Origin of the sequence: Kitasatospora sp. NPDC056076 (genome assembly GCF_042266305.1) — a bacterium.
Taxonomy (GTDB): Bacteria; Actinomycetota; Actinomycetes; order Streptomycetales; family Streptomycetaceae; genus Kitasatospora.
Window position 1 is genome coordinate 1 of sequence record NZ_JBHJWG010000018.1, and the last position, 56759, is coordinate 56759.

Consider the following 56759-nt stretch of genomic DNA (forward strand, 5'->3'; position numbering starts at 1 on the left):
TCGGATTCACTTTCCGCTTTGTCGCCCCGGTCTCCCGCGGCGACTCCGGAACTGTACGGGGACCGACCCGCCACATGCAAATCGCCTCCGCCCGGGGTCCGGGCGGAGGCGATCAGCAGTGACGACCGAGGAGGCGGTCAGCGGACCTCGGTGATCTCCGGGCCGCGCGCGAACGGGTCGAGCGAGCCGTAGCGGCCCTCGCCCTCGGGCGCGGCGGCGGCCCCGCCACCGTCGGCGACCATCTGGGCGTCCTCGGGGAGCTTGAGCACGATCGGGTCGCGCGGAGCCATCGGGGTCTCGCCGCGGACGACGACGGTCTGCCGGAAGACCTGCTCCAGGATGCCGGCCATCTCGGGCTGCACGGCGGCCTGGCCCGAGATCACACCGCGGAGGAACCAGCGCGGCCCGTCACAGCCGACGAAGCGCACCAGCTGCACGCCCTGGGTGCCGTCCGGCAGCTGCACCGGGACCTGGGCACGGAGGTGCCAGCCGAGCGGGCCCTCCTCCTCGTCGATCAGACCGCCCTGCGAGGTGATGCCGTTGGCGATCTCCTCGCGGACCTCCCCCCAGATGCCCTCCGACTTCGGGGCCGCGAAGGCCTGGAGCTGGATGGCGCTGTTGCCGAGCACCAGGGTGGCCGCGACGATCGCGTCACCGGCGACCTCGACGCGGAGCTCCATGCCCTCGACGCCGGGGACCAGCAGACCCCCGAGGTCGACCCGTCCCTCCTCCGGCGTCTCCAGCTCGGTGTGGTCCCACGGGCCGTCCGGCCGCGGGGCCGGCGGGAGGCCGACCTTGTCGGCCGGGTCCAGCTCGGTCACGTTCTCGCTCTCGGCGGAACCTTCGACGTCATCGGCCGTCTCGTCGGCGCTGATGGCGTCGTCGGCGAGCTGCTCGACAGCGTCCTCGCTCTTCTGGCGACGACGGAACACGGTCACTGTCCTTCCCGGTCCAAGACCGATGCGAATACCTGCTCGGCTTCCTGCGAGGCCGCGGGAATGCTAGACCGCGGCGTGGCCACCGGTCGACCCGAACCCACCCTCGGCGCGTGCCGACCCCGGCAGCTCGGCCACCTCGTGGAAGCGGGCCTTCTCGACCTGCTGGATGACCAGCTGGGCGATCCGGTCCCCTCGGCGGAAGCTGACCCCCTCGCGCGGGTCCAGATTGACGACGATCACCTTGATCTCTCCACGGTACCCGGCATCGACCGTCCCCGGGGCGTTCACGAGGGCAACTCCGCAACGAGCTGCCAGCCCGGAGCGCGGGTGGACGAAGGCCGCGTAGCCGTCCGGCAGGGCGATGGCGATGCCGGTGGGGAGCACCGCCCGCTCACCGGGGGCCAGCTCGGCGTCGACGGTGGTCCGCAGGTCGGCACCGGCGTCCCCGGGCTGCGCGTACTCGGGCAGCGGCAGCTCGGCGTCGATGCGCCTGATCAGGACGTCCAGCTGCGGACGGGGGGTCTCGCTCAAGGGTTCACCTCAAAGGCTCGTGCGCGCTTCATCAGATCCGGGTCGTCGAGGACCTTCTCGATGTCCTCGGGTCGACCGTGCGAGGTGAAGTGTTCCAGCTTCACCTGGATGAAGAGCGCCTGCGCACGCACGGCGACCGGTCCGTCGGGGCCGCCGATCCGCCCCTCGGCGGCGCTGTAGATCTTGCGGCCGTGCACCCCGGTGATCCAGGCGCGCAGGTGCAGCACCGAGTCGACGGGCACCGGGCTGAGGAAGTCGGTCTCCAGCCGGCCGGTCACCGCGGGCGCGTGGAGCAGCCAGTTCAGCGTTCCGAGGGTCTCGTCCATCGCCGTGGTGAGAACCCCGCCGTGGGCCAGCCCGGGGCCGCCCTGGTGCACGTCCCGGACGCTGAACTCGGCGGTGACGTCGAGTCCCTCGCCGGCGACCGCGTCGATCCGCAGTCCGCCGGGGTGCCGGGGGCCGCAGCCGAAGCAGTGCTCGTAGTGGGAGCCGAGGCGGGTGCCGGGGGCGGGCGCCTGGGGGTGGCGCTCCGGGATCACGGCGTCCGGCGGCGGGGTGGTCGGGGTCGGCGGCAACGCGGGCGCCGGCCGGTCGGCGGGGGTGGTGGGGGTGGTCGTACCGGTCACGGCTCGCCAGCCTACCCAGGGGTAGCAAGACCTCCGGTGGGGGTGGCGTCCCGAGCCGGGCGTCAGGGCGCCCACAATGGAGGGCATGTACGACGAACGCCTCACGGTGCCTCGCTCCTGGTGGCTGCTCCCGGTCGCAGTCGGTCTGACCCTGGCACTGATCCTGATCCGGGTCAGCGGGCCGGCCGCCCTGGTCGGCCTGGTGGCCGGCATCGCCATCGGCGCGGTGGCGATCAGCAGTTACGGCTCGGCGCGGATCCGCGTGGTGCAGGGCTCGCTGGTGGCCGGGCCGGCCCGGATCCCGGTGGACGCGCTGGGTGCCGCCCACGCGCTGAGCCCCACCGAGGCGGCGGCCTGGCGCGGTCCGAAGGCCGATCCCCGCGCCTTCATGCTGCTGCGCAGCTACGTCCCGACGGCGCTGCGGGTCGAGGTGAGCGATCCGGCCGACCCGACGCCGTACCTCTACCTGTCGACGCGCTCCCCGATGAAGCTGGCCGAGGCCCTGGAGGAGGCCCGGCGCGGCGCCCGTACCTGACCGACGCGCCCGCCGGCCCCGTGAACGGGCCCCGAAAGACCGAGAGGGACGGTTCCGCTGCTGCGGGACCGTCCCTACGACTTTGTCCTGGCCGGCACGTGGCCGACCGACTCCGTCCTCCCGGGTCCGTCCGCCAGGACGGGCCGCGGACCTGCCGTCCGGCCCCGCTGCCCGGGGCCGGAAGGGGCGGTGTGCCGGTGCCGCGGGAGCCACGGGCACCTGGCGCTGTCCGCTGCGGTGCTCAGGCGCCGCAGTCCCGGCAGATCGGGTTGCCGTTCTTCTCGCTGTAGAGCTGGCTGCGGTGGTGGACCAGGAAGCAGCTCATGCAGGTGAACTCGTCCGCCTGCTTGGGCAGGACACGGACGGCGAGCTCCTCGTTCGAGAGGTCGGCGCCGGGAAGCTCCATGCCCTCGGCGGCGTCGAACTCGTCGACGTCGACGGAGCCGCCGCCCTTGTCGTTCCGCCGAGCCTTGAGCTCCTCGATGCTGTCTTCGTTGAGCTCGTCGTCGGTCTTGCGTGGGGTGTCGTAGTCGGTTGCCATTGTCGCTCTCCCCCTCCGGGTTTGTGCGGTGTGTGCGGTATCTCCAGCGCACGTAACGCATGGGGGGTCGGTCTTGTGCCCGACCCGAGGCGGAGATTTTGCCTTACTTCAAGCCCCGTTACTCAATCGACACTCAGCCAGGGCTCCGTTGGGGTGATCCTCCGGGGCGCGAAAGGCCTCACGCAGGGCCATCGTCGACCCCTCGCGCGCCCTCCGAACCGGCGACTCACAGTGAGCGAACCCCGTACAGGTGTCCGTCGAATCCCTTGCCCACCAGGGATGCCGACCAATCCGACGGACCAGCGGCAGGCCGGAATCCGATCACGGACGGCGATCGGCGCCCCCGATGGGGTGATCACTCTCCGGGGTCGCCCGGAATCGTGGAGCGACACGGTGTGAGCTTGGTCACGTTCAGAATCTTCCGGGGCAAACCACGGAAAATCCACCCACTCCGCCCCCTCCCTCAGGGGGCGCGACGGCTCGGCGGAAGCGCCCCCGGAGACGCCCTAGCCGGCGTTGCGGCGCGCCTCCCGGCGGGCCAGCAGCGCGGCCTGGCGCTCCTCGAACTTGCGCGCCTGACCGTCCAGCCCGTCCAGGAAGACGCCCAGCTCGTTCTGCGCCAGCAGGCCCTCGGGGCCGAGGCCGTCGATCTCCATCACCCGCAGGTGGCGCAGCACCGGCTGGAGCACGTCGTCGTGGTGGATGCGCAGGTTGTACACCCCGCCGATGGCGATCTGGGCGGCGGCGCGCTCGAAACCGGGGATCCCGTGGCCGGGCATCCGGAAGTCGATCACCACGTCGGCGATGGCGCGCATGGCCTGGTCCGGGGCGAGCTCCAGGGCGGCCTTCAGCAGGTTCCGGTAGAAGACCATGTGCAGGTTCTCGTCGTTGGCGATCTTCGCCAGCAGCTGGTCGCACAGCGGGTCGCCCGCGTACTTGCCGGTGTTGCGGTGCGAGATGCGGGTCGCGAGCTCCTGGAAGGCCACGTAGGCGACCGAGTGCAGCATGCTGTGCGCGTTGTCGGACTCGAAGCCCTCCGACATGTGGGACATCCGGGCCCGCTCCAGCTCCACCGGGTCGACGGCCCGGGTGGCGAGCAGGAAGTCGCGGATGGCTATTCCGTGCCGGCCCTCCTCCGCGGTCCAGCGGTGCACCCAGGTGCCCCAGGCGCCCTCGCGGCCGAACATGGTCGCGATCTCGTGGTGGTAGCTGGGCAGGTTGTCCTCGGTGAGCAGGTTCACCACCAGCGAGACCCGCCCGAGCGGGGTCACCTGGGACTGGTCCAGCGCCCAGGCCTCGCCGCCCAGCACGCCGTCGAAGTCGCGGCCCTGGCTCCACGGGACGAACTCGTGCGGCATCCACTCCTTGGCCACGGTCAGGTGGCGGTTGAGCTCCTTCTCGACGACCTCTTCGAGGGCCAGGATCAGCCGCGCGTCGGTCCAGCCGCTCGATCCGAGCGAGGGGCTGCTCTGCACAGGGGCGATGGTCACGGGCTTGCTCCTGGGGACGGATACACGCGCTGGACGGGCGCGTTGGGCGGGCACGCGTCGTGTCGGAGCCGTCGGCGGACGAACCGGCGGACGCACTTACGGTTGCGTAGGTTACGACACCGTAAGTTGCTGGGGCCGGAAAAGACAAGCCGCCCCCGCCAGGCCTTATGTCGTCTTGACGGTCTGGCGGGGGCGGCCGGGAACGGTCGCCCACGGAACGCGGCAGCGTCCGGGGCCGAGAGGGCGCAGAACGGCCCCAGGGGCGGCTACGGGGACGGAATCCGCACCCGCATGGTGAGGCCGCCCCCGGAGCGCGGGGTGGCCTCGATGGTGCCGCCGTGGGCGCGCACCACCGAGCGGACGATGGACAGGCCCAGACCGACCCCCTTGTCGCTGCGGGTGCGGTCGGCGCCCTTGATCCGGCGGAACGGCTCGAAGATGTGCTCCAGCTCGTACCCGGGCACCACCGGGCCGGTGTTGGAGACCACCAGCTCGCCGCCGCCCGGCACGGTGGCGGTAGCCAGCTCGACCCAGCCGCCCGCGGTGTTGTAGCGGACCGCGTTCTGCAGCAGGTTGAGCGCCAGCCGCTCCAGCAGCACGCCGTTGCCCGCGACCACCGCCGGGTCGAGCCTGGAGCGCAGCTCCACCTCCCGCTTGTCGGCCTCGCCCCGGGTCTGCTCCAGCGCCCGGGTGGCCACCTCGGACAGCTCCACGGCGCGCCGGTCGGTGAGTTCGTTCTCGCTGCGGGCGAGCAGCAGCAGGCCCTCGACCAGCTGCTCGCTGCGCTCGTTGGTGGCCAGCAGGGTCTTGCCGAGCTGCTGGAGGTCGGGCGAGGCGGCCGGGTCGGAGAGCTGGACCTCCAGCAGGGTCCGGTTGATCGCCAGCGGGGTGCGCAGCTCGTGCGAGGCGTTGGCGACGAAACGGCGCTGGGAGTCGAAGGAGCGGTCCAGCCGGTCCAGCATGTCGTCGAAGGTGTCGGCGAGCTCCTTGAGCTCGTCGTCCGGGCCGTCCAGCTCGATCCGGCGGTGCAGGTCGGAGGAGGCGACGTCACGGGCGGTACGGGTGATCCGGCCGAGCGGGCGCAGCACCCGGCCGGCCATCGCGTAGCCGGCCGCGAAGGCGATCACGGCGAGGCAGACCAGCACGGTGAGCAGCTTGCGCAGCAGGGTGTTGAGCGCCGCGGCGGCCTGGATGGACTTGTTGTCGTTCAGCCACTGGTCGAGCGCGTTCTGGTTGGTCAGGACCTGGCCGTCCGGGGTGAGCACGGAGATGCCCGGTCCGGTGAGCCTCAGGTGCGGCTGGCCGACCTCCTGGAGCGACTGCTGGACGAAGAAGTACATGACCAGCAGCAGGACCACGCCGGCCATCAGGAACATGCCGCCGTAGAGCAGGGTGAGCCGCATCCGGATGGTCGGGCGGAACGGCAGCCAGGCGAGCAGGCCGTCACCGGGGACGTAGGTCTCGGGCTGGTGCGGACGGGACTGGCGGGGCGGGTGCACGGGCTTGGGCGGAACGGCTCGCGGGCCGCCGGCGGGCGCGCCGGAGGGCCCGCCGGCCGGGGGCGGCGGGGTGGTCATGATGGTCCTCTCGGGCGTCCGCCGGGGGCGGGCGCTGGGTACGGCGGGGGATCCTCGGGGGCGGATCCCGGGGCGGAGTCCGGCGGGCCGGACTACGGGGGGACGGACTCCGGGGGGCGGGTCCCGGTCAGATCCGGTAGCCGGAACCGGGCACGGTGACGATCACCGGCGGGTCGCCGAGCTTGCGGCGCAGCGTCATCACGGTGACCCGCACGACGTTGGTGAACGGGTCGGTGTGCTCGTCCCAGGCCTTCTCCAGGAGCTGCTCGGCCGAGACGACGGCGCCGCCGGCCCGCATCAGCACCTCCAGGACGGCGAACTCCTTGGGGGCGAGCTGGACGGTGCGCCCCTCCCGGATCACCTCGCGGCGGCCGGGGTCGAGCGAGATCCCGGCCCGTTCCAGCACCGGGGGCAGCGGGACGGTCGCGCGACGGCCCAGCGCCCTTACCCGGGCGACGAGTTCGCTGAAGGCGAACGGCTTCGGAAGGTAGTCGTCGGCGCCGATCTCCAGGCCCTCGACCCGGTCGCTGATGTCGCCGGAGGCGGTCAGCATGATCACCCGGGTGGCCAGGCCCTGCTCGACCACCTTGCGGCAGACGTCGTCGCCGTGGACCAGCGGGAGGTCGCGGTCCAGGACCACCACGTCGTAGTCGTTGACCGCGATGCGCTGGAGCGCGGCCTCCCCGTCGTACACCACGTCGACGGCCATCGCCTCGCGGCGCAGGCCGGTCGCGACAGCCTCGGCGAGCAGCTGCTCGTCCTCGACGACGAGAACCCGCACGGTCGTTGTCCCTTCTCCAGGCCGGCCCCGGAAGCGGACGCACGGCTCCGACGGTGGCTCCATCCTGCCTGGTCCTGCGGTAAAGCAGCGATAAGCTGCCCCTCGGGCAGGAGGCCCGGGCCCCTCGGCGGTGACCGTTCGTGTCGGGAGAACTCCGCTTGGACTGTGACACGGGCAACTTTCTTCCGCCGGGAGGTTTCCCGGCTCCCCGGGCGGGGAGGACAGCTGCACACCCGCGATCTGGCTGTTGGCCGATCGCACCCACCCGCCGTGCGTTCATCCGCGCCGGCCCTGGGGCTGGGAATTCACCGGGAGCGGCCGAAGGGCCGTCTCCGCGCCCGACCGGAGATCCACCACTCGTCGGACCGGGCGCATTCACCGGCTGGACCCTCCTCGGGGCGGAGAGCGCACGACCGTGCACGTCCGACACAGTAAGGGGGCCCGTATGGACGCCTTCAAGGCCGGAATCCTGCAGCGCATAGCCAACGCCGAGCAGGACCTGCACCGCGCGATCGAGGCCGGGGACGAGTTCCTCGCCGAGGTGGAGCAGTCCGAGCTGGACGACCTCCGTCGTCTGGCCGCCGAGCACGGTGTGGACACCGTGCTGGACCGCCACCGCACCGCCGCCTGACCCGACGCCGGCACTCCGGCACCAGCGGCCCTGCGGGGGCCGTGCGAAACCCCAAGGCCCTGGCATCCCCCGTGTGCCAGGGCTCTTCGCATGTCCGGAGGGTTCTCACCGGGGCCCTCCGGGTTCGCGGGGCCTGGTCAGTCCGCCCAGGCGCGCAGCGCGGCCAGCCGCTCCTGCAGGGGCTGGTACACGCCCGGGGCGGCGGCCACGGTCAGCTCGCCGTCCGGGCCGTGCCCGGGGCGGCCGCCGACCAGCGCACCGGCCTCGGTGGCGATCAGGCAGCCGGCCGCGCGGTCCCAGGGGGCGAGGCCCCGCTCGTAGTAGCCGTCCAGCCGCCCGGCGGCCACGTCGCACAGGTCGACGGCGGCCGCCCCGGCCCGGCGGACGTCCCGCACCTCGGGCATCAGGGCCAGCAGCACCTCGGCCTGGCGCACCCGCACCGGCTGGACGTAGTTGAAGCCGGTGGCGATCAGCGCCTGGCCCCAGGGCGGGGCCGGGCGGGTCGAGACCGGCCGGCCGTCGAGGTGGGCGCCGCGGCCCAGCACGGCGTGGAACAGCTCACCGCGGGCCGGGGCGTACACCACCCCGACGACGGCCCGGCCGTCCACCTCGGCGGCCACGCTGACCGCCCAGGAGGGCAGCCCGTACAGGTAGTTGACCGTGCCGTCGAGCGGGTCGACGACCCAGCGCACCCCGCTGGTGCCGGGCCGCTCGGCGCCCTCCTCGCCCAGGTAGCCGTCCTGGGGGCGGCGCTCGGCGATCAGCTCCACGACGAGCTTCTCGGAGGCGAGGTCCATCTCGGTGACCACGTCGACCGGGCTGCTCTTGGTGCCGGCCACGCCGAGGTCGGCGGGGCGGCCGTCGCGCAGCAGTGCGCCGGCCCGCCGGGCCGCGTCCAGGGCCACCTCCAGCAGGTCGTCGAGGAGCCGGTCGTCGGGCTGGGCGGGGGTGGGCACGGGATTCTCCTCCGGAAGGGGTCAGCGCTCGGCGGCGGCCGGGCGCGGGGCGCGCGGGTTGGGGCAGCAGGCCACCGCGCACACGTCGTGGCTGGGGCCGAGGGTGCCGAGGGCGCAGCGGGTCACGCCCTCACCGCGTTCGACGGCGGCCCGCTCCAGGACGAGCTCGCGCACCGCGGCCGTGAACCGCGGGTCGGCGCCGACGGTGGCCGCGCGGGAGACCGGCAGGCCCAGTTCGGCGGCCTTGGCGACGGCCTCGGTGTCGAGGTCGTACTTGACCTCCATGTGGTCGGAGACGAAACCGATCGGGACCATCACCACGGCCGGCGCGCCGTCGGCGTGCTGGGCCTCCAGGTGGTCGCAGATGTCCGGTTCCAGCCACGGGGTGTGCGGGGCGCCGCTGCGGCTCTGGAACACCAGCTGCCACGGCCGGTCGGCCACGCCGGTGCGCTCGGCGACGGCCGCGGCGATCAGCCGGGCCACGTCCAGGTGCTGGGCGACGTAGGCGCCGCCGGGGGTGCCCCGGGCCGGGTCGTCCGGGGCGCCGGAGGTCTCGGCCATCGCGTCCGGGATGGAGTGGGTGGTGAAGGCCAGCCGGGCACCGGGCCGGACGGCCTCGGGCAGCTCGGCCAGGGCGGCCAGGGCGGCGTCGATCATCGGCTCGACGAAGCCGGGGAGGTGGTAGAAGTGCCGCAGCTTGTCGACGGTCGGTACCGGGACGCCCTCCTCGGCGAGGACGGCCAGCGCGTCGGCCAGGTTCTCCCGGTACTGGCGGCAGCCCGAGTAGCCGGCGTAGGCGCTGGTGGCGAGCACCGCGATCCGGCGGTGGCCGGCCCCGGCCATCTCCCGCAGGGCGTCCACCAGGTACGGGGCCCAGTTGCGGTTGCCCCAGTACACCGGCAGGTCCAGCCCGTGCTCGGCGAAGTCCTTGCGCAGGGCGGTGAGCAGCTCCCGGTTCTGCTCGTTGATCGGGCTGACGCCCCCGAACAGGAAGTAGTGCTTGCCCACCTCCTTGAGCCGTTCCTTGGGGATGCCGCGGCCCCGGGTGACGTTCTCCAGGAACGGGACGACGTCCTCGGGGGCCTCGGGCCCGCCGAAGGACAGCAGCAGCAGGGCGTCGTACGGGGCGGCGCCGGAGGAGGAGGGTTTGCGCGCGTCGGACATGGCACCGATCCTGCCACTGAGGGGCCGGGCACCGGCGCCGGGGCCGCGCGGGCGTCCGGAAAATACCGTTTGCCAACGTACGTAAGCTGTCTAGACCAGACTTGTTCCTTACCCCCCTGCCCGGAGCTCCCGTGCTGTCCAGCTACCGCCGAATATTCGCCGCGCCCGGCACCGTGGCCTTCTCCTCCACCGGTTTCGTCTCCCGGCTGCCGATCTCGATGACCGGCATCGGCATCGTGACCATGCTGTCCCAACTGCGCGGCTCGTACGGCGTGGCCGGACTGGTCTCGGCGGCCCTGGCCGTCTCCGCGGCGGTCCTGGGCCCCCAGGTCTCCCGCCTGGTGGACCGGCACGGCCAGGCGAGGATCATCGTCCCGGCCATGGCCCTGACCATCGGCTCCGTCGTCGGCCTGCTGCTCTGCGCCCGGCTGGGCGCACCGGACTGGACGCTGTTCGTGTTCGCCGCCGGCATGGGCGTGATGCCGAGCACCGGCGCCATGGTCCGCGCCCGCTGGGCGCACCTCTACCGCGAGGACCCCGACCGGCTGCACACCGCCTACTCCTTCGAGGCCGTGGTCGACGAGGTCTGCTTCATCGTCGGCCCGATCCTCTCCATCGGCCTGGCCACCTCCGTCTTCCCGGAAGCCGGCGTGCTGCTCGCCGGGATCTTCCTGACCGTCGGCGTGCTGCTGTTCGCCGGCCAGCGCTCCACCGAGCCCCCGGTCCACGAGGCCGCCCGGCACCAGGGCAGCTCGGTGATCCGCAACCGCGGCCTCCAGGTGCTGATCCTCACCTTCGTCGCCACCGGCGCAATCTTCGGCTCGGTCGAAGTGGTCACCGTCGCCTACTCCGAGGCCCAGGGGCACAAGTCGGTCTCCAGCGTGATCCTCGCCCTGTGGGCGCTCGGCTCCTGCGCGGCCGGGGTGGTGTTCGGCGCGGTCAAGCTCACCGGCTCGATGGCGAAGCGCTTCTTCCTCGGCGTGCTGTTCATGGCGCTCAGCATGGTGCCGATCCTGCTGGTCGCCCACGCCGTGCACGGCATCGGCGGACTCGTCGCGGTCGGCGCCGCCCTGCTCGTCGCCGGCATCGCCATCTCCCCCACCCTGATCACCGCGATGGCCCTGGTCGAACGGCTCGTCCCGGCCGCCCAGCTCACCGAGGGCATGACCTGGACCACCACCGGCCTGGCCCTCGGCGTCGCGGTCGGCTCCTCCGCCGCGGGCTGGGTGATCGACGCCTCCGGCGCCGCCGCCGGCTACTGGGTCCCGCTGACCGCCGGCGTGCTCGGCGCCCTCGCCGCCCTGGCCGGACTCGGCCGGCTGCGCGCCGGACTCGACGCCCAGCAGCCCACCGACCAGGCCGGCGGAACGCCCGGCCGACCCGTAGACGTCGAACGGTGAACTGACTAATCTCGCCCTACCCGCGGCCCTACCCGCGGGTAGGGCCTGTCTCCCGGGATCCGACGGGCCAGGCCGCACCGGACCGCGCCGACCCGATCGGCCACGGAGCAGGAGGCAGCGCAATGCCCCAGGCCAGCACCGCGACCCCCACCCGGTGGACCAACTGGGCCGGCAACCAGAACGCCCGGCCGGCCCGGACCGCCACCCCCGGCACCGCGGCGGAACTGGCCAGGGAGATCGCCCGCGCCGCCGACCAGGGCCGCAGCGTCAAGGCCGTCGGCTCCGGCCACTCCTTCACCGCCATCGCCTCGCCCGGCGACGGCCTGCTGATCCGGCCGCACGCCCTCACCGCCGTCCGCGGGCTCGACCGCGAGGCCGGCACCGTCACCGTCGAGTCCGGCCTCCCGCTCAGCCGCCTCAACCGGCTGCTCGCCGCCGAGGGCCTCTCCCTCACCAACATGGGCGACATCGAGGTCCAGACCGTCGCCGGCGCCACCAGCACCGGCACCCACGGCACCGGCCGCGACTCCGGCTCGCTCGCCGCCCAGATCCGCGCCCTGGAGATCGTGCTCGCCGACGGCAGCGTCCGGCACTGCTCCCCCACCGAGAACCCCCGGCTCTTCCAGGGCGCCCGGCTCGGCCTCGGCGCCCTCGGCGTGATCACCGCCCTCACCTTCGGCGTCGAACCGGCCTTCCTGCTCACCGCCCACGAGCAGCCGATGACCTTCGACGAGGTGCTGGAACGCCTCGACGACCTCACCGCCGTCAACGAGCACTTCGAGTTCTACTGGTTCCCGCACACCGACCGCTGCGCCACCAAGCGCAACAACCGCAGCCAGGGACCGGCCGCCCCGCTGCCCCGGTTCAAGGAGTGGCTGGAGGACGACTTCCTCTCCAACACCGTCTGGGAGGGCGCCTGCCGGGTCGGCCGCCGCTTCCCCGGCGCCGTGCCCTCGATCGCCTCGCTCGCCAGCCGCGCCTGGTCCGACCGCAGCTACACCGACACCGCGTACAAGGTGTTCACCAGCCCGCGCAAGGTCCGCTTCCTGGAGATGGAGTACGCCGTCCCGCGCGCGGCCGTCGCCGGGGTGCTGCGCGAACTGAAGGCCCTGGTCGAACGCTCCGACTGGAAGGTCAGCTTCCCGGTCGAGGTGCGCTTCGCCCCCGCCGACGACCTCTGGCTCTCCACCGCCTCCGGCCGGGACAGCGCCTACATCGCCGTCCACCTCTACCGGGGCACCCGCGACCAGGGCTACTTCACCGGCGTGGAACAGCTGATGACCGCCCATCAGGGCCGCCCCCACTGGGGCAAGCTGCACACCCGCGACGCCGAGTACCTGGCGGGCGTCTACCCGCACTTCGAGGACTTCACCGCCCTGCGCGACGAGGTCGACCCCCGGCGCGTCTTCGGCAACGACTACCTGCGGCGGGTACTGGGGGCCTAAGTTCGGCGACCGGCCCTAAGGAGTCGCGGTGGCGGGCGGGGGCGGGGGCACCGTCGCGTTCGCCGGGGCGTTGCTCGGCACGGGCGGCTGCGGCGTGGCCTCACCGGTGGGCCTGCCCGAGCCGCCCGCCGACGGCGAGGCACCGGCCGACGGGCTCGCACCGGGGCCCGCCGAGGGAGAGGCGCTCCCGCTCGCGCCGGTGCCCGGGGTGGCGGTCGGCTCCCGACCCGGTCGCGTCGTCGCCGGGGCCGAGGCTCCGCCGGACGGCGCGTCCTGCGAGCCGCGCCCGGTGGACGGGCGCTGCGACGGGACGTCCTGCGGCGGCGGGTCCTTGCGCGTCACCGTGCCGCCGAAGGACGTCCCGTCGCCCGACCGGCCCTTCACCGTCGCCGACACCGGCTGGCCGGTGGCCAGCTCGAACGCCACGATCGGCGTCATCGCCAGGACGAAGACCAGACCGGAGACCGCCGCGTAGCCCCGCCAGCCCAGCCGCCGGCGCGCCCGCACCACCTGCGGCGCGTTCCACTCCGAGGTGAGCACCGGCGGCCCGGCCGGCCCGTGCGCCGTGTGCTGAGCCGGGTGCTCCTGCTCCGCGGGCACCTGGCGCAGGCCGTTCACCGTCTGGTTCGGCCCGCGGTCCACCGCGTCGCGCAGCTGCTCGCCGGTCCGCCGGAACACGTGCTGGAACACCGCGCCGCCGGTGGTGGCCCCGATGCTGACCACCGCGGCGCCCATGATCGTTCCGTACACGCCGAGTTCGGAGGCGAGCAGCGCGCCCACCACCGCGGCCAGCGCGCTCGCCACGACCTGAGCCACACTCAGATCGATCCGCTTGCGCTCCTCCTTGCCGCCCTCCTCGGCGGGGCTCCGCTCCGGCATCAACATCCCTCGGTCCGTACGACTGCAACTCGAACAAGCCTCTCCATCTTGCCCAAAGAAGGACACAAGGGACGAAAATGCGGTTCTCCGCTCCCGGATTGTGTGAAGATGATCACCGTTCATCCGCCGGTGGTCCGCCGTTGGGGGCGCGCGCTCTTGAGATTCCCGTGAATCGCGGGAGACTTGAGCGGCGAGCCGCCCCTTCGGATGCCACGAATGGAGTACTGTTCGTAAAGCCCGAGCCTTGGGTCGACTTGTCGACTGTGCCTTCACCGGCAGCTTGACGAAGAGCCACTGAGCGGGCACGCACGGCGACGCCGGTCCCGGATCGTCGCGAACACTCCGCGTGCGAGGACGGCCGGGGCACCCAGACGCGACGTCGACGGATGACGTGGCAAAAAGGCAACCGTGCCACAGCGGTGTGGCCGGGCGTAAGCCCGACACGCCGGGGAACTCAGCAAGGTTGTGGCCAGTCGCGAGTGGGCAGGCCACACTCAGTACGGGAGCAGCGACGCAGGTGACGTCGGCAGGCACAACCCGGGAGGTGACCGTGCCCGAACTGCGGGTTGTGGCCGTCAGCAACGACGGCACACGGCTGGTGCTCAAGGCTGCCGACAGCACGGAGTACACCCTCCCCATCGACGAGCGGCTGCGCGCCGCCATCCGCGGCGACCGGCCGCGCCTCGGCCAGATCGAGATCGAGGTCGAGAGCCACCTCCGCCCCCGAGACATCCAGGCCCGGATACGAGCCGGAGCCTCCGCCGAGGAGGTCGCCCAGGCCGCCGGCATCTCCGTCGACCGGGTCCGCCGCTTCGAGGGGCCGGTCCTCGCCGAACGCGCCTTCATGGCCGAGCGCGCCCGCAAGACCGCGATCCGCCGCAACGGCGAGTCCCCCGGGCCGCAGCTCGGCGAGGCCGTCGCCGAGCGGCTCGCCCTGCGCGGCGCCGAGAAGGACACCGAACGCTGGGACTCCTGGCGGCGCGACGACGGCACCTGGGAGGTCATCCTCTCCTACCGCGCCGACGGCGAGGGCCGCAGCGCGTCCTGGACGTACGACCCGCCCCGGCGCCTGGTCCAGCCCAACGACGACGAGGCCCGCGCGCTGATCGGCGAGACGGTCGAGCGCGAGGAGGACTCGGTCTTCCCGTTCATCCCGCGGATCGCCCGGCTCCCCCAGGACCGGCCGCCCCGCCCGATGATCGACCGGCCCTCCGCCGACCGCATCATGTCGGCCCGCGAGGTCCGCGAGTCGCGCGAGGCCACCGCCGACTCCCGGGACTCGCTGACCAGCCTGCTCGACGTCGTCCCGGCCTTCCGCGGCGACCTCGCCGTCGGCGGGCCCGCCCCGATCGAACCGGTGCCCGCCGAGGTCGCCGAGGAGACCGAGGAGCCGGCCGCGGCCGCCGCCCCGGCGGTCGGCGCGGGCTCCGCCTACGCCGACATCCTGATGCCGCGCGCCGTCGCCCCGCACCGCGAACGCCTGGTCGGCACCACCGACCGGCAGGCCGAGGCGGACGGCGTCCGGCCCGGCCGCCGGGCCACCGTGCCCAGCTGGGACGAGATCGTCTTCGGCAGCCGGCGCAAGAAGCAGGAGTAGCGCACCGACAGTGCTGCGGGGCGCCGGCTCGGCCGGCGCCCCGCAGCACTGTGTGGCCGTCAGAAGACCTTGCCGCAGAACGGGTGCCCGCCCAGCCCGGCTGGTCGGTCAGCCCGGCCGGTCGGTCAGCCCGGCTGGTCGGTCACCGCCACCGGGCGGCCCGGGTCGCTCGACCACTCGCTCCACGAACCCGGGTACAGCACCGCATCCAGGCCCGCCGCCTCCATCGCCAGGATCTGGTGCGCCGCCGTCACGCCCGAACCGCAGTACACCGCGACCTCGCGCTCCCCCGCGCCCAACGCCCGGAACCGGCCCAGCAGTTCGGCCGCCGGGCGGAACCTCCCGTCCGGACCCACGTTCTCGGCGGTCGGCGCCGACACCGCGCCCGGGATGTGTCCGGCCCGCGGGTCCACCGGCTCGCTCTCGCCCCGGTAGCGCTCCCCCGACCGGGCGTCCAGCAGCAGACCGCTGCGCGCCCGGGCCGCGGCAGCGTCCGCGTCCAGCGTCGGCAACTGCCCCGGCACGGGCTTGAAGTCGCCCTCCGCCGGCTCCGGCAGCTCCGCCGTCACCGGCAGCCCGGCCGCCCGCCAGGCCGCGAAGCCGCCGTCCAGCACCCGGACGTCCGGGTGCCCGGCCCAGCGCAGCAGCCACCAGGCCCGCGCCGCCGCCATCGACGCCGCACCGTCGTACACCACGACCGGACGCCCGGAGCTCACCCCGAACCCGCGCATCGCCGCGCCGAACTCCTCCGGATCCGGCAGCGGGTGGCGCCCGCCCCGGCCCGGAGCGCCGGGCGGAGCCGCGAGATCCCGGTCCAGCTCGACGAAGTGGGCACCGGGCAGGTGCCCGGCCCGGTACTCCTCGGCCGCGGTCGGGCCGCCCGGCGCGGCACCGACCAACTGGTAGCGCACGTCCAGCAGCACCGGCGGCCGCGCGGAGGCGAGCGCCTCCCGCAGCTCGGCCGCGGAGATCAGCGGGGAACCGTCGTTGAAGGTGGTCATGCCGGCCATTGTCGCGCAGCGCGCCCGAACCGCGGCTCTTTGTGCGCTCTTTGCCGGACTTTCCGCGCGGGTCGAGGGTTGGGCGCGCGCCAGGGTGGAAGCATCACCCTCGCGCGCCCGGATCTCCGTGCGCCGAACACCCGTGAGGAGGCCCGCATTGCCCGCGGTGGAACTCCGACTGGCCCAGGGCACACCCTGCTGGGTCAGCCTGCTGACCGACGACCTGCCCGGCGCGCGCGCCTTCTACGGCGAGCTCCTCGGCTGGACGTACTCCCCCGGGCCCGGCCAACTCGGCGCCTACGTCCGGGCCGAGCTCGACGGCACCCCCGTCGCCGGCCTCGGCGTCTCCAGCACCACCGGCTTCCCGGTGCAGTGGACCACCTACTTCGCCGTGGACGACGCCGACCGCACCGCCCAACTGGTGCGCGAGTGCGGGGGCACCGTCGCGGTCGGGCCGCTGCAGGCCGACGACGCCGGGCGGATGGCCGTCGCCGCCGACCTCTCCGGAGCCGTCTTCGGCCTCTGGCAGGCCGAGCAGCACCTCGGCCGGGAGGCCGGGACGGACCCGGGCGGGCCCGCCTGGGCCGAACTGCTCACCCCGGACGCCGACGGCGCCGCCGCCTTCTACGGCACGGTGCTCGACCGGCCGGTCCGGCCCACCGCCGACGAGAGCGCGCTACTGGTGCACGGACGCCCGGTCGCGGGCATCCGCCACCGCGCCGACCTGCGCGGCCACCCGCCGCGCTGGCGCACCCACTTCGCCGTCCGGGACGCCGAGCAGACCACCCGTCACACCGTCGAACTCGGCGGCCGCGTCCTGGTCGAACCGCACGACACCGCCCGCGGCCGGGCCGCCCGACTGGCCGACCCGCAGGGCGGGCACTTCTCGGTGCTCGAAGCCCTGTGACTCGCCCACTCGCCTCCGGGGCGCTCGGACCCGGCGCCGACGGTCGTCGCTCCGGCGCTCGTCCCTCGCTTGTCGCTCCTCGCTTTCGGCACCGGCGCACCCCTTCGGCTCGGGGCGGTTAGACCTGCTGCTCCTCGAAGGGCAGCACGTCCGGGGAGAGCACCGAGGCGCGGGCGGTCGCGGCGGTCATCCGGCGGCGGTGGTGGCGGCGGCACAGCACCTCGTAGCCGATCTCGTCCTCGCTCACCGAGATGTCGCCGATCACCACCTGGGCGCCCTCGACCACCATCACGCCGCCGACCGTACGGGCGTTGTGGGTCGCCCGCGCGCCGCACCAGCAGAGCGCCTCGACCTGGAGCACCTCCACCCGGTCGGCCAGCTCGATCAGCCGCTGCGAACCGGGGAACAGCCGGGTCCGGAAGTCGGTGGTGATGCCGAAGGTGTAGACGTCGATGTCCAGCTCGTCCACCACGCGGGCCAGTTGGTCCACCTGCTCGGCGGCGAAGAACTGGGCCTCGTCGCAGATCAGGTAGTCCACCCGGCCGCCCGCCGAGAGCCGCTGCACCACGTGGCCGTGGAAGTCGAAGTCGTCCGTCACCTCGACCGCGTCGGCGCGCAGGCCCAGCCGGCTGGAGATGGTGGCGGCGCCGGCCCGGTCGTTGCGGGTCAGGATGACGCCCTGCCGGCCGCGCGCGGCGTGGTTGTGGTCCATCTGCAGCGCCAGCGTCGACTTGCCGCAGTCCATCGTGCCCGAGAAGAACACCAGTTCAGCCATGGGTGGAGCAAGGGCCTTTCACATCAAGGGGGTTCGGGCGCGAAGGGGTCAAGGGTCCGCCTCAGCCCCGGACTTCGAGCAGCGGCACGAACTGTTCGACCGGAGTCATCGAGCCGTGCAGGCCGATCATCGCGGACTCGCCGGGCTCGTTGCGGGAGGCGACGATCGCGATGTCGTCGCGCGCCGCGGCGACCACGTCGCCGATCCGCCGGTACACCCGCTCGTCGACGGTCGGGCCGAACCAGCCCGCCGCGATCGCCTCGTCCCGGGTGGCCACCCACATCCGGTCGCCCAGCACCTCGCTCCAGACCGTGTGCACGTCGGCCGCGGCGCCCGGCACCGCGTACACGTGCCGGGCCCGGCCCTCGCCGCCCAGCAGGGCGACACCGGCACCGAGCTCCCAGTCCTCGTCGAAGTCGATCCGGTCCTCGGGGGCGATGTCGATCATGCCGTGGTCGGCCGTCACGTACATCGCCGACCGCGGCGGCAACTGCTCGGCCAGTCGGCGGGCCAGCCGGTCCACCGCGTCCAGCGTCATCCGCCACTCGTCGGAGTCCACCCCGAAACGGTGGCCGGCGCCGTCCAGCTCGCTGACGTAGGTGTACACCAGTGCCCGGTCGTGCTCGGCCAGCCAGGAGGCGGCCAAGTCCATCCGCTCCTCGCCGGTGGTACGGCCCAGGAAGGTCCCGCCGGACAGCGCCACCCTGGTCAGCGGGGTCTGGGCGAACAGCGGGGAGGACACCTGGGCGGTCGCCACCCCGGCCCGGTGGGTCTGCTCGAACACCGTCGGGTACGGCTGCCAGACCTTCGGGTCGGTGTGCGGCTGCCAGCGCAGCTGGTTCATCAGGTAGTCGGTGCCCGGCACCGCCACCGTGTACCCGGCCAGGCCGTGCAGGCCGGGCGGCGTACCCGTGCCGACCGAGGCCAGCGAGGTCGCGGTGGTCGACGGGAAGCCCGCGGTCAGCGGCCGGCCGGAGCCGCCCAGCGAACTCCCGGCCAGCGAGGACAGGAACGGCGCGTACTCGGGGTGGCGCAGCAGCAGCTCCCAGCCCAGGCCGTCCACCAGGAAGACCACCGCCCGGTCGGCCGGGGCGATCGGCAGCGTCGCGGTGAACCCCGGGACGCCCAGGCCCGCCGCCACCGAGGGCAGCAGGTCGCAGAGCGAGCCGCTGCCGTACGGGGGCGCGGGGGCGTCGGCCGGGTCGAGGATCTCGAAGGCGTCGTAGCCGTCGGAGGGTGCGAAGGACATGGAACCGGATTCGTAGCGGGCGGGACCGCGGGCGGGCGCGCGATCGGGAACGGCGGGGCTCGGTGGCCGGGCGCGACGGGGCCCGGCCGGGACCTCAGACCCGCGGGCCGTTGTCGATCGTCGCGTCGGACAGCGCCCGGGCGAACAGCAACGCCTGGGCCACCGTCTCCGGACCGTCCCCGGCCTCGCTCACCCGCAGCGAGAGGTCGTCGGCCGTCGCCGAACCGGTGTAGCCGTGGTCGGCCTCGCAGTTCGGGTCCGAGCAGCCGGCCGGCTCCAGGTCCAGGCGCTGCACCGCGCCCCAGCCGATGGTCAGCACCACCTCGCGCGGCAGCGTCCCGGGCGTGTACGTCTCCGGGTTCGCCACCATCCGGCTCAGCACGACCGAGCCGATCCGGTCCAGCCGGACACTCTCCGTCGAGGTGGTGGCGAACGGCACGGCGGGGCTGCCCGCGTCACCCGACTGCTCGTCGGTGTGGCTCACCACGAACCGGGTCGGGGTCAGCACCAGCACCGTCACGTGCCGGCGCACCTCGTTGGAGTCGAAGGTCGTCTCCTGGTGCACCAGGTAGGAGCTGATCGGCTCCGGGCCCACCGCGGACTCGACCGCCTCGGACACCAGGGCCGGGTAGTAGCCGCTGCGCTCGATCGCCGAGCGCAGGTCCTGAGTGGTGGTGGTACCGGTCTTCGCCATAACTCCATCCTGGCATGGTCCGCCGACGAAGCGGGCGGCACGGCGCCGAGCTTCGGACATCAGCGCCCACAGGCAGGCGCAACCAAGGAAGATTACAGGGTGCTCATCGCGCGCGGGCCCAGATCGCTGCGGACGGGCAGCGGGGCGACCCGCACCCGCGCCCCCAGGATCGCCAGCCCGTGCGGGGCGACGACCACCGGTTCGAGATCCACCGAGGCGATCTCCGGTACGTCGTCCACCAACTGCGACACCCGCAGCAGCAGCTCCTCCAGCGCGGCGGTGTCCACCGCCTCGGCGCCGCGCCAGCCGAACAGCAGCGGCGCCGCCCGCACCTCGCGGATCAGACCGGCGACGTCCTGGTCGGTGGCCGGGACGAGGCGGTGGGCCACGTCGCCGAGCAGCTCGGCCGGGGCGCCGGCCAGGCCGAAGGACAGGATCGCGCCGACGGCCGGATCGACCGTGGCACCGATCACGGTGTCCACGCCGCGCGGGGCCATCCGCTGCACCACCAGCTGGGCGCCGGCCGCGCCGCCGAGCAGGGCGTCCAGCTCGCGGTGGGCGCGGCGCAGGCCCTCCTCGCCGGTCAGGTCCAGCCGGACGCTGCCCAGGTCGGGGCGGTGGCGCAGGTGCGGGGCGGTCGCCTTCAGGGCCACCGGGTAGCCGAGCTGCTCGGCGGCCCGGACGGCCTCCCGCTCGTCGGGGGCGGCCAGCGTGGGCGAGACGTCGACACCGTAGCGGGCCAGCAGCAGCCGGGCCTCGGAGTCGGACAGGGTGATCCGGGCGCCGCCGGGCTGGGTACGGGCGGCGACCGCGGTGCGGGTGCTGAGCGCCGCGTCCACCAGGGCGCGGGCGCCGGGCTCGTCGATCCGGTCCAGGTCGGGGACGCGCGCTGTCTCCTCCGCCGCGGCGGTGCGGCGGCGCCACTGCGCGTAGTGCACGGCGTGCGCGAGGGCGCGCACGGCCCGCTCGGGCGCCGCGTAGGCCGGGATCCCGCCCGGGCGCAGCCGGGTCGGCAGGTCGGTCAGGGCCAGGTGGGCCAGCACCAGGGGCTTGCCCAACTCCCGTGCCCGCTCGCCCGCTTCGAGCAGACCGGTGGCGATCTCCGGATCGTCCGAGCCCATCTCGGGGTCGTCCGGGCCGGTCAGCCGGCCGCCCATGAAGGCGTGCGCGGAAGTGCCGATCGGCGGGATGGCGACGGCGATCACCGCGTCCACGGCCGGGTCGCCGAGCGCGACGTCCAGGGCGATCCGGAAGTTCTCGCCGGTCGCCGCGGTGGTGAGGTCGACCGGTGTGCACGGGCGCAGCCCGGCGCTCAGGCAGGCGTCGTAGGTGAGCAGGCCCAGCGAGTCGGAGTTGCCGACCACGGCGACCCGGTCACCGGGCGGCAGCGGCTGCTGGGCGAGCAGCTCACCGGTGTCGAACAGCTCGGTGATGGTCGCCACCCTGGTGACCCCGGCCTGTTCGAACAGCGCGTCCACGGTGGCGTCGTGCAGGCCGGTGGCGGTGGCCGGGACGGCGTGGCCGGGCGGCAGGCTGCCGGTGTGGCGGGCGCCCTTGACCACCACCACCGGCTTGGCGGTGGCCAGTCGGCGCGCGATCCGGGTGAACTTGCGGGGGTTGCCGAAGGACTCCAGGTAGAGCAGCACCACCTCGGTGGCCTCGTCCTCGGCCCAGTACTGCAGGAAGTCGTTGCCGGAGACGTCCGAGCGGTTGCCGACCGAGGCGAAGGAGGAGACCCCGAGGCCGCGCCGGTGGGCGGACTCCAGCAGGGCCACGCCGATCGCCCCGGACTGGCAGAAGATCCCGAAGCCGCCGCGGTCCGGCAGGTGCGGGGCGAGCGAGGCGTTCAGCGGGTGGTCGGGGTCGGTGTTGATCAGGCCGAAGGCGTTCGGGCCGATCACCCGCATGCCCGCCGCGCGGGCCTGGCGCACCAGGGCGCGCTGGCGGTCGCGGCCCTCCGGGCCGGTCTCGGCGTAACCGGCGGTGACCACCACCAGGCCCTGCACGCCGTGCGCGCCGCACTCGGCGACGGCCGCCGGGACGACGCTCTCGGGGACGGCGATCACCGCAAGGTCCACCGGCCCGGGAATGTCCAGAATCGAGCGGTGCACCGGGACGCCGTCCAGCTCGGTGCCGGGCGGGGCGCTGCGGTTCACCGCGTAGACGGTGCGCGGGGCGCCCTTGGCCTCGTACCGGCTCTCGAACTCGGTGTCGAAGCTGCCGAGCAGGTCGCGCAGCAGGGCCCGGCCGACGGTCTGCGGATTGCGGGAGACGCCGATCACCGCCACCGAGCGCGGGGTCAGCAGCCGCTGCACCGAGCGGGCCTCGGCGCGGTGCTCGCGGGCGCGCATCACGGCGAGTGAGCGGTCGGTCTGTTCGAGGGCGAACTCCAGGTGCACCACGCCGTCGGCAAAGCTGCGGCGCTGGGTGTAGCCGGCGTCGGTGAAGACCTTCACCATCTTGCGGTTCTCCGGCAGCACCTCGGCCTGGAAGCGGCGGATGCCCCGCTCCTGGGCCACCGCCGCGATGTGCTCCAGCAGCGCGGAGGCCACGCCGCGGCCCTGGTGGGCGTCCTGGACGAGGAAGGCGACCTCGGCGTCGGTGCCGTGCTCGGAGGGGCGGCCGTCGGCGTCGATCCGGTCGTAGCGGACGGTCGCGATGAAGTGGTCCCGGACCACCACGGCGAGGCCGACCCGGTTCACGAAGTCGTGGTGGGTGAAGCGGCGCACGTCCTTGTCGGAGAGCCGCGGGTAGGGGGCGAAGAAGCGGAAGTACTTGGACTGGTCGGAGACCTGTTCGTAGAACTCCACCAGCCGCCCGGCGTCGCCGGGGGTGATCGGCCGGATCCGGGCCGTGCCGCCGTCGCGCAGCAGGACGTCGGCTTCCCAGTGCTGCGGATAGTCGGGTTGCGCGGGGTTCGCCACCGCGGGGTCTTCCACATTCGTCAGGTTATCCGGCGGCGAGCCGAATGGCGCCGGGCGCGTGCCCACGGCAGGGTGGACAGGGCCGCTGGCCGGGCCTTATGCCCCGAAAAGAAACAATCACAAGTCCCGAACGCGGCGCCTCGCAGGGGTTGCCTGCGTGCAACACTGGTCTAGACAACACGGTCGTTCCCCCCGCTCGCCCGAGCACGGCCGTGACCAGCTTCACCGGAAAGGCACGTCTCATGGCTGAGCGCCGCGTCACCATCGGTTGGGCCGAGGGCCTGCACGCCCGTCCCGCCTCCGTCTTCGTCCGGGCCGTCACGGCCACCGGCGTGCCGATCACCATCGCCAAGCCCGGCGGCAACCCCGTGAACGCCGCCTCCATGCTCGGCCTGCTCGCCCTGGGCGCCCAGGGCGGCGACGAGGTCATCCTGGCCTCCGACGCCCCCAACGCCGACGAGGCCCTCGACCGCCTCGCCAAGCTCGTCGCCGAAGGCCTCGACGAGCTCCCGGCCGCGGCCTGAGCCCACGCAACACACGCGAAGAGCCCGGCGGTGCCTAGCACTGCCGGGCTCTTCTGTTCGCGGAATCGGTCGTATCCACACCATTGAGCGAACTGGTGATCGTTCGACCCCCTCGAACGGCGAATGGCGCCGATGCTCGCGGCATGACGTTCTTCGACCTCGAACGACCCGAGCACGCCTACATGTTCGCCTTCCTCCAGGCGGACGGGCATCTGTGGCAGGGACCCGGCCGCAAGGGCCAGCTCTCTGTAGAGCTCTCCGCTCGGGACGCCCCGATCCTGGACGAGTTCCAGCGACTCTGCCCGTTCTACAGCAGCATCCGCTACCGGGCGCGCAGCACGAACTTCAAAGCCGATCACACTTCCGCCGTATGGACGATCAGCGCCAGAGAGTTCCGCGAGGAAGTGCAGGAGCTTGGCCTGCCGGCCGGACGAAAGTCAGAGATCATCGCGCCGCCTGCAGTGCCGTTCTCCGAACGCGACTATCTTCGCGGGCTCATCGACGCCGACGGCTCAGCGGGAATCACTACGCAAGGTCTCCCCTTCGTTAGCCTCACCACGAAAAGCGACGCCATCGCGATCTTCTTTATGGACTACGCCGAACGCCTTACCGGGGCAAAGCGCACGGCACGCCGGAATCAGCGTGACGCGATCCTGAACCTTCTCTACTCGCGAGAAGAGGCCGTAGCCATCCTCTCCAACCTTTACTATCCGGGCTCTCTCTCGCTACCTCGAAAGCGAGCCGCCGCCGAGCAGGCGACTACGTGGATCCGACCAGTAGATCTGCAAAGAAGAATTAAACGGAGCTGGAACCAAGCCGAGGATGAAATCCTCATGGCGGCACCGAGCATCCGGGCTGCTGCGAGGCAGCTCGGCCGAACCGAGCAGAGCTGCAACCTTCGCCGATGGCGCCTCAATGGCTGCAAATCGCGAAAGATAGCGTCATGAATGCGGCCCCCGGATCATTCCGGGGGCCGCATTCATTCATCAGCCCTTGACGCAGACCACCTGCTTGAGGTGCGCAACCACCTCGACCAGGTCCTTCTGCTGTTCGATGACCTTGTCGATGTTCTTGTAGGCGCCCGGGATCTCGTCCACCACACCGCTGTCCTTGCGGCACTCCACACCCGCAGTCTGCTCGGCCAGGTCGCTCGTGGTGAACCGCTTCTTCGCGGCGGTGCGGCTCATCTTCCGGCCGGCGCCATGTGAGGCGGAATTGAACGACGCCTCGTTGCCGAGGCCACGGACGATGTACGAACCAGTGCCCATCGAACCCGGGATGATCCCGTAGTCGCCGGAGCCGGCCCGAATCGCGCCCTTACGGGTCACCAGCAGGTCGACGCCGTCGTACCGCTCCTCCGACACGTAGTTGTGGTGGCAGCTGATCACCTCGTCGAAGGCAACCTTCGCCTTCGTGAACTCACCCCGGACGACGTCCTGGAAGAGCGCCATCATCATCGCGCGGTTGTGCTTCGCGTACTCCTGTGCCCAGAAGAGGTCCTGGCGGTAGTCGGCCATCTCAGGGGTCTTCGCGAGGAAGACCGCCAGATCCCGGTCGACCAGGCCCTGGTTGTGCGACAGCGAGCGGGCGACGCCCATGTGGTGCTCCGCCAGCTCCTTGCCGATGTTGCGGGAGCCGGAGTGCAGCATCAACCAGACATTTCCTTCTGTATCGATACATACCTCGCAAAAGTGGTTCCCTCCGCCGAGCGTTCCCATCTGCTGCATGGCCCGTTCGCGACGCCATTTGACCGCTTCTGCCACCCCGTCGAAGCGCTGCCAGAAGTCGTCCCAGCCCTCCGTGCGGAAGCCGTGCAGCGTGGTCGGGTCGACCGGGTCGGTGTGGAGGCCGCGGCCGACCGGGATGGCCTGCTCGATCTTGGAGCGCAGGGCGGAGAGGTCGTCCGGGAGGTCCTTGGCGGTGAGGGAGGTCTTCACCGCGCTCATCCCGCAGCCGATGTCGACGCCGACCGCCGCCGGGCAGACCGCGTCCTTCATGGCGATGACGGAGCCGACCGTCGCGCCCTTGCCCAGGTGGACGTCCGGCATCACGGCCAAGCCGTGCAGCCAGGGCAGGGAGCTGATGTTGCGCAGCTGCTGGAGGGCCGCGCCCTCGACCGTCGCCGGGTCGGTCCACATCCGGATCGGGACGCGGATGCCGGGTACTTCGGTGTACGTCATGGTCGAACGACCTCCATGGGTCGGGGAGTTCAGGAGAAGTGGGGTGCCGCGCGCATGCGATCCCGGTGCGGCTCGGGGAAGTTCGGGGACGGGTGCGCTCAGGCAGCCGTGGCGAGGCATGGGAGATACGGCCTCGGGGAGCGTCGTCGTATGGCTTGCTCGACCCGCATGGTGACCGCCTCCCTCCGCTGCTCGCAGTTCGCACGTGGTGTGCGTCGGGGAACATCTATCCACGGAACGGGCCGGGCCCGCAACGGATTTACGGACGCGCCCGGAACACGTCCGGAACGCGTCCGGCCCGGCGGAGCGAAAGCGCTCCACCGGGCCGGAGGGGACGTCGGAGGGCGTCAGCCGACGACGGTGACCTCGCCGATCCCGAGCGCCCGCACGTCCGCCTCGATGGCGGCGGCGTCGCCGACCAGGACGGTGATCAGGCGGTCCGGCGGGAAGGCCGCGACCACGGCCTCGGTGGCCGCCGCGGTGGGCAGTTCGGCCAGCTGCCGGTAGACCTCGGCCTGGTAGTCGTCGGCGAGGTACTGCTCGACCTGGTCGGCCAGGGTGCCGGCGACCGAGCCCGCGGTCTCGTACTTGAGCGGCGCGACGCCGACCAGGAACTGCACGGCCTCGTCGCGCTCGGCGTCGGTGAGGCCCTCGGCGGCGAGGGTGCGCAGGATGGTCCAGGTGTCGGCGAGCGCGGGGGCGGTGGAGGCGGTGTCCACCGAGCCGCTGATGGCGAGCAGCGAACGCCCGCTGCCGTCGGCGGCGGAGCGCAGTGGCTGGGCGAAGGCCCGGACGCCGTAGGTGTAGCCCTTCTCCTCGCGCAGGACGCGGTCGAGGCGGGAGGTGAGGGTGCCGCCGAGGCAGTAGGTGCCGAGGATCTGGGCGGCCCAGACCGGGTCGTGGCGGTCGGGGCCGATCCGGCCGATCAGCAGCTGGGTCTGGACGGAGCCGGGGCGGTCGACGATGAGGACGCGGCCGTGGTCGTCGCCGGTGACCGGGGCGTGGGCGGAGGGTTCCGCGGTGGTGCCGGTCCAGGTGCCGAGGGTGCTCTCCAGCAGGGCGGGGAGGTCGACGCCGGTGAGGTCGCCGACCACCACGACGGTGGTGGTGGCGGGGCGCACGTGGGCGTCGTAGAAGGCCTTGACGGCGGCGCGGTCGATCGACTTGACGGTGTCGGCGGTGCCGCTGCGGGGCCGGGAGAGGCGGTCCGTGGCCTCGAAGAGCTCGGCGTAGAGGGCCTTGGCGGCGCGCCGGGCGGGGTTGGCCTGCTCGTGCACGATCTCGTCGAGGCGGTTGGCGACGAGGCGCTCGATCTCCTCGGCCGGGAGGGCGGGGGCGCGCAGGGCGTCGGCGAGCAGGGTGAGGCCGCGCTGGAGCCGGGAGGCGGGGACTTCGAGGGCGACCCGGATGCAGGGGTGGTCGGCGTGGGCGTCGAGGGTGGCCCCGGCGCGCTCGAGTTCGCCGGCGAACTCCTCGGCGGTGAGGGTGTCGGTGCCCTCGTTGAGGGCGCGGGCGAGGATGGCGGCGACGCCGTCGAGGCCCTCGGGCTCGGCGGCGAGCGGGGCGTCGAGGAGGACCTCGACGGCGACCAGCTGCTGGCCGGGCCGGTGGCAGTGCAGCACGGTGATGCCGTTGCCGAGGGCGGCCCGCTCGGGGGCGGGGAAGGCCCAGGGGCCGGGGGTGCCGGGCTGGGGCTGGGGGTGGAAGGTCATCGCGGGGACGTAGTCGGTGCTCATACGGCGGCACCCTCCTCTTCGGAAGCGGCGTCGGAAGCGTCGTCGGCGGCGGTCGCGGTCGGCTCGTAGACGAGGACGGCCCGGTTGTCGGGGTGGAGCCGGGCCTTGGCGACGGCCTGGACCTCCTCGGCGGTGACGTCGAGGACCTTGGGGAGGGCGTCGTTCAGCAGCTTGGGGTCGCCGAACAGGACGGCGTAGCGGCAGAGTTCGTCGGCGCGGCCGGCGACGGTGGTGAGCCGGTCGAGCCACTCGCGCTCGATCTGGGCCTGGGCGCGCTCGAGTTCCTCGGGGGTGGGGCCCTCGGCGGCGAAGCGGGCGAGCTCCTCGTCGACGGCGGCGTCGATCTGGGCGATGGTGGCGTCGCCGGAGGTCTTGACGTCGAGCCAGCCGAGGCTGGGGGCGCCGGCGAGGCGCAGCAGGCCGAAGCCGGCGGCGACGGCGGTGCGGTCGCGGCGGACGAGCCGGTTGTAGAGGCGGCTGGACTCGCCGCTGCCGAGGATGGTGAGCGCGAGGTCGGCGGCGTCGGCCTCGCGGGTGCCGTCGTGGGGCAGGCGGTAGGCGGCCATCAGGGCGCGGGAGGGGACGTCCTCGGCGAGTTCCTGGCGCAGTTCGCGGCCGATGGTGTCGGGGAGTTCGCCGGAGCGCGGGGGCTGCTTGCCGTCGTGCGCGGGGATGGAGCCGAAGTACTTCTCGACCCAGGCGATGGTCTGCTCGGGGTCGATGTCGCCGACCACGGAGAGCACCGCGTTGTTGGGCGCGTAGTAGGTGCGGAAGAACGCGCGGGCGTCCTCCAGGGTGGCGGCGTCGAGGTCGGCCATGGAGCCGATCGGGGTGTGGTGGTACGGGTGGCCGTCGGGGTACGAGAGCGCGGTGAGCTTCTCGAAGGCGGTGCCGTACGGGACGTTGTCGTAGCGCTGGCGGCGTTCGTTCTTGACGACGGCGCGCTGGTTCTCCATGGACGTCTCGTCGAGGGCGGCGAGCAGCGAGCCCATGCGGTCGGCCTCCAGCCAGAGGGCGAGCTCCAGCTGGTGGGCGGGCATGGTCTCGTAGTAGTTGGTGCGTTCGAAGCTGGTGGTGCCGTTGAGCGAGCCGCCGGCGCCCTGGACGAGCTCGAAGTGCCCGTTGTTGGTGACGTTGGCGGAGCCCTGGAACATCAGGTGCTCGAAGAGGTGGGCGAGGCCGGTGCGGCCCTTGACCTCGTGGCGGGAGCCGACGTCGTACCAGAGGCAGACCGCGGCGACCGGGGTGAGTCGGTCCTCGGAGAGGACGACGCGCAGGCCGTTGGCCAGGCGGTGCTCGGTGATGGCGATGCCTCGGCTGGAGGCGGGGGCCGGGTTGGCCATGCGCTCGGGTCCTTCCCGTCGTCGATGTCGGGGTTCGTGTGGCGTCCCCCATTGTGGTGCAACGCGCGGGGGGCGTGTTTGTGTCCGCGCGGATGCGGCGTTCGCCAGGGGCGGAAGAGGGCCGCTGACCGGGAGTGTCGGCGCGAGGGTCCACAATGGGGGCGCCGTGCCCTGTCGGTCGCGCCCGGTTGACGGGTCGCGGCGGTAGGACGGTGAATCAGGGAGCCGGGGCGGCGAAGCCCGTCCGGTGCCCGGACCGGACGCCCGGCGTCCGGCCGACGACACAGCCAGCGACACGTAAGGGAGCCCCGCCGCGATGGCCCGCCGCAGTTCGCAGACCCCGCCGCCCGGAGACTTCGAGGAGCGGATCCTCGACGTCGACGTCGTGGACGAGATGCAGGGCTCCTTCCTGGAGTACGCCTACTCGGTGATCTACTCGCGTGCGCTGCCCGACGCGCGGGACGGTCTCAAGCCGGTGCACCGCCGAATCCTGTACCAGGCCAACGAGATGGGCCTGCGTCCGAACCGGGCGCACGTGAAGTGCGCGCGCGTGGTGGGCGAGGTGATGGGCCGGCTGCACCCGCACGGCGACCAGTCGATCTACGACTCGGTGGTGCGCATGGCGCAGCCGTTCTCGATGCGGCTGCCGCTGATCGACGGGCACGGCAACTTCGGTTCGCTGGGCAACGACGACCCGCCGGCGGCGATGCGGTACACCGAGTCGCGGCTGACGGCGGCCTCGATGGCGATGGTGGAGTCGATCCACGAGGACACCGTCGACTTCGGGCCGAACTACGACGGCAGCGAGCAGGAGCCGCTGGCGTTGCCGGCCGCGTTCCCGAACCTGCTGGTGAACGGCGCGACGGGCATCGCGGTGGGCATGGCGACGAACATGCCGCCGCACAACCTGTCCGAGGTGGTGGCCGCGGCCCGGCACCTGATCAAGCACCCGAGCGCGGACCTGGACACGCTGATGCGGTTCGTGCCCGGTCCGGACCTGCCGACGGGCGGGCGGGTCGTGGGCCTGTCGGGCATCCGGGACGCGTACGAGTCGGGCCGCGGCACCTTCAAGATCCGGGCCACCACGACGATCGAGAACGTCACGGCGCGCCGCAAGGGCATCGTGGTGACCGAGCTGCCGTACAACGTCGGCCCGGAGAAGGTCATCGCGAAGATCAAGGACCTGGTCAACGCGAAGAAGCTGCAGGGCATCGCGGACGTCAAGGACCTGACCGACCGCGAGCACGGGCTGCGGCTGGTGATCGAGGTGAAGAACGGCTTCGTGCCGGAGGCACTGCTGGAGCAGCTCTACAAGCTGACGCCGTTGGAGGAGACCTTCGGCATCAACAACGTGGCGCTGGTGGACGGGCAGCCGCTGACGCTGGGCCTCAAGGAGCTGCTGGAGGTCTACGTCGACCACCGCTTCACGGTGGTGCGCCGGCGCAGCGACTTCCGGCGCCGCAAGCGGCAGGAGCGGCTGCACCTGGTCGAGGGCCTGCTGGTGGCCCTGGTGGACATCGACGAGGTCATCTCGATCATCCGGTCGAGTGACAACGCCCAGCAGGCGAAGGAGCGCCTGATGGAGCGCTTCTCGCTGTCGGAGACGCAGACCGGCTACATCCTGGACACCCCGCTGCGCCGGTTGACCCGGTTCGACCGGGTGGAGCTGGAGCAGGAGAAGGAGAAGCTGAACGCGGAGATCGCGGAGCTGACCGAGATCCTGGAGTCGGACACCAGGCTGCGCAGCGTGGTGTCGTCCGAACTGGGCGCGGTGTCCAAGCAGTTCGGGACGGAGCGGCGCACGGTGCTGCTGGAGGCGGGGGCGGCTCCGGCCGCGGCGCTGACGGTGCCGCTGGAGGTGGCGGACGATCCGTGCCGGGTGCTGCTGTCCTCGACGGGGCTGCTGGCGCGGACGGCGGACGGTGAGCCGTTCGAGCTGTCGGAGAAGCGGGCGAAGCACGACGTGATCGTGTCGGCGGTGCCGGCCACGGCGCGGGCGGACGTGGGTGTGGTGACGTCCGCGGGCCGGGTGCTGCGGCTGCCGGTGATCGACCTGCCGGCGCTGCCGCCGATGCCCTCGCCGACGCTGGCGGGCGGGGCCGCGGTGGAGGAGTTCCTGCGGCTGGAGGCCGGGGAGCGGGTGCTGGCGCTGACCACGCTGGACGAGTCCTCGCCGGGGCTGGCGCTGGGCACGGTGCAGGGTGTGGTGAAGCGGGTGGTGCCGGAGTGGCCGGCGAACAAGGACGAGTTCGAGGTGATCGGCCTCAAGGACGGCGACGAGCTGGTGGGCGCGGTCGAACTGCGCACCGGCGAGGAGGACTTGGTCTTCATCACCTCGGACGCCCAGCTGCTGCGCTACCCGGCGGGTCAGGTCCGTCCGCAGGGCCGTCCGGCGGGTGGCATGGCGGGCGTCAAGCTGTCGGACGGCGCCCGGGTGCTGTCGTTCACGGCGGTGGACCCGGCCGTGGACGCGGTGGTGGTCTCGGTGGCGGGCGCCTCGGGCACGCTGTCAGGTGACGAGCAGTCGTCCTGGAAGGTCACCCCGTTCGAGCAGTACCCGCGCAAGGGCCGGGCGACCGGCGGTGTGCGCTGCCAGCGCTTCCTGCGCGGCGAGGACGGCCTGGCGTTCGCCTGGGCGGGTGCCGCCCCGGCCCGGGCCGCCGGTGCCAAGGGCGTGCCGGTCGACCTGCCGGAGCGCGACCCGCGCCGGGACGGTTCGGGTACGCCGGTGACGGCGCCGATCGCGGTGGTGGCCGGCCCGGCGTGACGGCTCGCCCGTGCTGACGGGGTCGGAGGGCGGGGTGCCTGCGGGCGCCCCGCCCTCCGGCGTGTCCGGGCCCGGTCTCGGCTGCTCCGGGCCTGGTCGCGGGCGTTGCGCGGCCCCCGGGCCGGGCCGGACCGCCGGGGGTAGCCTTTCCCGGGTGAGCACCTGTGCGACCCTCTCGCGTGAACTTTCGGAGCCGTTGACCGCGACGGCGGCGGTGGCGACCACCTGGCTGCTGCTGGAGCAGAACGGCCCCTGGGGCGCGAAGGCTCTAAACGAGAGCCACCTGGACGGGGCGGTCGGGCGCGCGCTGGAGGCCGCCGCGGCGGGCACCGGCATACGGGTCGCCCTGATCCGGCGCCCCGGGCGGCACGCGGACTGCCTGCCGACGGCGCGGCACGAGGTGGTCGTGGCGCACGCGGTGCCGGGCCGCGGCTGGGTCCGCCGGGCGCAGGTGGCGGATCCGGCGGAGCTGCTGGGGCTGGACTTCGCGGCGCTGGGCGCCGGTGACCACACGGGCTTCGGGATGGAGCACGTCGGCGGCCCGCTGGCGCTGGTGTGCACCAACGGCCGCCGGGACCGCTGCTGCGCGCTGCTGGGCCGTCCGCTGGCCGCGGAGCTGGCGGCGGCCGGGCACAGCGAGGTGTGGGAGGTCACCCACCTGGGCGGGCACCGCTTCTCCCCCACGATGCTGGTGCTGCCGTACGGCTACGCGTACGGGCGGCTGACGCCGGAGAGCGCCAAGGAGGTGCTGGCGGCGACGGCGGCCGGGCACATGGTGCCGGAGTGGTCGCGGGGCTGCTCGGGCTGGGAGCGGCCGGGCCAGGCGGCCGAGCACGCGGTGCGGCTGGCGATCGGCGAGACCGGGGTGGACGCGCTGACCCTGGCGCAGCGGGTGGACGGCCCGGGCCGCTGGCTGGTGGCGGTGATCCACCGGGACGGGCGGGCCTGGGAGGTGGACGTGATCGAGTCGGTGAGCGAGCCGGCGCGTCCGGAGAGCTGCGGCAAGGCGGCGGGGACGCCGTCGCGGATGGACGTGCTCTCCGTGCGGGGGATCTGAGCCGGGGAACCGAGCGGGGAAGTGAGCGGGGACCTGAGCCGGGGAACCGAGCGGGGGGTCCGAGCACCACGGCGGCCCCGCGCCCGTGGGGGTGGGCGCGGGACCGCGAGGGCCGGGCGTCAGCCGGCGGCCTTGCCGACGAACTCCGTGGTGTACGTCCTGGCCAGGTCGATCGTCCCTTCCTTGCCCTTGACGTCCGGGTGGAAGGCGGCGAGCACCGCGAGCACGGTCCTGGGCCCGTCGGCGGGCATCACCCCGTCGGTGGTGAACATCGGCAGGGCGGACTTGATGGCCGCCGCGTACTGCTCGGCGCCGCCCTGCGCGTAGTCGGCGGGCATCTTCGCGGCGATCTCCTCGGGGCTGTGGGTGGACATCCACTTGAGGGTCTTGACGAAGGCGTTGGTGAGCTTCTGGGTGGTGTCCTTGTTCTTCTCGACCCACTCGGTGTTCATGTACAGCGAGGAGGACGGGTAGAGCCCGCCGAGCGCCTGGCGCGAGCCCTCGGGGGTGCGCATGTCGTAGAGGATCTTGCCGAGGCCCTTGTCGAGGACGGTGGCGACGGTCGGGTCGGTGGTCATCCCGGCGTCGATGCTGCCCTGCTGGAGGGCGGCGATGAAGGTCTGCCCGGCGCCGACCGCGATCGGGCTGAAGTCGCTGACGGAGGCGCCGTTCTTGACCGCGAGGTACTTGGTGAGGAAGTCGGTGGAGGAGCCGATGCTGGTGACGCCGAGCTTCTTGCCCTTGAAGTCGGCGCCGGACCTGATGGCGTCGGCCTGCTTGGCGGAGACCAGTTCGACCTCGCCGGGGGCCTGGGCGAACTGGACCACGGACTCGACGTGCTTGCCCTTGGCCTGGAGGTCGATGGTGTGGTCGTAGAAGCCGACGGCGCCCTGGACGTCGCCGGCCAGCAGCGCGGTGGTGGCGTTGACGCCGGCCGGTTCGGTGAGCAGTTCGACGTTGACGCCGGCCTCGGCGAAGTAGCCGAGCCGCTGGGTGAGCATCGCGGGCAGGTAGATGACCTTGTCCAGGCCACCGACCATGATCTTGACCTTGGGTCCGTCGACCTGCTGCCCGGCCGGGGCCGCGCCGTGGGACGAGGTGGCGGCGTCGTTGGCGCAGGCGGAGAGCGGGACGAGCAGGGCGGCGGCGAGGACGGCAGTGAGAGCTCTGCGCATCGTGGGGGAACCTCTCGGTGCGTACGGGTGGGGGGAGTTCAGCGGCCGTCGCCCGCGTCGGCGGGCTTCCAGCGGAAGAGTCTCTTCTCGGCGAAGGTCAGCAGCCCCTCGGTGAGCAGCGCGACGACGGCGAGGATGGTCATGGCGGCGTACACCCCGGCCGCGTTGAAGGTGCCCTGGGCGGCGGCGACCAGCAGGCCGAGGCCCTTGGTGGCGCCGATGTACTCGCCGACGATCGCGCCGATCAGCGCGAAGCCGAAGCTGACGTGGAGGCTGGTGAAGATCCAGGTGGTGGCGGCGGGGATGACCACCTGGAGGGTGACCTTGCGGTTGTCGGCGCCCAGGATGCGGGCGTTGGCGACCAGGTTGCGGTCGACCTCGCGGGCGCCCTGGAAGGCGTTGAAGAACACCGGGAAGAACACCAGGACCACCGCGGAGGCGACCTTGGAGGCCGGGCCGAGGCCGAACCAGATCAGGAAGATCGGGGCGAGCACGATCCGCGGGATGGCGTTGAGGACCTTGATGTACGGCCCGAACACGTCGGCCAGGAAGCGGACCCGGCCGAGCGCGATGCCCAGCAGCACACCGCCGACCACGCCGATCACCCAGCCGGTGAGGGCCTCGTACAGGGTGTAGCCGATCTGCTCGCCGAGCGAGCCCTGGGCGGTGCCGTGGGTGGTCCACTGCCAGATCTGGTCCCAGATCCTGGACGGCTGGGAGAAGTTGAACGGGTCGATGACCTCGGTGCGGGCGCACACCTCCCACAGGCCGAGGAAGGCGACCAGCACCCCGAGCCGGGCCGCGTAGACGGTCAACTTCCGGTTGCGGGCGGCCCGTTCGCGGGCCTCGGTTCTGGTCGTGGCGGCCGGGGGCTTCCCGGCGGCGGTCGACGCGGTCTCGGACGCGGTCTCAAGCGGCACGACCCGCTCCTCTCTCCCGGGTGATGCGCACCTCTTCGCCGAGCGAGGCCCAGATCTCGCGGTACAGCTCGACGAACCTCGGTTCCAGCCGGACGGCTTCCACGGTGCGCGGTCGTGGCAGGTCGACGGTGAAGACCTCCTTGACGGTGGCCGGTCCGGCCGTCATCACGACGACCCGGTCGGCGAGCGCGATGGCCTCGTCCAGGTCGTGGGTGACGAAGACGACCGACGAGCCGGTGCCGGCCCACAGCTCCAGCAGCTGGTCGGACATCAGGGCGCGGGTCTGCACGTCCAGCGCCGAGAACGGCTCGTCCATCAGCAGGATGGTCGGGTCGTTGACGAAGGTCTGGGCGAGTGCGACGCGCTTGCGCATGCCGCCGGACAGCTGGTGCGGGTAGCGGTCCTCGAAGGCGGCCAGGCCCACCCGGCCCAGCCAGTCCCGGGCCCGCTCCTTCGCCTCGGCGGCGGGCACGCCGCGGAAGCGCGGCCCGGCCATCACGTTGGACAGCACGGTGCGCCAGGGGAAGACGGCGTCCTGCTGGAAGACGAACCCGACCTTGGGGTCGATCCCGCGCACGGGCTCGCCGTACACCCGGACCTCGCCCTCGGTGGGCTCCTCCAGGCCGCTGACCAGGGTCAGCGTGGTGGACTTGCCGCAGCCGGTGGGGCCGACGACGGCGACGAACTCGCCCTGGGCGACGGTCAGATCGAGATCGCGGACGGCGGTGTGCAGCGCACCGGAGGGGGTGCGGAAGCGTTTCGTCGCGCCGGTCAGCTCGATCGCCGGGGTATCGGTCATTCATTCCTCCCGGATCAGTGCTTGCCCCGGAAAGGTAGGAGCGGGCCCGGCCCCGGCGGGAGCCATCTGCGCGTAGTGCGACTTCTCCGCGTTGAGGGGTGTTCTGCTCCTTTTGCTTCCGCTACAACTGCGGGGACGCGGGCTGACAGAAACACGTCGGAAACATAGGGTGTCCCGACCCCACCCCTGTCGGCCCCCACCCCTCAGGACCCCGCCCCTCGGGACCCCGCCCCGCAGGACCCCGCCCAGCAGGCCCCCACCTGGTGGGTCCCCGCCACACCCAGCCGCCGAGAGGAGGCCCGGATGAAGCTCCCCCACTGGCCCCGCCGGGTCTTCGCCCAGCTCCTGCTGAGCCAGACCGTCGTCACCGTCGGCGTCACCGCCCTGACCGCCGGGCTGTTCCTGGCCCCGGTCAGCAGCGAACTGGACCACGACGCCATGCAGCGGGCGCTGTCCATCGCCCAGGCCACCGCCACCGACGAGACCCTCGCCCGGGCCGCCGACGCCCGCGACGTCGTCACCGCGCAGCGCAACGCCGAGCAGATCCGGCTCGCCACCGGCGCCAGCTTCGTCGTGGTCACCGACCTGGACGGCATCCGCCTCTCGCACACCGACCCGGGCCGGATCGGCCAGCGGGTCAGCACCGATCCCGAGCCGGCACTGGCCGGCCGCAGCGTCACCGCGATCCAGCAGGGCACCCTGGGCCGCACCGCCCGCGGCAAGGTGCCGCTGCGGACGACGGACGGCCGGATCGTCGGCGAGGTGTCGGTCGGCATCAGCGACGACTCGATCCGCCGCCGGCTGCTGAAGATGCTCACCGGCATCCTGCTGTGCGCCGCCGCCGGCCTGACCGCCGGCACCGTCGCCACCCTGGTGCTGGCCCGTCGGCTCAAGCGCCGCACCCACAACATCGCGCTGGCCGACATCTCCGCCCTGCTGGTCGAGCGCGAGGCGATGCTGCACGGCATCCGCGAGGGCCTGGTCGCGCTGGACGAACGGGGCAGGATCCGGCTGGCCAACGACGAGGCCCTGCGGCTGCTCGACCTGCCCGGGGAGTGCACCGGCCGCCCGATCGCCGCGGTGCTGCCGCCGGGCCGGCTGGCCGACGTGCTGACCGGGCGGATCACCGGCACCGACCTGCCGGCCGTCCGGGACGACCGGGTGCTGGTGGTGAACCGGACGGCCACCGCCGAGGGCGCCGTGGTGACGCTGCGCGACCGCACCGAGCTGGAGTCGCTGGTCCGCGAGCTGGACACCACCCGCAGCCTCACCGAGGCGCTGCGCGCCCAGGACCACGAGCACGCCAACCGGATGCACACCCTGCTCGGCCTGCTCGAACTCGGCCGCCACGAGCAGGCGGTGGCCTTCATCTCGGAGCAGTCCGGCTCGCACGCCGTGGTCGCCGCGCGGATCGCCGAACAGGTGCAGGACCCGCACGTGGCGGCGCTGCTGGCGGGCAAGACGGCGGTGGCCGACGAGCGCGGGGTGCGGTTGGTGCTCGCCCCGGCGGCGCACCTGCCGGACGCGGTGGTGGACGCCCGGGCACTGGTGACGGTGCTCGGCAACCTGATCGACAACGCGGTGGACGCCCTGGTGCCCGGCGGCAGCGGGCGGACGGGCCCGGGCGGGCGGCTGGAGGTGACCCTGGCGGCGGCCGGCTCCACCCTGCTGCTGCAGGTCGCGGACAGCGGCCCGGGCGTGCCGGAGGAGCTGCGCGAGCAGGTCTTCGAGGAGGGGTGGACCAGCAAGGACGCGCCCGCGCACCGTCCGCGCGGGCTGGGCCTGGCGATGGTGCGGCGGCTGGTCGAACGGACCGGCGGCCGGATCGTGCTCGACACCGGCCCGCTCGGCGGCGCCCGGTTCACCGTCGAACTGCCCGAGGCCCTGCTCACCACTCAGCTCGTGGAGGCGTGATGATCGACGTACTCGTGGTGGACGACGACTTCCGGGTCGCGGATGTGCACGCCGCCTACGTGGCCAAGGTGCCGGGCTTCCGGGTCACCGGCACCGCCCACTCGGCCGGAGAGGCGCTGGCCGCGCTGGAGCGCCGCCCGGTGGACCTCCTGCTGCTCGACCACCACCTGCCGGACGAGGCCGGCCTGGCGCTGGTCCGCCGGCTGCGGGAACGCCAGGTGACCTGCGACGTGATGATGGTGACCGCCGCCCGGGACGTCTCCACCGTGCACGCCGCGATGCAGCACGGCGCCCTGCAGTACCTGGTCAAGCCGTTCACCTTCGCCGGGCTGCGGGACAAGCTGGTCTCCTACGCCCAGCTGCGGCACGCCCTGGCCGCCCCGGCCCGGGAGGCCGGCCAGGACGAGGTGGACCGGCTGTTCGCCACCCTGCGCAGCGCCGCCGCGCCCGCCGGGACACTGCCCAAGGGTCACTCGGCGCCCACCACCGACCTGGTGCTGGGCGTGCTGCGCCGGGCGGGCCGGCCGCTGTCCGCCCAGGAGGTCGCCGACGCCACCGGGCTGAGCCGCTCGACCGCCCAGCGCTACCTCAAGCAGCTGGAACGGGACAGCCGACTGCGGCTGACCCTGCGCTACGGCGACACCGGCCGCCCCGAGCACCGCTACGGGCTGGCCGCCCGGGCGTGACCGGCCCCGGACGCCCGACCCGGCCCAGCGGCCCGACCGGCCCGGGTCACGGCGGCTACGCCGCACCCGCTCCGGTGAGGGCCCGCACCTCCAGCTCGGCGAAGCGGTCCGCGTCGGCCGGTTCGGGAGAGGTGAGCGTCCCGATCCAGCCCGCCAGGAAGCCGAGCGGGATGGAGACGATCCCGGGGTTCTCCAGCGGGAACCAGTGGAAGTCGACGCCGGGGAACAGCGCCACCTTCGAGCCGGAGACCACCGGCGAGAAGAACACCAGCACGATCGCCGGGACGAGCCCGCCGTACACCGACCAGACCGCGCCCCGGGCGGTGAACCGCGACCAGAACAGGCTGTACAGCAGCACCGGCAGGTTCGAGGAGGCGGCCACCGCGAAGGCCAGGCCGACCAGGAAGGCGACGTTCAGCTGCTGGGCGTAGAGGCTGATCACGATCGCCACCGCGCCGATCCCGCCGGCCGCGAACCGGGCCACCACCACCTCCTGCTGCTCGCTCGGCTTCTCCTCGGTGCGCTCCGCGCCGCGCCGGCCCGGCCGGCTCCGCCAGGCGCCGGCCCAGATGTCGTGGGCGAAGGCGGCGGAGGAGGCCAGGGTCAGCCCGGCGACCACGGCGAGGATGGTGGCGAAGGCGATCGCCGAGATCAGCGCGAACAGCACCACCCCGCCGGTGCTGCCGTTGCCGCCGCCGAGCACCAGGGCGAGCAGCGGGACGGCGGTGTTCCCGGCCGCGTTGGCGTGCCGCACCTCGGCGGAGCCGACGAGTGCGGTGGCGCCCAGGCCGAGCGCGATGGCCATCAGGTAGAAGCCGCCGACCAGGCCGATCGCCCACATCGTGGAGCGGCGGGCGGCCCGCGCGGTGGGCACCGTGTAGAAGCGGGACAGGATGTGCGGCAGGCCGGCGGTGCCGAGCACCAGGGCCAGGCCGAGGCTGAAGAAGTCCAACCGGCTGGTGAAGGTGGCGCCGTACTTGAGCCCGGGTTCGAGGTAGCGCTGACCGGCGCCGCTGTGCCGGGCGGCCTGGCGCATCAGCTCGAACAGGTCGCCGTGGAAGCGGGCCACCAGCAGCACGGTGAGCAGCACCGAACCGGCGATCAGCAGGAACGCCTTGACGATCTGGATCCAGGTGGTGGCCCGCATCCCGCCGATGGTGACGTAGACGATCATCAGTGCGCCGACCGCGATGATCGTCCAGGTCCGGGCCTGGGCGCTGTTGGTGCCGAGCAGCAGGGCGACCAGCGAGCCGGCGCCGACCATCTGGGCGACCAGGTAGAGCAGGGTGACCACGACGCTGGCGCCGCCGGCCGCCGCCCGCACCTTGCGGCGGCGCAGCCGCAGCGCGAGCACGTCGGCGAGGGTGTACCGGCCCGCGTTGCGGACGAGTTCGGCGACCAGCATCAGCACGACCAGCCAGGCGACCAGGAAGCCGATGCTGTACAGCACGCCGTCGTAGCCGTACAGGGCGATCAGTCCGGCGACGCCCAGGAAGGAGGCGGCGGACAGGTAGTCGCCGGAGAGCGCGAAGCCGTTCTGCAGCGGGGTGAAGTCGCGCCCGCCGGTGTAGAAGTCCTCGGCGGCGCTGCCCTGGCGGCCGACCCAGAGGGTGATCCCCAGGGTGACCAGGACGATCACGGCGAACAGCACGATCGCCAGGCCGTGGTGCTGGCCGGCCGGGGCGACGGGGGGCGGGGTGGCGGTGGTCAGCACGCCGGTGGCGGCGGTCACCGCAGCTGGTCCTGGGTGTCCCAGCGCAGGCCCAGGGCGGCGCGGTCGCGCTTGGTCCGGGCGTTGCGGGCGTAGAGCCAGGTGAGCAGGAAGGTGGAGGCGAACTGGAGCAGGCCCAGTACCCAGGCCACGTTGAGCGGGCCGACCACCGGGCTGCGCATCACGCCGGGCGCGGCGGCCTCGGCGGCGACGTACATCAGGTACCAGCCGAGGAAGGCGCCGCTGGTCGGGAAGACGAACGAGCGGTAGCTGCGGCGGATGTCCTGGAAGGCCGCGCTGGCCTGGACGTTCCGGTAGACCTCGGTGCTGTCGGTGGTGCTCACCGCCGCTGCCGGTGCCTGCGGCACCACGGGCGGTACGGCGGGCGGGGCGAGCGGCGGGGCGGCGGCCGGTACCCGTGGCGGTACGGCGGGTGGCGCGACCGGCCGCGCGGCGACGGCCGGGGCGGGCGGCGCGGCCACCGGCTCGGGAGCGGCGGCCGACCGGGCGGCGGCCGGACGGGTGGCAACCGGCTGGCCCGGTACGGCCGTTCGGCGGGGGGTGGCAGTCGGCTCGGACGCAGTGGCGGCGGCCGCCGGAGCGGCCCACCAGTCGAATCGCTGCCCCTGTCCGGGACTGCTGGTCTGCTGCTGTGGCACTGCTGCTCCTGGGCGCGGGCCGGGCGTTCTGACCCCAACCATCATGGAGGCCCCCGGACACCGTCCCTGACCATCGCAGATACGTTCACTCAATGAGGTGATCGATCATCTGACGGACACTCATCCGACTACTGCTGCGTACCGGTGATTCCGTGCCGGAAGGCGTACGCGACCGCCTGCGCCCGGTCCCGCACCGCCGTCTTGGCGAACAGGTTGTTGATGTGCGTCTTGACCGTCGCCTGGCTGACGAACAGCCGCTGGGCGATCTCCGCGTTGGAGAGCCCCTCGGCGATCAGCGCGAGCACCTCGGCCTCCCGCAGCGTCAACCCGTCCGGCAGCTGACCGCCCCTCCCGCCCGGCGGCACGCCCGGTGCGGCCGGCGCGGTCGGTGCGGTCGGTGCGGTCGGCGCGGCCGGTAGGGTCGGCCCGCTCTTCGCCGGCCCCTCCGAAAGCCGCTCCAGCAAGCGGAGTTGGACCTGCGGGGAGAGTCCGGCCGCGCCCGAGCGGACGTCCGCGATGGCCTTGGCGATCTCCTCACCGCCGGCGTCCTTGGTGAGGTAGCCGCGCGCCCCGGCCTGCAACGCCGGGAACAGCGACTCGTCGTCGGCGTAGGTGGTGAGCACCACGACCTCGGTCCCCGGGTGGGCGGCCCGGATCCGCCGGGTCGCCTCGACGCCGTCCACCCGCGGCATCCGCAGGTCCATCAGCACCACGTCCGGGTGGTACCGCTCCACCAGGGTGACGGCCTCCTCCCCGTCCGCCGCCGCGCCGACCACCTCGATGCCGGGCAGCAGGCCCAGCAGCATCACGATGCCCTCGCGCACCACCGTCTGGTCGTCCGCCACCAGCACCCTGATGACCCCGCCGTTCATGCCGGCACCCGCAGCAACACCCGCCACCCTCCGTCCTCCGGGCCCGCCAGCAGGGTGCCGCCGAGCAGTTCCGCGCGTTCGCGCATCCCCAGCAGACCGTACCCGCTGCCGCTCCCGGCCAGGTCGCCGGAGGACGGCTCGCCCGTCGACTGGCCGCGCGGCGCCCGGGTGTTGCGCACCTCCAGCTCCACCGCGTCGTCCAGGTAGCGCAGTTCGACCGAGCAGCGGGCGCCCGGCGCGTGCTTGCGGACGTTGGTCACCGCCTCCTGCGCCGTGCGCCGCACCGCGAGCCCGGCCTCGGCGGCCAGCGGCCGGGGCGTACCGGTCACCGTGAGCGGAGCCCGCTCGCGCTCGGTCAGTTCCACCAGGAACTCCCCGACCGGGGTGAACTCCCCGCGCAGCGCGGACAGCGCCTGCCGCGTCTCGACCAGCCCGTCCTGGGCCATCCGCCGCGCGGCCACGACCCGTTCGCGGACCTGCGCGCGGTCCGTCCCGGCGTCCAGCATCAGCCGGGCCGCCTCCAGGTGGACCAGCTGCGCGGAGAGGCTGTGGGCCAGCACGTCGTGGATCTCCCGGGCGATCCGGGCCCGTTCGGCGAGCGCCGCGCTCTCCGCCTCGGCGGCCCGGACGGCGCGCTCCTGGACCAGCAGCCGACGGGCGGTGCCGCGGGCCTCGATGTCCAGTCGCAGCAGGAAGCCGACCAGCAGCGACCCTCCGACGGTGGCGGCCACGCTGAGCCAACTCGCCGGGGAGGCCGCCGTGTACGAGGCCAGCGCGGCCGCCGCGGTGAGCAGGGCCGGCGCGGGCGGCAGCCGGATCAGGGCCGTGACGGCCAGCCCGATCCAGAGGAAGTCGGCCAGCGTGTAGGCCTGTCCCTGGTTGGCGAGCCAGCCGGCGCCGATCAGCACCGCGGCCAGCAGGTACGAGGGGACGGGGCGCTGTTCCCGGCTGACCCTCAGGTACAGCACGCTGAGGGCGACGGCCGCGACCAGCCCGGCCGCCGCGGCCGCCGCCGCCCAGCCGGCGTACCTGCCGCCGGAGAAGGTCGCCCAGCCGACGACGACCAGCAGGACGGTCCGGCCGAACACGGTGAGGACCCGCCGCGGTCGGCTCTCGGCCTCGCGCTCCAGTCCCTCCCGGGACTGCCAGCGGGTCCAGTACCACCCGGGCAAGGGGGCCTCCTCGGTGCTCACGGCGACGGTTCAGTGCAGCAGGGCGGTCGCCCGCGCGGGCTCCAGCGTCCGGGCCCTCCAGTTGACCACGAGCGAGCGGACCAGCAGCAGGACCGCCATGCCGAGCATCAGCGAGCTGCCCGCCTGGTGGACGCCCAGGGCCGAGCCGGCCGCGTACAGGCCGATCCGGACGACGACCATGCCGCCCCAGGCGGCCAGGGTGGCCTTGGTGCCCTTGACCATGACGTTGCCGTCGGCGGCCCGCCAGACCCGGACGGTCCAGCCCCACACCGTCCCCATCGCGAGGGTGGTGACCAGCCCGGCGGCGAGCAGGGCGCCCGACAGCGCGGTGTGCTGGTGGTCGATGATCTGGGGGTCGCGCAGCGCGAGCACGCCCAGGATCAGCGGGAGCAGCCAGAAGCGGCGTTCGGTGTCCAGTCGCTGGACGCGCATCTGGCGTCCGACGACCAGAACCACCACCGCGGCGATCACGAGGAGGTTGGCGAGGGATCCCATCGGATTCTCCGTCCCGGGAGAGGCGTGTTGCTGACCTCTCCGACGCTACGGATCCGGCGCTCCCCGCTGATCGGAGCCGGGGTGGACCCCGGGTGGAACCGACGGCGCGGGGGCCCTCCACCCGTGGGTGGAGGGCCCCCGTCGGCCGGCCGCGTCAGGCGTCGATGCGGGAGCGGTCCAGGGTGGCCGCCGAGTCCACGATGAACTCCTTGCGCGGGGCGACGTCGTTGCCCATCAGCAGGTCGAAGATCTTCTCGGCCTGCTCCAGGTCGCCCAGGTTGATCCGGCGCAGGGTGCGGTGGCGCGGGTCCACGGTGGTCTCGGCCAGCTGGTCGGCGTCCATCTCGCCCAGGCCCTTGTACCGCTGCACCGGCTCCTTCCAGCGCTGCCCCTTGCGCTGGAACTCCAGCAGGGTGGAGCGCAGCTCGGCGTCGGAGTAGGTGTAGTGGTACTTCTCCTGGCCGCGCTTGGGGCTGGTGAGCTCGATCCGGTGCAGCGGCGGGACGGCGGCGAAGACCCGGCCCTGCTCGACCATCGGCCGCATGTAGCGGTGGAAGAGGGTCAGCAGCAGGGTGCGGATGTGCGAGCCGTCGACGTCGGCGTCGGCCATGAAGATCACGCGGCCGTAGCGGGCCTGGTCGATGTCGAAGGTGCGGCCCGAGCCGGCCCCTATCACCTGGATGATCGCGGCGCACTCGGCGTTCTTGAGCATGTCGCTCACCGACGCCTTCTGCACGTTGAGGATCTTGCCGCGGATCGGTAGCAGCGCCTGGAACTCGGAGTTGCGGGCGAGCTTGGCGGTGCCGAGCGCGGAGTCGCCCTCGACGATGAACAGTTCGCTGCGGTCGACGTCGTCGCTGCGGCAGTCGGCCAGCTTGGCGGGCAGCGAGCTGGTCTCCAGCGCGGTCTTGCGGCGCTGGGCCTCCTTGTGCTGCCGGGCGGCGACCCGGGTGCGGGCGGCCGCGACGACCTTCTCCAGCACGGCCCGGGCCTGCTGCTTCTGGTCCTTCTTGGCCGAGGTGAGGAAGGCCTTGAGCTCCTTGGCGACGACGGCCGCGACGATCCGGTTGGCCGCCGAGGTGCCGAGCACCTCCTTGGTCTGGCCCTCGAACTGCGGCTCGGCGAGCCGGACGGTGACCACGGCGGTGAGGCCCTCGGTGGCGTCGTCCTTGGTGATGTCGTCCTCGGCGACGCGCAGCAGCTTGGCGCCGCGCAGCGCCTCGTTGACGGTCTTGGCCAGCGAGCGCTCGAAGCCGGTGACGTGGGTGCCGCCCTTGGGGGTGGCGATGATGTTGACGAAGGAGCGCAGGGTGGTGTCGTACCCGGTGCCCCAGCGCAGCGCGATGTCCACGCCGAGGTGGCGGGTCACCTCGGTCGGGGTCATGTGGCCGAGGTCGTCCAGGACCGGCACGGTCTCCTTGAAGGTGCCCTCGCCCTGCAGCCGCACCACGTCGCTGACCGGCTTGTCGGGGGCCAGGAACTCGCAGAACTCGGCGATGCCGCCGTCGTAGTGGAAGACCGACTCCTCGACCTGCTCGCTCTCGGTGAGCCGCTCGTCACGCACGACGATGGTCAGGCCGGGGACGAGGAAGGCCGTCTGCCGGGCGCGGTTGTGCAGGTGCTCCAGGGAGAGCTTGGCGTCCTTGAGGAAGATCTGCCGGTCGGCCCAGTAGCGGATCCGGGTGCCGGTGCGGGTCTTGGGCACCTTGCGGGTCCTGGTGGTGCCGTTGGCGGGCTCGAAGGGCGCGTCCGGGCTGGCCTCGGTGAAGATGCCGGGGGTGCCGCGGCGGAAGCTGATCGTGTGGGTGTGGCCGCTGCGGTCGACCTCGACGTCCAGCCGCGCGGAGAGCGCGTTCACGACCGAGGCGCCGACGCCGTGCAGACCGCCGGAGGCCGCGTAGGAGCCGCCGCCGAACTTGCCGCCGGCGTGCAGCTTGGTCATCACGACCTCGACGCCGGACAGCCCGGTCTTGGGCTCGACGTCCACCGGGATGCCGCGGCCGTTGTCCCGGACCTCCACCGAGGAGTCCGGGTGCAGCAGCACCTCGATCCGGTCGCAGTAGCCGCCCAGCGCCTCGTCCACCGAGTTGTCGATGATCTCCCAGAGGCAGTGCATCAGGCCGCGGCTGTCCGTGGAGCCGATGTACATGCCGGGGCGCTTGCGGACGGCCTCCAGGCCTTCCAGGACGAGCAGGTGCCGCGCGGTGTAGTTGGAACCGTCGTCGCCGGCCAGCAGCGCGGACGGCACGGTCGTTTCGGCACTCACGCGGCACTCTCCTCGGTGAAGTTCTGTCTCATCGGTCACATCCGGACGCATCCGGACCAACCGCCAGTGCAGCACGCCGCACCGACAGTCGTCGCTCTGTGTGCTCGCACCCCTGCGACGGGTGCACAGCACGGCGGGCCGGCCCCGCGCAGCTTGTACGCGCTGCGCGAACAAGGACCGCGCCCGGGCTTGGGCCCCGGGGGCGCCATCTCCTCCCGGTACCACCGGTCCTGGCGGATCGTGGGGTCCGGCGCAGGCTCCGGAACTGCTGTTATGCAGGCTACCGGGGCCCGGGACGGGGCTTATGCTCCAACCCGGCAGAGGATTATGCTACGCGGACCTCGACCCCGGTCCCGATCGGACGTTCGAGCGACGGGCGGATCCCGGGATTCGGTACGCATGAACCACCGACGCCCGGGGCACCTCCTCATCAACACAGCAGAATCCTCAGAGAAGAAAAGCCACGAGCGGGAACGTTTTCGGCCTGGTTGGATGTTGACCCTGGTACGACAGCTCGTCGAGCTAGAGAAGAGGCGACGTGACTACTGTTCTGACACCTGCGAGCCCGCTCACCGCGGCGGACCGCTGCGACCGCTGCGGCGCCCAGGCCTACCTGCGCGTCGTACTCGCCAGCGGCGGAGAGCTGCTCTTCTGCGCCCACCACGGCCGGAAGTTCGAGCCGGAGCTCAAGAAGATCGCCGTGGAGATACAGGACGAGAGCGGCCGTCTCACCACCAGCACCACCGCGACGGCCGCCGAAGAAGAGCGCTGATCCCAGGCGCCTCCACCAGCAGCCAGCGTCGAGCTGTGTCCGGCCGCGCACCGCGCGCGACCGGGGAGCCGGGTGGTCGACCCCTTCGGGGGCCGACCACCCGGCTCCGCTGTTCTCCCGACCGCTCCCCCGCGTTCACCGCCACCCGGACCGCGGGGCCCCGGGCCGGAGCCGAAACGGCGTCAGGACGTCATCGCCCCATCACCCTCGGCGATGGTCAGAGCGCGGAGCGCACCGCGTCCGTGACCGAGGACACCCTGGTGTAGACCCCGGGGTGGGCCGCCTCGGCGCAGCCCGTCCCCCAGGAGACCAGCCCGACCAGCCGGCCGGCCACGATCAGCGGGCCGCCGCTGTCGCCCTGGCAGGCGTCCTTGCCGCCCTTCTCCTCGCCCGCGCAGACCATGCCGCGGGCGTCGAACTTGCCGTCCTGCCCGCCCGGGTAGGCGTGGGCGCAGGTCTGGTCCGCGACGATCGGCACGTCCACCCGGCGCAGCACCGGCGAGTAGTCGCCCCGCCCGCTGGTGTCGCCCCAGCCGTAGACCTGCGCCGCCGTCCCGGCCGCGTACGGTCCGCTCTCGCCCTGGCCGACCAGCTCGACCACCGGCCGGGAGCCCTGCGACTCGTCCAGGGTGAGCACCGCGACGTCGTTCATGTTCGCGGCGAAGTTGTAGTCGGGGTGGACCCAGATCCGCTGGACGGCCACCTCGTGGCCGGCCGAGCCGCGCATGTCGTCCCGGCCGACGACCACCTTGAGCCCCGGGCGGTCCACCCGGCCCTTGGCCTCGTCGTAGAAGCAGTGCGCGGCCGTCACCACCTTGGTCGGGGTGACCAGCGCGCCCCCGCAGAACTGGCCGGAGCGCCCGCTGCCGAACTGCTGGCGGCTGGCCAGCGCCACGATCCACGGGTGGTCGGCGGTGCTCACGGTGGCACCCCCGACGACCCGGCGCTGCGCCTGCGCCGGGCCGGCCGCACCGAGCGCCGCCAGCGGCACCGGAACGGCGGCGAGCAGCGCCAGCAGCGCGCCCCGTCGCCGCAGGCGGCGGCCGGTCCGGGCGACGGCCGGGACGACGGCGCGGTCGCTCCGGCGCGGGACGGGGGTCGGCAGGTCGACTGGGTCCGGGTCGGTCAGCACCGTCACTCCACAAGGCTCGGCAGCAGGCAACCGGCACAGCGTAGGTGACCGACTACACTGGGCGACCACTTCCGGGTGTGCCGCCACCCGGACGAGCGACAAGCGCCACCCGGACGCTGACGCACCGCCCCCGAACGGCCCGAAGGCCCGGAACCGTGGGGTTCCGGGCCTTCGTCACGTACTGCCGCCGGTCGGGCCTGCCGACCGGTCGGGCCGCCGATCAGTCCAGGTAGTCGCGCAGCACCTGGGAGCGGGACGGGTGGCGCAGCTTCGACATGGTCTTCGACTCGATCTGGCGGATGCGCTCACGGGTGACCCCGTACACCTTGCCGATCTCGTCGAGCGTCTTCGGCTGGCCGTCGGTCAGGCCGAAGCGCATCGAGACCACGCCGGCCTCGCGCTCGGACAGGGTGTCCAGCACCGAGTGCAGCTGCTCCTGGAGCAGGGTGAAGGAGACCGCGTCGGCCGGGACGACCGCCTCGGAGTCCTCGATCAGGTCACCGAACTCGCTGTCGCCGTCCTCGCCGAGCGGGGTGTGCAGCGAGATCGGCTCACGGCCGTACTTCTGGACCTCGATGACCTTCTCGGGGGTCATGTCGAGTTCCTTGGCCAGCTCCTCCGGGGTGGGCTCGCGGCCCAGGTCCTGGAGCATCTGGCGCTGGACGCGGGCCAGCTTGTTGATGACCTCGACCATGTGCACCGGGATGCGGATGGTGCGGGCCTGGTCGGCCATGGCGCGGGTGATCGCCTGGCGGATCCACCAGGTGGCGTAGGTCGAGAACTTGTAGCCCTTGGTGTAGTCGAACTTCTCGACCGCACGGATCAGACCGAGGTTGCCCTCCTGGATCAGGTCCAGGAACAGCATGCCGCGACCGGTGTAGCGCTTGGCCAGCGAGACCACCAGGCGGAGGTTGGCCTCCAGCAGGTGGTTCTTGGCCCGGCGGCCGTCCTCGGCGATGATCTCCAGCTCGCGCTTGAGCTTCGGGGCGAGCTTGTCGGCGGCCGAGAGCTTGTCCTCGGCGAACAGGCCGGCCTCGATGCGCTTGGCGAGCTCGACCTCCTGCTCGGCATTGAGCAGCGGGACCTTGCCGATCTGCTTGAGGTAGTCCTTGACCGGGTCGGCGGTGGCACCGGCGACGGCGACCTGCTGGGCCGGCGCGTCGTCCTCGTCGTCGTCGGAGAGCACGAAGCCCTGCGACTCCTCCTCGGGCTCCGCCTCCTCGCCCGCCTTGTCGCCGGGCAGCGCGACGTCCTCGAGCAGCTCCTCCTCGCCGATGAGCTCCTCGTCGCCCTTGCCGGCCTTGGCGCCGGCGGTCTTCTTGGCGGCGGTCTTCTTGGCCGGGGCGGCAGTCTTCTTGGCCGCGGCCTTCTTGGCCGGTGCGGCCTTCTTCGCCGCGACGGCCTTCGCCTCGGTGACGACCGTGGTCGTCTCCACGACGGTGATGTCGGCGGACACGGTGGGGGCGGGCGCCGCGGCGGCGGCGACGGCCGGAGCCGCGACGGGAGCGCCGGGGGCGATCCGCACGGGCGGCTTGGTCGGGGCCGACGGAGCGGCCGGGGTCCGGGTGGTGACAGCCTTGGTGGCGGTGCGCTTGGTGGGGCTCTTGGCGGCAACGCTCTTGCGCTTGGCGCCGGCCGGCTCGGCCGCGCTGACCATGAGGTCCACGCCCTCCTCAATCAGCACCTGATTGAGGCTGCGCATGACGTTCTTCCACTTGGTGACCGGGATCTGGTCCGCCTCGAACGCCTGGCGCACGTCGTCACCGGCGATCTGCCCCTGGGCCTTGCCCCGCTCGATGAGCGCCAGCAGAGCCGCGGACTCGGCGATCTCGGGGGGAAGCGAACGGGATGTGCTGGCCGACACGAACAACCTCTCGGACGATGAGTGGACTCGAACCCGTACCGGCCGCCCGAGCGGGCGGGGAAGGAAATCGCGCGTCGGACGCGCGGTGTCGATTCCGACCGACTCGGGCTTGAGGACTGGGTTTGCAGGACGGCAGCAGCGCCGCGGACCAACACAGCATTCTGACATGTTGGAGTATTCCGGAGCTGCTCCCGCTCAGGAGACATCGCTGCTACTCGTCAAGTGTTACGCATGGCCTTGGTGTCGCGGGTCACACCGTTCGGTGCCCTCGACCCCGGGCCGCCATCCATCATCGCGCACTCGCGGTGAAGTCTATTGTCATGCGCGGAACATTGGCGGGGCGCGGGGGCCGGACGCGGGCAGAACTCGGGCGGGACGTGGGCGGGCACGGGCTGGACCCGGGCGGGACGCCGACCCCACGCAAAGGCCCTCCGGCTGCGCCGCGCGGTGCGGCGGCCGGAGGGCCCTGGCGGAGCGGCCCGCACCCGGCGGGCCCGCTCGCGGAGAACAGCCCGCTCAGTGCTCCCGGGGGGCGGGGACGGAGGGCTCCAGCTCGGGGTGGACGGTGAGCAGCGCGCGCATCGCGGCCTCGCCCGCGGTGCCGTCGCCGGTGCCCAGCGCATCCACCAGCCGGGCGTGCAGGTTGACCGAGGACTCGGAGGGCCGCTCGCAGGAGATGGTCGGACCGCCCGAGACCTGCAGCGCGCAGGAGACGATCCCGGACAGGTGCTCCAGCATCCGGTTGCCGGCCATCTGCAGGATCAGCACGTGCAGCTCGGCGTCGGCCCGGGTGTAGGTGGACAGGTCGGCCTGGGCAGCGGCGTGGCCCATGATCTCGACCAGCTCGACCAGCCGCTGCTGGACGTCCTCCCGGCCGTGGCCGGCCGCGAGCCGGGCGGCCAGCGGCTCGATCGCCCAGCGGAGCTCGAACAGCTCCCGGCGCTGCTCGTCCCGCTGCGGCCCGAAGGCCCGCCACTCGATGATGTCCGGGTCCAGCAGGTTCCAGTCGCCGACCGGGCGGACCCGGGTGCCGACGTTCGGGCGGGCACTGACCAGGCCCTTGGCCTCCAGCACGCGCAGCGACTCGCGGACGACGGTCCGGGACACCTCGAACCGCTGGCCGATCTCCTCCGGCACGAGCGGACGGTCGGCGCCGAGGTCGCCGGAGACGATCATCTGGCCGAGCTGCTGGACCAGCTGGCCGTGCAGACCGCGACCGCGGCTGCTGGTGGTCTTGCGGCCGACCCGGCCGATGTCGGACTCGGCGCCCTCCCAACGGGGCGCCGGCGGCATCGGCCGGTCGGCGTACGAGAAGCGGTCCAGGTCGCCGGGGCCGTGGATCGGCCCGTCGGCGGAACGGGCGGGGGTCATGGTGGGGTGCGCAAGGGTACTCACGCCTCCTTTGTCGGCGATCGGCAGGCGCAGCTTGAGAATTCTCGTGAAAAGCACACGAAAGGGTGATCGACCGTGACTGGATAATTGACTTCTTATCAGGAAGAACCGCGCATTGCGGTCACTGCTGGTCGATCTTGGTGCTTCGGGACGGCGCACCGCCCCGGGACGGGCGGTACCGGTCCGCAGCACCGGTACCGCGGCGGCGGGTCCGCGGCGCGGGCCCGAGGTCCACGGGGTGGGTCACCCGTGGGTCACAGCGCCCGGCGGCGGGCCTGGACGAGCAGGGCGGCCAGCAGCAGGGCCCCCGCGGGGGCCGCGACCGCCGCGAGCAGCGCCGGGTCCGTCAACGCCGCGCCCCCGGCCGCCGCCTCGCGCGTTCCGCCGTACACCCAGCCGTAGGCCCACTCGACGCCGGACTGGAAGGGCAGCAGTTCCGCCGCCCGGGTCGGCCACGGACGGCCGGTGCGCCGCAGCAGCAGGGCGACGCCGGACTCCAGCAGCGGCGGCAGCGCGCACAGCAGCAGCACCCCGGCGGCGGCGCTGCGGGTCAGCGAGGCGGTCAGCACACCGGTCCAGGCGGCCACCACGGTCAGCAGGACGAAGGCCAGCAGCGCGCCCGGCACCCCGTGACCGGTCGCCGGCGCCAGCGGGGCGAACAGGCCCGGCAGGTCGGCCGGCCGGTCCAGCCCGACCGCGCCCAGTGCCGCGGACGCCCCGCCGGACAGCGCGCCCGGATCCGTCCGGGCCGCCACCGTCACGCCGTCCGGCAGCGCGAGGTGCACGGCCACCAGGTCGACCAGCAGGGTGGCCAGCGCCAGCAGCGCCGCCACCGGACCGACCACCAGCAGCTTGGCCAGCAGCAGCCGCACCCGGCGCCCGTACGCCACCTGCGAGGCCGCCAGCCCCGGGTGGCGCACCTCGTGGCCGTACGAGAGCGCGCCCAGCACGCCGGCGCCGAGCGCCGCGAAGGGCAGCGGGATCAGCGGGACGGCGGCGGTCAGCAGGCGCACCCCGGCCGGACCGGCCAGTGGGCCGGGCGGGGCCTGGCTCGCCAGGACGGCGGCCACGACCGCGTCGCAGAGCAGGACGGCGGCGAGCAGCAGCCAGGTGGAACGCAGGCCGCGCAGGCGGCGCAGCTCGTAGGCCAGGACACGCACGGTTCACTCGCTCCGGTGGTCGTCGGGGGTGGCGGGGGCGACAGCGGGGCCGTTGCCGGGGATGATCCGGCCGAGGCGGACGGTGTCGTCGGTGAGCAGGTCGGCCCCGCTCCCGACGGCGGGCCGCGGCTCGGGCGTGCGCACGGTCACGGGCTCGGCCGGGGGCACCGCCTCGGTCGCGGTGGCGGTCGCGGTGGCGGCCTCGGCCACGGTGCGGACCGGGGCGGTGGGGAGGGGCTCGACGGGGAGGGGCCCGGGTGCCGGGGCGGGACGGTCGCGGAAGAGCCGCTCCACGGCGACGGTGGGCGCGGGCGCGGGGGCCGGCTTCCGCGCGGGGGCGGCTAGAACCGGCAGGGCGGCCGTCACGGCGGCGACCGGGAGCGCCCGGGTGCTCCGGAGCGCGTCCTCGCGGGAACGGCCCTCCGAGGCGGGCTCCGGGACGGCGGCTGCAGGGAGCCCGGGCTCGGGGGCGGCGAGCTCGGGGGCGGCGAGCTCGGGGGCGGGATCGGGGACGGGACCAGCGGCGGCCTCGACGGCGGCCTCGGCCTCCGACTGGAGGGGGAGGCGGCCCGAGCGGCCGGAGGCCACCGGCAGGGCGGTGCGGGGCACCGGCTGCTCGACCACCCGGTCGGCCAGCTCGTGCAGCAGGATCCCGTGGCGGTAGGCGAGTTCACCGATCTCGGTGCGGTCGATGCCCGCCACCGCGATCCCCGCCCCGCCGTCCCGGCGGACCTCGGCGCCCTGACTGACCAGCAGGTCCGCGAGCCGTGCCATCTGCGGCCCCCGGACGGCCACTTCGGGGCTCAGCCTGGTCCGGCAGAACTCCGCCACCGGCTGGTCGGCCAGCATCCGGCCACGGTCCAGGGTCACCACCCGGTCCGCCAGCTGGGCCGCCTCCTGCGGGGTGCGGGTGGTCACCAGCACGGTTCCGCCCGCGACGGCGAAGGAGCGCAGGAAGGAGTGGAACCACTCGACGTTGCGCGGGGACAGGCCCTCGGTCGGGGCGTCCAGCAGCAACGTGCCGGGATCGCCGAGCAGCGCGGCGGCCAGCGAGAGCCGGCGGTGCATCCCCGGGGAGAAGGTGCGCAACCGCTGTCCGGCGACGGAGGCCAGCCGGGTCTGCTCCAGCAGTTCGTCGGCCCGCCGGATCGGGACCCCGACCGCCGCGGCCAGCATCCGCAGGTGGCCGCGCGCCTTGCGGCCCGGATTCCCGGACACCGCCGCGGCACCTTCCCCCAAGGCCGGCAGCAGCACGCCGATCTCGCGCTCGGGGCGGCGGATCCGGCGGTAGGTGCGGCCCTCGAAGAGCGTGATGCCCTGGCCGCGTTCGAGTTCGAGCATCAGCCGCAGCGCCGTGGACTTGCCCGCCCCCTCGTCGCCGAGCAGTGCGGTCACCATCCCGGGCCGGGCGTCGAAGGTCAGATCGAGCACCGCGGGCGGGGCGCCCTTGCGATGGACCTTGGTCAGTCCGGTGATCTGGATCATCGCTGGCTGCTCCCATGCCCTCGGCCGACCTGCTCGACGCCAGCACATTAGGGGTCAGCAGCGCCGATTCCGGGCATTACCGAACCGCGACGGGCCCACCGCCTGCCCACCTCACCCGATCAGGGGACAATCCGATCCTGCGATTCACCGGAGGAGGCGGCTGGGGGACAGTCGTGTGGGCCGTGGGTCGGACAAGGGTCCGCGGGGCGCGCCCTACGGCGACACGAAGACCTTGGCACCGGGCGGGAGCGGCTGGCCGACGCACTCGCCCCGGTACTCGTCGACGGCGGCCCGGCCCTGGACGGCGGTCTCGGCCAACTGCTCCTTCTCCGCGCTCAGCCGCTCCTCCACGGAGGCGATCGCCTGCGGGTCACCGTGCGCGGCCTTCAGCGCGGCCAGCTCCTTCTCAGTCCGTTCGGTGACCTCGGTGAGGTTCTCGAAGTCCGCGACGAAGGTCTCGATGATGCCTCGCTGCCGGGCGCAGTCGTCGGTGACGGCCATCGCAGGGCTCCCAGGGTCCGCAGGCCTTCGGTCCGGTGACCGAAGCGTCCATCGCCACTGTGCCCCGGTGCCGCCGGTCCGGCCCCCGGGCCGGGGCCGTTCGGTGGGGGCTCAGGAGTCGGGGCGGAGCATCGGCGGGTTGAGGACGGTCGCGCCGCCGGCGGTGAAGAGCTGCGCCGGGCGACCGCCCTGACGGGTGGTGGTGCCCCCGGAGGGGAGGAGGAAGCCGGGGGTGCCGGTGACCTTGCGGTGGAAGTTGCGCGGGTCGAGGGCGACGCCCCAGACGGCCTCGTAGACGCGGCGCAGCTCACCCACGGTGAACTCGGTCGGGCAGAAGGCGGTGGCCAGGGAGGAGTACTCGATCTTGGAGCGGGCGCGCTCCACACCGTCGGCGAGGATCAGGCCGTGGTCGAAGGCCAGCGGGACTCCGTCGGCCGGGCTCCCTCCGAGGAGTTCGCCGACCGGCGCCCAGCGGGCGCCGCTGGCGTCACCGCCGGCCCGGGGGGTCGGCAGGTCGGGGGCGAGCACCAGGTAGGCGACGCTGACCACGCGCATCCGGGGGTCGCGCTGCGGGTGGCCGTAGGTGGCGAGCTGCTCCAGGTGGGCACCGGCCGCGCCGGGGCCGACCGCTTCGTGGCCGGGGGCGGAGTGGGCGCGCAGACCGGTCTCCTCGGCCAGCTCGCGGGAGGCTGCCTCGGCCAGGCCCTCGTCCGGTCGGACGAAGCCGCCGGGCAGCGCCCAGTACCCCTGGTAGGGCGGCTCACCCCGTCTGACCAGCAGGGCGCAGAGCGAGTGGTCGCGCACCGTCAGAACCACCAGGTCAACCGTGACAGCGAACGGGGGGAAGGCCGACGGATCGTAGCGCGACATGGCGACGATCATAGTCGTCTCTCTGACGATAAGCACAGGCCCGTACGCGGAGCGCACAGCAGCCGCCCGCCGGCCGTCCGAGACGGTTCGCGCACGGGCGGTCCCGGCTCGGGAGCCGGTGTCAGCGGGCGACCAGTTGCAGGTGCGCGGGGGCCTCCTCCACCATCGCCACTCCGATCCGACTCACCCGCACCGAGAAGGGCTCCCCCGCCACCCGCAGGCCGGTCAGTTCGAGTTCGCCGAGCGGGGCGGTGCTGGCCGGGCGGACCAGGACCCGGCCGCCGGGGACGTCCGGCCGGACTCCGGCGAGTGCGAACACCGCGTGAATGGCTCCGGCCGCGGAGACCGCCGCCGGGCGGCAGGCGGCCGGGTGCGGCACCGGTGGGCAGCCGGGGGTGCGCTGCTCGCCCGCGTACATCTCCGGCAGCCGCCCCTCGAAGTGGGCGGAGGCGGCGAGCAGGCCCTCCAGCAGGGCGCCGGCCTCGTTCTCGTGGCCGGCCTCGGCGAGCCCGGCGATCGCCAGCCCGGTCTCGTGGATCCGCACCGCGCCGCCGCGGTGGCCCAGTGGGTTGAAGCGGGGTGACTTGGCGCTGAGGGTGCGCAGGCCCCAGCCGCTGTCCAGCTCGGGCGCGACCAGCCGCTGGGCGAGCAGCCGGGTGTGCTCGCGGTCCAGCAGGCTCTCGTGCCGGCCGCCGTCGGCGGCGAGCCCGGTGTCGAGCAGGTGCACCAGGGAGGAGGCGACGGCGGGCAGCGGCTGGCCGCCCGGGGCCAGCCCGGCGGCGGGTCGGCCGCCGGAGAGGTCGTCGATCCAGAACCGCTCACGGAAGCGTCCGCGCAGCCCGGCGGCCCAGGCCCGCCATTCCCCGGCGCCCGGCCTGCCGAAGGCCTCCAGGAGTTCGGCGCCGTGCAGGGCGGCGCGGTGGGCCTGCGCCTGCACCTCGGCACGGGCGGCGACCGGCTGGGCGGCGCGGTCCTCCGCCGGGCGGCCGAGGTCGGTGACGAAGCCGTCGACCAGGCCCTCGCGCAGGGCGGCCAGGGCCCGCTCGGCGGACGGGAGCAGCTCGGCGACCTCCGCCCGGGGCAGCCCCCAGCGCCAGGCCTCGGCCAGCACGGTGACGAACAGCAGGGTGGCCTCGGTGGCCGTGCAGGTGGGCGGCAGCTCGGGGCCGCCGTGCCGCAGGGCGCCGGGGAGCAGGCCCTCGGTGCGGCCGGGGGCGGGGGCGAGCTGCTGACGGCGGGCCAGGGCGCGCAGGGTGCCGGCCGCGAGCCGGGTGCCGAGCGGGAGGGCCAGCCGGGCGGCCCAGAGCGCGTCGGCCGGGGCGAGTCCGAAGCGCCAGGGCGCGCCGGAGGCCGGGTAGAGGTCGGTCGGGCGGTCCGGGTCGGCGAACAGCAGCCCGCCGAGGGCGTCCAGGGAGCGGTCGACCAGCAGCGTGGCGCGCGGGTCGTCGCAGCGCACCTCCGGTTCGGCCCAGGGCAGCGGGACGCCGGTGCCGCGCCCGCCGGGCGGGCGCGGGCCGCCGGGGACACTCTCCAGTTCGACCCGTAGCTCGACCGACCAGCGGGCGCCGGGCTGGACCTCCAAGTCCCAGCGGAGCACCCCGGCCCCGGCGAGGACGGCGTGCGGCGAGGGCTTGGCGCCGACCACGGCACTGTGCACCGGGCCGGACCAGCGCAGCCCGGCCGACTGCACCTGGCCGGGCAGGTCGGGCGGGCGGTGCCCGGCGGCGATCTCGGCGACCGGGCCCAGGTCGGTGCCGAGGGCGATCTCCAGCGGCAGCCGCGCGGGCCGGGCGCCGGTGTTGCGCACCGTGACGGTCTCCACTCCGTCCGCGTGGCGCAGCCGCTCGACGGTGAGCGCCGGGTCCGGGTCGGGGTCGCCGGGGAGGCGGACGGCGCCGAGGAAGCGGGCCTGGGCGGTGCTGGTCAGGGTGCCCTGGAGCGGCAGCGGCTCCATCCCGCCCAGCCGCAGCTCCATCCGGGCCAGCACCCGGACGCCGTTGCGGTAGAAGCCGTGCAGACCGTGGCCGCGCAGCTGGCCGTCCGGGCCGGAGGCCGCCATCGCGGGGGCGTTGACGCAGAGCAGCGCGTGGTGGACGGCCGGGGGCTGGGGGCGCGGCGGGGCCGTCGGTCGGCCGGGGCCGGCGGGTGCGCCCGTGGGCCCGGCCGGCGGGACCTGGTCGGGACGGCCGACCGGTCTGGGCGCGCCGACCACGCTCTCGGCCGGCATGGCCTGCAGTGGCCTCATGGCGGTCACCGGACTCTCCTCCCCTCGGCGGTCCGGTGGCCGTCAGGCCGGTGGGCCGCGAGCATGCTCGATCGCGTGCTGGTGGTGCCCGGCCGACGGGGACGCTCCCGTCGGCGGTCGTGCCGTGTCTGGCCGTACCCGACGGTGGGCCGTGCCATGCGGTGTGCGGTACCGGTCCGGTACCGGCGCTCCGCGCCTTTCGCGTCGGGCACCCCCGTCGTGCCCGGTACGCCGTCACACCCGGCGCCCCGGCCTGCCGGTGACGCCCCGCCCGTGCCACCCCGCCCCGCGGCCCGCGCCCGCCGGACGCAGGGCCCCGGGGGGTGAACGCCGCGCACCGCCGCCAGGTCACGCCCGCCGGGGCTGTCGCTGGTCGCACCCGGCCCCCCGACGGTGGCGC

Annotated in this window: 48 protein-coding genes; 13 read left to right on the forward strand and 35 right to left on the reverse strand. The window is 73.4% G+C overall.

From position 1 onward, the window contains the following. Nucleotides 1–137 precede the first annotated feature (137 nt). The 3 genes from ACFC1T_RS17090 to ACFC1T_RS17100 all read right to left on the reverse strand — a co-directional run bounded on the left by ACFC1T_RS17090 (nt 138) and on the right by ACFC1T_RS17100 (nt 2044). Entirely contained in the window at nt 138–932 is a 795-nt protein-coding gene (locus ACFC1T_RS17090; RefSeq protein WP_375889212.1) for a DUF3710 domain-containing protein, read from the reverse strand. Nucleotides 933–1001: 69 nt separating this feature from the next. Then, nucleotides 1002–1469, reverse strand: coding sequence for a dUTP diphosphatase (gene dut, locus ACFC1T_RS17095; RefSeq protein ID WP_375889214.1), 468 nt, complete (start codon nt 1467–1469; stop codon nt 1002–1004). Then, on the reverse strand, nt 1466–2044 hold the full coding sequence (locus ACFC1T_RS17100; RefSeq protein ID WP_375889447.1) for a PaaI family thioesterase: 579 nt from the start codon (nt 2042–2044) through the stop codon (nt 1466–1468). Before ACFC1T_RS17100 ends, dut begins: the two co-directional genes overlap by 4 nt. Nucleotides 2045–2180: 136 nt before the next feature. Between ACFC1T_RS17100 and ACFC1T_RS17105 the strand changes: the two genes are divergently transcribed. Continuing rightward, nucleotides 2181–2630, forward strand: a complete 450-nt coding sequence (locus ACFC1T_RS17105) for a DUF3093 domain-containing protein (RefSeq protein WP_375889216.1) — start codon at nt 2181–2183, stop codon at nt 2628–2630. A gap of 241 nt (nt 2631–2871) precedes the next feature. On the opposite strand, the gene ACFC1T_RS17110 is transcribed toward ACFC1T_RS17105, so the two are convergent. The 4 genes from ACFC1T_RS17110 to ACFC1T_RS17125 form a co-directional block, all read right to left on the reverse strand. Continuing rightward, the gene (locus ACFC1T_RS17110; protein WP_030057692.1) at nt 2872–3171 is read right to left on the reverse strand and encodes a DUF4193 domain-containing protein; all 300 of its coding nucleotides are present in this window, start codon (nt 3169–3171) and stop codon (nt 2872–2874) included. A gap of 506 nt (nt 3172–3677) precedes the next feature. Further along, a complete protein-coding gene (locus ACFC1T_RS17115; protein WP_375889218.1) occupies nt 3678–4661 on the reverse strand; it encodes an acyl-ACP desaturase in 984 nt (327 codons plus the stop codon). Between the two features lie 266 nt (nt 4662–4927). Beyond that, nucleotides 4928–6238: a sensor histidine kinase gene (locus ACFC1T_RS17120; protein WP_375889220.1), complete on the reverse strand. Its 1311-nt coding sequence runs from the start codon at nt 6236–6238 to the stop codon at nt 4928–4930. A gap of 127 nt (nt 6239–6365) precedes the next feature. Beyond that, nucleotides 6366–7019, reverse strand: a complete 654-nt coding sequence (locus tag ACFC1T_RS17125) for a response regulator transcription factor (protein ID WP_063349384.1) — start codon at nt 7017–7019, stop codon at nt 6366–6368. A 445-nt stretch (nt 7020–7464) separates the two neighbouring features. On the opposite strand from ACFC1T_RS17125, the gene ACFC1T_RS17130 reads away from it, so the two are divergent. Next, a complete protein-coding gene (locus tag ACFC1T_RS17130) occupies nt 7465–7650 on the forward strand; it encodes a hypothetical protein (RefSeq protein ID WP_030285471.1) in 186 nt (61 codons plus the stop codon). 137 nt (nt 7651–7787) lie between these two features. On the opposite strand, the gene ACFC1T_RS17135 is transcribed toward ACFC1T_RS17130, so the two are convergent. Both ACFC1T_RS17135 and ACFC1T_RS17140 read right to left on the reverse strand, forming a co-directional pair. After that, a complete protein-coding gene (locus ACFC1T_RS17135) occupies nt 7788–8606 on the reverse strand; it encodes an inositol monophosphatase family protein (protein ID WP_375889225.1) in 819 nt (272 codons plus the stop codon). A 21-nt stretch (nt 8607–8627) separates the two neighbouring features. After that, a complete protein-coding gene (locus tag ACFC1T_RS17140) occupies nt 8628–9770 on the reverse strand; it encodes a ferrochelatase (RefSeq protein WP_375889227.1) in 1143 nt (380 codons plus the stop codon). A gap of 131 nt (nt 9771–9901) precedes the next feature. Here ACFC1T_RS17140 and ACFC1T_RS17145 point away from each other — a divergent pair, with 131 nt between their 5' ends. Further along, nucleotides 9902–11170 (forward strand): MFS transporter, encoded by a 1269-nt coding sequence (locus tag ACFC1T_RS17145; protein WP_375889230.1) that lies wholly within the window; start codon nt 9902–9904, stop codon nt 11168–11170. Nucleotides 11171–11292: 122 nt separating this feature from the next. Continuing rightward, nucleotides 11293–12615 (forward strand): D-arabinono-1,4-lactone oxidase, encoded by a 1323-nt coding sequence (locus ACFC1T_RS17150; RefSeq protein WP_375889233.1) that lies wholly within the window; start codon nt 11293–11295, stop codon nt 12613–12615. Nucleotides 12616–12630: 15 nt separating this feature from the next. On the opposite strand, the gene ACFC1T_RS17155 is transcribed toward ACFC1T_RS17150, so the two are convergent. Beyond that, a complete protein-coding gene (locus tag ACFC1T_RS17155; protein WP_375889236.1) occupies nt 12631–13494 on the reverse strand; it encodes a hypothetical protein in 864 nt (287 codons plus the stop codon). 517 nt (nt 13495–14011) lie between these two features. Between ACFC1T_RS17155 and sepH the strand changes: the two genes are divergently transcribed. Then, a complete protein-coding gene (gene sepH, locus ACFC1T_RS17160; RefSeq protein ID WP_375889239.1) occupies nt 14012–15091 on the forward strand; it encodes a septation protein SepH in 1080 nt (359 codons plus the stop codon). A 125-nt stretch (nt 15092–15216) separates the two neighbouring features. Here sepH and ACFC1T_RS17165 read toward each other — a convergent pair whose 3' ends face one another. Further along, on the reverse strand, nt 15217–16092 hold the full coding sequence (locus ACFC1T_RS17165) for a sulfurtransferase (protein WP_375889242.1): 876 nt from the start codon (nt 16090–16092) through the stop codon (nt 15217–15219). Nucleotides 16093–16258: 166 nt separating this feature from the next. Between ACFC1T_RS17165 and ACFC1T_RS17170 the strand changes: the two genes are divergently transcribed. Beyond that, nucleotides 16259–16999, forward strand: coding sequence for a VOC family protein (locus ACFC1T_RS17170; RefSeq protein WP_375889450.1), 741 nt, complete (start codon nt 16259–16261; stop codon nt 16997–16999). Between the two features lie 118 nt (nt 17000–17117). Here the strand turns inward: ACFC1T_RS17170 and ACFC1T_RS17175 are convergent, their stop codons facing one another. The 4 genes from ACFC1T_RS17175 to ACFC1T_RS17190 form a co-directional block, all read right to left on the reverse strand. Further along, a complete protein-coding gene (locus tag ACFC1T_RS17175) occupies nt 17118–17774 on the reverse strand; it encodes a thymidine kinase (protein ID WP_375889245.1) in 657 nt (218 codons plus the stop codon). Between the two features lie 61 nt (nt 17775–17835). Further along, nucleotides 17836–19023, reverse strand: a complete 1188-nt coding sequence (locus ACFC1T_RS17180; protein WP_375889248.1) for an alkaline phosphatase family protein — start codon at nt 19021–19023, stop codon at nt 17836–17838. Nucleotides 19024–19117: 94 nt separating this feature from the next. Beyond that, entirely contained in the window at nt 19118–19717 is a 600-nt protein-coding gene (locus ACFC1T_RS17185) for a DUF5998 family protein (protein WP_360237602.1), read from the reverse strand. A 92-nt stretch (nt 19718–19809) separates the two neighbouring features. Beyond that, nucleotides 19810–22656 (reverse strand): GNAT family N-acetyltransferase, encoded by a 2847-nt coding sequence (locus tag ACFC1T_RS17190; protein WP_375889251.1) that lies wholly within the window; start codon nt 22654–22656, stop codon nt 19810–19812. A 227-nt stretch (nt 22657–22883) separates the two neighbouring features. Between ACFC1T_RS17190 and ACFC1T_RS17195 the strand changes: the two genes are divergently transcribed. Further along, nucleotides 22884–23165, forward strand: a complete 282-nt coding sequence (locus ACFC1T_RS17195; RefSeq protein WP_375889253.1) for an HPr family phosphocarrier protein — start codon at nt 22884–22886, stop codon at nt 23163–23165. Between the two features lie 143 nt (nt 23166–23308). Next, nucleotides 23309–24112 carry an LAGLIDADG family homing endonuclease gene (locus tag ACFC1T_RS17200; RefSeq protein WP_375889256.1) on the forward strand — a complete coding sequence of 268 codons (804 nt, stop codon included), beginning with the start codon at nt 23309–23311 and terminating at the stop codon, nt 24110–24112. Between the two features lie 39 nt (nt 24113–24151). Here the strand turns inward: ACFC1T_RS17200 and ACFC1T_RS17205 are convergent, their stop codons facing one another. The 3 genes from ACFC1T_RS17205 to ACFC1T_RS17215 form a co-directional block, all read right to left on the reverse strand. Then, complete coding sequence (locus ACFC1T_RS17205) at nt 24152–25345, reverse strand: RtcB family protein (RefSeq protein WP_375889258.1); 1194 nt, start codon at nt 25343–25345, stop codon at nt 24152–24154. Between the two features lie 347 nt (nt 25346–25692). Next, complete coding sequence (locus ACFC1T_RS17210; RefSeq protein WP_375889453.1) at nt 25693–27057, reverse strand: M16 family metallopeptidase; 1365 nt, start codon at nt 27055–27057, stop codon at nt 25693–25695. A 20-nt stretch (nt 27058–27077) separates the two neighbouring features. After that, nucleotides 27078–28424 carry a M16 family metallopeptidase gene (locus ACFC1T_RS17215; RefSeq protein ID WP_375889261.1) on the reverse strand — a complete coding sequence of 449 codons (1347 nt, stop codon included), beginning with the start codon at nt 28422–28424 and terminating at the stop codon, nt 27078–27080. A gap of 316 nt (nt 28425–28740) precedes the next feature. Between ACFC1T_RS17215 and ACFC1T_RS17220 the strand changes: the two genes are divergently transcribed. Beyond that, nucleotides 28741–31191, forward strand: a complete 2451-nt coding sequence (locus tag ACFC1T_RS17220) for a DNA topoisomerase (ATP-hydrolyzing) subunit A (protein ID WP_375889263.1) — start codon at nt 28741–28743, stop codon at nt 31189–31191. Between the two features lie 154 nt (nt 31192–31345). Then, on the forward strand, nt 31346–32248 hold the full coding sequence (locus tag ACFC1T_RS17225) for a sucrase ferredoxin (RefSeq protein ID WP_375889265.1): 903 nt from the start codon (nt 31346–31348) through the stop codon (nt 32246–32248). 119 nt (nt 32249–32367) lie between these two features. Here ACFC1T_RS17225 and ACFC1T_RS17230 read toward each other — a convergent pair whose 3' ends face one another. Genes ACFC1T_RS17230 through ACFC1T_RS17240 form a run of 3 tightly spaced genes read right to left on the reverse strand, consistent with a single transcriptional unit; the run spans nt 32368 to nt 35142 of the window. Beyond that, entirely contained in the window at nt 32368–33423 is a 1056-nt protein-coding gene (locus tag ACFC1T_RS17230) for an ABC transporter substrate-binding protein (protein ID WP_375889267.1), read from the reverse strand. Nucleotides 33424–33461: 38 nt separating this feature from the next. Next, on the reverse strand, nt 33462–34343 hold the full coding sequence (locus tag ACFC1T_RS17235; RefSeq protein ID WP_375889270.1) for an ABC transporter permease: 882 nt from the start codon (nt 34341–34343) through the stop codon (nt 33462–33464). Then, the gene (locus tag ACFC1T_RS17240; protein WP_375889273.1) at nt 34333–35142 is read right to left on the reverse strand and encodes an ABC transporter ATP-binding protein; all 810 of its coding nucleotides are present in this window, start codon (nt 35140–35142) and stop codon (nt 34333–34335) included. Before ACFC1T_RS17240 ends, ACFC1T_RS17235 begins: the two co-directional genes overlap by 11 nt. A gap of 303 nt (nt 35143–35445) precedes the next feature. Between ACFC1T_RS17240 and ACFC1T_RS17245 the strand changes: the two genes are divergently transcribed. Together ACFC1T_RS17245 and ACFC1T_RS17250 are read left to right on the forward strand one after the other, a co-directional pair. After that, a complete protein-coding gene (locus ACFC1T_RS17245; RefSeq protein ID WP_375889276.1) occupies nt 35446–37056 on the forward strand; it encodes an ATP-binding protein in 1611 nt (536 codons plus the stop codon). Then, entirely contained in the window at nt 37056–37742 is a 687-nt protein-coding gene (locus ACFC1T_RS17250) for a response regulator (RefSeq protein WP_375889278.1), read from the forward strand. The genes ACFC1T_RS17245 and ACFC1T_RS17250 overlap by 1 nt, the downstream gene beginning before the upstream one ends. 55 nt (nt 37743–37797) lie before the next feature. Here ACFC1T_RS17250 and ACFC1T_RS17255 read toward each other — a convergent pair whose 3' ends face one another. The 6 genes from ACFC1T_RS17255 to ACFC1T_RS17280 form a co-directional block, all read right to left on the reverse strand. Then, complete coding sequence (locus tag ACFC1T_RS17255; RefSeq protein ID WP_375889279.1) at nt 37798–39474, reverse strand: cation acetate symporter; 1677 nt, start codon at nt 39472–39474, stop codon at nt 37798–37800. Beyond that, complete coding sequence (locus ACFC1T_RS17260; RefSeq protein ID WP_375889282.1) at nt 39471–40112, reverse strand: DUF485 domain-containing protein; 642 nt, start codon at nt 40110–40112, stop codon at nt 39471–39473. The genes ACFC1T_RS17255 and ACFC1T_RS17260 overlap by 4 nt, the downstream gene beginning before the upstream one ends. A 128-nt stretch (nt 40113–40240) precedes the next feature. Beyond that, complete coding sequence (locus ACFC1T_RS17265) at nt 40241–40984, reverse strand: response regulator (protein ID WP_375889284.1); 744 nt, start codon at nt 40982–40984, stop codon at nt 40241–40243. Further along, nucleotides 40981–42156, reverse strand: a complete 1176-nt coding sequence (locus ACFC1T_RS17270) for a sensor histidine kinase (protein ID WP_375889287.1) — start codon at nt 42154–42156, stop codon at nt 40981–40983. The genes ACFC1T_RS17265 and ACFC1T_RS17270 overlap by 4 nt, the downstream gene beginning before the upstream one ends. A gap of 30 nt (nt 42157–42186) precedes the next feature. Continuing rightward, complete coding sequence (locus ACFC1T_RS17275) at nt 42187–42672, reverse strand: DUF1453 domain-containing protein (RefSeq protein ID WP_375889290.1); 486 nt, start codon at nt 42670–42672, stop codon at nt 42187–42189. 154 nt (nt 42673–42826) lie between these two features. After that, a complete protein-coding gene (locus tag ACFC1T_RS17280; protein WP_375889293.1) occupies nt 42827–44938 on the reverse strand; it encodes a type IIA DNA topoisomerase subunit B in 2112 nt (703 codons plus the stop codon). A gap of 538 nt (nt 44939–45476) precedes the next feature. On the opposite strand from ACFC1T_RS17280, the gene ACFC1T_RS17285 reads away from it, so the two are divergent. After that, on the forward strand, nt 45477–45710 hold the full coding sequence (locus ACFC1T_RS17285) for a hypothetical protein (protein ID WP_375889296.1): 234 nt from the start codon (nt 45477–45479) through the stop codon (nt 45708–45710). A gap of 217 nt (nt 45711–45927) precedes the next feature. On the opposite strand, the gene ACFC1T_RS17290 is transcribed toward ACFC1T_RS17285, so the two are convergent. The 8 genes from ACFC1T_RS17290 to ACFC1T_RS17325 all read right to left on the reverse strand — a co-directional run bounded on the left by ACFC1T_RS17290 (nt 45928) and on the right by ACFC1T_RS17325 (nt 56359). Further along, entirely contained in the window at nt 45928–46848 is a 921-nt protein-coding gene (locus ACFC1T_RS17290) for a trypsin-like serine protease (protein ID WP_375889299.1), read from the reverse strand. Nucleotides 46849–47062: 214 nt separating this feature from the next. Then, nucleotides 47063–48706 (reverse strand): RNA polymerase sigma factor, encoded by a 1644-nt coding sequence (locus ACFC1T_RS17295; protein WP_375889302.1) that lies wholly within the window; start codon nt 48704–48706, stop codon nt 47063–47065. A 516-nt stretch (nt 48707–49222) separates the two neighbouring features. Continuing rightward, nucleotides 49223–50155, reverse strand: a complete 933-nt coding sequence (locus tag ACFC1T_RS17300; RefSeq protein WP_375889304.1) for a FadR/GntR family transcriptional regulator — start codon at nt 50153–50155, stop codon at nt 49223–49225. Nucleotides 50156–50352: 197 nt separating this feature from the next. Then, on the reverse strand, nt 50353–51258 hold the full coding sequence (locus tag ACFC1T_RS17305) for a hypothetical protein (protein WP_375889305.1): 906 nt from the start codon (nt 51256–51258) through the stop codon (nt 50353–50355). A gap of 3 nt (nt 51259–51261) precedes the next feature. Further along, nucleotides 51262–52743 carry an ATP-binding cassette domain-containing protein gene (locus ACFC1T_RS17310; RefSeq protein ID WP_375889308.1) on the reverse strand — a complete coding sequence of 494 codons (1482 nt, stop codon included), beginning with the start codon at nt 52741–52743 and terminating at the stop codon, nt 51262–51264. Between the two features lie 213 nt (nt 52744–52956). Further along, on the reverse strand, nt 52957–53244 hold the full coding sequence (locus ACFC1T_RS17315) for a hypothetical protein (RefSeq protein WP_375889310.1): 288 nt from the start codon (nt 53242–53244) through the stop codon (nt 52957–52959). Nucleotides 53245–53355: 111 nt separating this feature from the next. After that, nucleotides 53356–54114, reverse strand: a complete 759-nt coding sequence (locus tag ACFC1T_RS17320) for an NUDIX domain-containing protein (RefSeq protein ID WP_375889312.1) — start codon at nt 54112–54114, stop codon at nt 53356–53358. A gap of 121 nt (nt 54115–54235) precedes the next feature. Beyond that, nucleotides 54236–56359 (reverse strand): glycogen debranching N-terminal domain-containing protein, encoded by a 2124-nt coding sequence (locus ACFC1T_RS17325; protein WP_375889456.1) that lies wholly within the window; start codon nt 56357–56359, stop codon nt 54236–54238. Between the last annotated feature and the right edge of the window lie 400 nt (nt 56360–56759).

Bases quoted from the DNA above. Each gene is read 5' to 3' on its own strand.
- ACFC1T_RS17215 (WP_375889261.1), bottom strand. From the start codon at position 28,424: ATGGCCAACCCGGCCCCCGCCTCCAGCCGAGGCATCGCCATCACCGAG.
- ACFC1T_RS17240 (WP_375889273.1), bottom strand. From the start codon at position 35,142: ATGACCGATACCCCGGCGATCGAGCTGACCGGCGCGACGAAACGCTTC.
- ACFC1T_RS17120 (WP_375889220.1), bottom strand. From the start codon at position 6,238: ATGACCACCCCGCCGCCCCCGGCCGGCGGGCCCTCCGGCGCGCCCGCC.
- ACFC1T_RS17155 (WP_375889236.1), bottom strand. From the start codon at position 13,494: ATGCCGGAGCGGAGCCCCGCCGAGGAGGGCGGCAAGGAGGAGCGCAAG.
- ACFC1T_RS17180 (WP_375889248.1), bottom strand. From the start codon at position 19,023: ATGTCCTTCGCACCCTCCGACGGCTACGACGCCTTCGAGATCCTCGAC.
- ACFC1T_RS17200 (WP_375889256.1), top strand. From the start codon at position 23,309: ATGACGTTCTTCGACCTCGAACGACCCGAGCACGCCTACATGTTCGCC.
- ACFC1T_RS17195 (WP_375889253.1), top strand. From the start codon at position 22,884: ATGGCTGAGCGCCGCGTCACCATCGGTTGGGCCGAGGGCCTGCACGCC.
- ACFC1T_RS17325 (WP_375889456.1), bottom strand. From the start codon at position 56,359: ATGAGGCCACTGCAGGCCATGCCGGCCGAGAGCGTGGTCGGCGCGCCC.
- ACFC1T_RS17165 (WP_375889242.1), bottom strand. From the start codon at position 16,092: ATGACCACCTTCAACGACGGTTCCCCGCTGATCTCCGCGGCCGAGCTG.
- ACFC1T_RS17310 (WP_375889308.1), bottom strand. From the start codon at position 52,743: ATGATCCAGATCACCGGACTGACCAAGGTCCATCGCAAGGGCGCCCCG.
- ACFC1T_RS17150 (WP_375889233.1), top strand. From the start codon at position 11,293: ATGCCCCAGGCCAGCACCGCGACCCCCACCCGGTGGACCAACTGGGCC.
- ACFC1T_RS17230 (WP_375889267.1), bottom strand. From the start codon at position 33,423: ATGCGCAGAGCTCTCACTGCCGTCCTCGCCGCCGCCCTGCTCGTCCCG.
- ACFC1T_RS17175 (WP_375889245.1), bottom strand. From the start codon at position 17,774: ATGGCTGAACTGGTGTTCTTCTCGGGCACGATGGACTGCGGCAAGTCG.
- ACFC1T_RS17320 (WP_375889312.1), bottom strand. From the start codon at position 54,114: ATGTCGCGCTACGATCCGTCGGCCTTCCCCCCGTTCGCTGTCACGGTT.
- ACFC1T_RS17275 (WP_375889290.1), bottom strand. From the start codon at position 42,672: ATGGGATCCCTCGCCAACCTCCTCGTGATCGCCGCGGTGGTGGTTCTG.
- ACFC1T_RS17110 (WP_030057692.1), bottom strand. From the start codon at position 3,171: ATGGCAACCGACTACGACACCCCACGCAAGACCGACGACGAGCTCAAC.
- ACFC1T_RS17245 (WP_375889276.1), top strand. From the start codon at position 35,446: ATGAAGCTCCCCCACTGGCCCCGCCGGGTCTTCGCCCAGCTCCTGCTG.
- ACFC1T_RS17185 (WP_360237602.1), bottom strand. From the start codon at position 19,717: ATGGCGAAGACCGGTACCACCACCACTCAGGACCTGCGCTCGGCGATC.
- ACFC1T_RS17140 (WP_375889227.1), bottom strand. From the start codon at position 9,770: ATGTCCGACGCGCGCAAACCCTCCTCCTCCGGCGCCGCCCCGTACGAC.
- ACFC1T_RS17105 (WP_375889216.1), top strand. From the start codon at position 2,181: ATGTACGACGAACGCCTCACGGTGCCTCGCTCCTGGTGGCTGCTCCCG.
- ACFC1T_RS17205 (WP_375889258.1), bottom strand. From the start codon at position 25,345: ATGACGTACACCGAAGTACCCGGCATCCGCGTCCCGATCCGGATGTGG.
- ACFC1T_RS17265 (WP_375889284.1), bottom strand. From the start codon at position 40,984: ATGAACGGCGGGGTCATCAGGGTGCTGGTGGCGGACGACCAGACGGTG.
- ACFC1T_RS17315 (WP_375889310.1), bottom strand. From the start codon at position 53,244: ATGGCCGTCACCGACGACTGCGCCCGGCAGCGAGGCATCATCGAGACC.
- ACFC1T_RS17130 (WP_030285471.1), top strand. From the start codon at position 7,465: ATGGACGCCTTCAAGGCCGGAATCCTGCAGCGCATAGCCAACGCCGAG.
- ACFC1T_RS17250 (WP_375889278.1), top strand. From the start codon at position 37,056: ATGATCGACGTACTCGTGGTGGACGACGACTTCCGGGTCGCGGATGTG.
- ACFC1T_RS17210 (WP_375889453.1), bottom strand. From the start codon at position 27,057: ATGACCTTCCACCCCCAGCCCCAGCCCGGCACCCCCGGCCCCTGGGCC.
- ACFC1T_RS17220 (WP_375889263.1), top strand. From the start codon at position 28,741: ATGGCCCGCCGCAGTTCGCAGACCCCGCCGCCCGGAGACTTCGAGGAG.